This is a genomic window from Cryobacterium sp. TMT2-17-1 (assembly GCF_004402765.1).
Taxonomy (GTDB): domain Bacteria; phylum Actinomycetota; class Actinomycetes; order Actinomycetales; family Microbacteriaceae; genus Cryobacterium; species Cryobacterium sandaracinum.
The window spans coordinates 1-57671 of record NZ_SOGC01000009.1; the positions used below are offsets into that span (position 1 = coordinate 1).

The window sequence follows — 57671 nt, forward strand, 5'->3', positions numbered from 1 at the left end:
CGAACGCCGCTACTTCTCCGAAGCATCAATGCTCGAGCTGGCCACCATGAACAACCCCATCGAGGTCCTCGACGAGGCGGTGATCCTCCCCGAACTCGCCGCCGCCTAAACTACTGACCTGCATGGTGTCGAGAAATTCCACCACTCAGCGGGACGTGACCCGGCACGGAAACGCTTCCCCGAGCGATTCAGCACCAATCAGGCACCAAAGATCCTGTCCATTCCCGAGACGGCATGGATCAATAAACCAGCCGACAAACCCACCGCGTGCTCGTCGGCTTCCGTGCCTTCGGGCTCTGGTTCGTACGCCGAGCAGCGCACCGCACAGGCTGACGACGCGCAAGTCGAGAACGCGGAGGCGTTGCTTGCCTAGGTCGAGGCGGAGAGGGCAACCATCCCGCAGTTTAGGGGCCAGTTTCCGGGGCTGTACTCCGAAGTGAGCATCAGCGGATCATTGGAGGAATCCACAGGCGACCGCGGGCTGCCGGCTGGAGTTTATTCAGTTGTGTTCTACGAGTACACGTACCTAGAGGCCATGGACTGGTCGTCCACGAAGGACGCTCTCGACGCACAACGATCAACGATCGACGGCCTCTGCAGGACGTCGTTGTTCCCTCCGATGAGGAACGCTGGGATCCCAGGTCCACTCAGCGTCGTCTATTCCTATGAGGATCGAAGAAGCCGGTTTGGGGCGAAGTGGCATCACACTTGAACTGACTACTAGGGCCGGCGTCGAGAACTCCGCCCGGCTGATCATCATCATCGACCGCCCACCGGAATCTGTACTTGCGTGCAGCGCGTGTTCCCAGTGCTCTTGGAGGAACAGATGCGTCCGTTTAGCAGGAGTTCGAGGACGTCGCCGTCTTGCTCTACGATGAATTCGACGATCCGGGAATGAGGTCGTTGTCGCGCAGCCCCGCAGCGGGAACGATCACCGTTCCCGCCTTCCCGTGTTCTACCAGCCAAAAACTCATCAAGAATGAGGCCCGAAAGCAGCTTCTCCAGAGCCTGATTCCGCGGACATCAGTCATTCTTTGGGGATTGAAAAAACGCCCACGAAATGACTTAGGTAGCTGACTTCAAACACGAAATAAACGAAAAAAGAAATATGACCTCTGACCAGCATATTGAAGTAGGGCGGCCGGGACTTGAACCCGGGACCGACGGATTATGAGTCCGCTGCTCTAACCAGCTGAGCTACCGCCCCAATCGACGCAACTGCTCTGACGAGTGTGCGACCGATTCTGTGGTGATCGGGTTGATCACCGGGTTCAACGATACAGGCTCGAAAGGCGGGCTCGCCCGCCTACTCCGCGCCGCGGGCGGCCGCGTCGGAAGTGACCGCGTCGATAACCGGTTCCCCGCGATACAGGCACTCAAACGTGTTCAGGGTGCGGTTGATGTCGTGCACACCGATGAGCCGGAGGGAACTGTTTTTGAGCGCGTTCAGGTCGTCGGGTGCGGCCGTCAGAACTGTCGTGAGCTTGTCGGCGAGGTCCTGAGCGTTTCCGGGCTCGAACAGGTAGCCGTTCTGGCCATCGTGCACGAGGTGTGGGAGCGCCATGGCGTTGGCGGCCACGATCGGCAATCCAGACGCCATCGCCTCCATAGTCGCGATGCTCTGCAACTCCGCGATCGACGGCATCGCGAACACCGTCGAGCGGGTGTAGGCGGTCGCCAGTTCGGCATCCGTCACATAACCCGTGAACGTGACCCGACCACTGAGTCCGAGCGTCTGCGACAGATGTTCGAGGTTGCGCTTCTGGTCGCCGCCACCGACGATCTCCACCTTCACATTGAGGTCGGGCGAGAGCAGGACCACGGCCTGCAGCAGCACGTCGATCTGTTTCTCGCCGGTCACGCGGCCAACGAAAAGGATGCGGTTCTCGGTGCGTGGCGCGAAAGTCGGCGAGTAGTTGTGGGCGTCGATGCCGCATGAGATCGCCAGCACGCCCTCGAGGCCGGTGTAGCGCTCCAGGAACTGGGCGGCTCGCAGGGTCGGTGTGGTGACCGCTTCCGCCCGGCCGTAGGTACGCCTCGCAGCCCGCCAGGCGGCCTTGATGAGGCGATCGTGCAGGCCCTTTGGGACAAGGGTGAATTCCAGCATGTTCTCTGGCATGAAGTGGTTCGTGCCGATGATGCGGATGCCGCGCTTCGCTGCCTCGATCGTGACGGCACGACCCACGTTGATGTGGGACTGGAAATGGACGACATCCGGCTTGACCGTATCAAGGATTTTCCGCGTCTCTCGCGGAATGAACCACGGCAGGGCGTACCGCAGCCAATCGTGCGGGTACCAGCGCCAGCTCTGCAGACGGTGCACGACCATCGGCTGGCCTTCATGCACCTCGGTCCACGTGCCGAACTTGCGTGACGCGGCTGGAGCCATGATGTGCACTTCGTGCCCGCGGCCCACCATCCCGGCGGCAAGACGCTCGGCGAACCGGGCCGCGCCGTTCACGTCGGGGGCAAAGGTGTCCGCCGCGATCAGGATGCGGAGAGGCTTCTTCGCCGGCTCGCGGGGGCACGACTCGCTCGGCAAATCGGTCAAATCTGACAAAAGACAATGTCCCAACGTAAGTGAGCCGGAGTTCGTCATCCGGCGAGAAATCATGTTTTCGACGGCGCGTACGCTGACGAAGTCTTCTAGAACCCTATTCTAATCCGGTGCTGCAACAGCCATACCGGGGGCGGCGCGCCCACGCGGACGCCCAACGGAGTGCTTGGAGCGCCGTCAGTCGTCGGCGAGAGGGTGATACCGGGCCAACAGGAAGACCCCGACGATGGCGACGACACCCGCGACGAGGAAGGCGACAGCCGCCCACGGCGGAGCCTGTTCGATCTCGCCCAGAACGACGATGCCGATGCCGACGGCGATCAGCGGATCGATCACGGTGAGTCCGGCGATGACCAGGTCCGGCGGGCCGGACGCGTAAGCGTTTTGCACGAAGTAGGCGCCGAGCACCGCCGCCAGCAAAAGCCCGATGACGCAGGTCAGGGTCAGCCACTCGAAGTTGCCGTTCTGGGTTCGGTTGATGACGACCTTGGCCAGCGTCGCGACGAACCCGTAGAGCACCCCGGCGCCGACAATGTAGAACATCGCCTTGAACTGGGTACGCAGCTTGAGGAACGCGACGCCGAAGAGGGACAACACGACGCCGAGCACGATCAGGATCGTGATCAGGTTGCCGTCGGTGACTGGTTTGTCCACGGCGGTGAACGCGGCCACTGTGACGAAAAGGGCCACGCCGCCGACGCACATCGCGATCGCGATCTTCGACGCGCGGTTTACGGGGACCCGGGTGATGCGGGAGTTCAGGATGGACGTGATCACGAGGGCGACGGCGCCGAGCGGTTGAACCATGATGATGGGGGCGAAGGCCAGACTGGAGAGCTGGAAAACGATCGCCAGCCCGAGCATTATCGTGCCGAAGACCCAGGAAGGCCGACCGAGCAGCAGCATCAACTGGCGCGGGTTGAGTCCCCCGGTGACCTCAGCCGTTTTGGCCTCGACCTTCGTGACGCCGCGATGCTGGAATTGAGCTCCCAGCGACAGGAATACGGCACCCACCAGAGCGAGTGGAATCCCTATTGCCTGACGTGGATTGATTGCGATTTCCGCAGCCAGGTCGGTCAGGTCGGGGTTCACTCAAACGAGCCTATCGAGAACCGGCCCGTTATCCTTGAAGAATGGCCGTTCGTTCGATAGCAATTTCAGGAGATCCCGTTCTCCACTTCCCCGCCCTTCCCGTCACTGATTTCGACGATGATCTGCATGAACTCGTGCGGGACATGTTCGAGACAATGGATGCCGCGCCCGGCGTCGGTCTGGCGGCGCCGCAGGTGGGAGTGCCGCTCCGGCTCTTCACCTACAACTACCTCGATGACGACGGCCACCTGTGGCGTGGCGCGGCCATCAACCCGGAACTGTGGATCACCCCGGTTCCCTCGGGCGAGGCCGACGAGAACGAGGACGTCGAGGGCTGCCTGTCTTATCCGGGCGAACGCTTCCCGCTGCTACGCTCCCCCTCCGCCAGCCTGCGCGCGGTGGACCTTGAGCAGAAGCCCTTCGAGATTCACGCCGAAGACTGGCTGGCCCGCATCTTCCAGCACGAGTACGACCACCTCGACGGCACCCTGTACGTGGATCGCCTCGAGCACTTCTACGCCAAGATCGCCTTCAAGGTGACCCGCAAGCGTGGCTGGGGCACGCCCGGGCTCAGCTGGATGCCCGGCGTCGACAACCTTGAAGATTGACCAGGTAGGCCCGGCCTGATCCGCTGGCCCGGCGAAAGAATCAGCCGCGGTCGAGGTCCACTCCGTGGATGCCGTTGTGGAAGCGCAATGACGGGAAGATGGCCGTGACCGTGAACCCGACGCCGGGCACGGTCCCGGCGTTGAAGATGCCACCGAACATCGCGGTGCGCTCGCGCATCTGGGTGATGCCTGCCCCGGCTACGTTCGCAGTCAGCGCCTTGAGGTCGTCGTCGATCGTGTACTTCGTGCGCGCGGCGAAGTCGGCGGCGTCGGCACTGTCCCGGCGAGCCACCGCACGGATGCCGTCATCCGCGACCAGCAGCTGCAGCCCGTCCTGAGTCCACGAGATCGTGACCCGAGCCTCCGTGCCTCGTCCTCCATGAGTGAGGGTGTTGGCCAGCGCGCTCTGCAGGATACGGATGACGGCCAGCTCGGCGCCCGGCTTGAGCGGGAACCGCTCGCCTGACTCGGTGAAGACCACGGTGACGCCCGCGTCACGCATGACTCGGAACAGGTCCTTCGCCGACTGCAGGCCCGGCTGGGCGGCGGAGACAGATTCACCCTCGCGCACGATCGTCAGCACGCGGCGCATGTCGGCCAGCGCCACCCGGCCATCGTCGACCAATGCCGTCGCCACCCGCACGGCGCTGGACGGGTCGCTCTCGGCCGTGTAGCGGGCACCTTCGGCACGGGTGATCAGCCGCGCGACGGACAGCACGGCCACGTCCTGAAGATCCCGGATGATGCCGAGCCGGCCCTGTTGTTCGGCAAGAGACAGTTGCAGGTCAATGCGTAGCCGTTCGGCCGCCGTGCGGTCGAAGACCACGCGCCGGGCCCGGACAAGGGTGACCAGCCAGAGGGCGAGCAGCCCGACGACGAGCACGGCCAGAACGGTGCTCACGGTGAGCCAGGACTCCACGGATGCCGCCTTTTCTGCGACCGCGTCGCACGGAAGTGAACGGGATACAAAAAAGGCCACCAGGGGTGGAGCCCTTGGTGGCCTTTCGCTCCCCGACTTGGACTCGAACCAAGAACCTGCGCATTAACAGTGCGCTGCTCTGCCAATTGAGCTATCGAGGAATGTCGCTTGAACAGCTCTGTTACTTTATCAAAAGTTGGTGATCTGCCAAATCGGCGTCAACCGTCAGTAGCCGATTTGAGGGTCAACGACCCCGACGTACCGCCCATCCGCAAGGAAGGCACCCACATTCAGGCGAATCCGCTCGGCCAGGAGCGGGGCGGTCATCTCGGGCGTGTCGGCCGAATGCGGCGTGATCAAGCACCGCGCCTCGGCCCAGAGCGGATGCCCCTGCGGCAACGGCTCCGGATCCGTCACGTCGAGGGCCGCGCCGGCGATGGTTCCTGCGGCCAGCGCTGCCACCAGAGCGTCCGTGTCGACGAGCGGGCCGCGGGCGATGTTGACGAGCACGGTCTCGGGCCGCATCAGCTCGAGTTCGGCCCGGCCGATCAGGTGGCGGGTGCCGCCCGTGAGCGCAGCCGCCACGACGACGACGTCGCTGGTCTGGAGAACGCCGGAGAGGGCGTCCGTCACCACCGTCTGAGCCGCACCGGGCACCGGCTCGGTGCTGCGGCGCACCACTGTGACGTGGGTGCCGAACGGCGCGAGCAGGCGGATCAGCTCACGGGCGATCCCACCAGCGCCGATGATGGTCACGTTGAGGCCGTAGAGCGAGCGCCCCTCGGACAGCGTGCTCCAGCCCTCGGCCCGAGCGCGCTTCGGCAGCACCCGCAACAGCGCCAGGGTGAGAGCCAGGGCGTGTTCGGCGACGGGCTGCGCGTACGCGCCCTTCGCGCTGGTCCAGAGAAGGTCCGGGCGGTCCAGGCCGGCAAGCACCCCACTGAAGGCGTCGACGCCCGCCCAGGGGAGCTGCACCCACCCGATGCCGGGATACGCGTGCAGGGTGGCGCGCAGCTCGTCGGCCCGGCCGTAGTCCAGCCAGATCAGTCCGCGGGTCTCGCCGGAGAGCTCCGTCACGGTTCCCCCGGCAGCCTCGACCGCCCGGGAGAAGGCCGGTTCCGGCCGCGGCAGGATGGTGATCGGACCGGGGGCCGGTCGTCGGTGCGCCGGAAGGGGCGTGACCTCGTCGGTGAGAACGGCCTGGTGTTGCACGGATTCAGTTTTCGATGACATGTTCGTCGGATTCACTCTCGTAATCGTAGTTGTCGTCGTCGTTCTCCTCGTCCGGCGCCTCCCCCATCAGAGCCGCAGCCAGGCCGGCGACATACGGATGCCACGGGTCGTCGAACACCTCGTCGATCGTGCCCAGCCCCACCAGCACGCCCTGGTGCAGCACGGCGATTCGGTCTGCGACCCGGCGAAGCACGCTGAGATCGGAACTGATCACCAGCGCCGAGAAGGCCCGCTCGCGCTGCAGCTCGCCGATCAGGTCGACCACGGCGTCGCGGACGGTGGCATCGACGCCGGCCGTCGGCTCGTCCGCGATCAGGACCGACGGCCCGAATACCAGCGCCCGAGCCAGCGCCACCCGCTGACGCTGACCATTGCTCAGCTCGTAGGGGAATTTGGTGAGCACCGACAACGGAAGCCGCACCGCGTCGACCATGGTCGCCACTTGCTCGTCGAGGATGTGCCGGTCGTAGCGCCGGTCTCGGTCGAGCACGGGCTCGGCCACGATCTCCGCCACCGTCAGAGTCGAGGGCAGCGTGTCGGCGGCATCCTGGGCGAGGTGCCCCACCCCGAAGGTGAGCCGGGCCAGCTTGCGCCGACGGATGCCGCGGAGCCGGTACCCGAGCACCGTCGCCTCTCCCCCGGTGATCTCTGGTCGAACGTCGCCGGTGCCTCCGCCGCCGTGGCTGAACGCGGCGCCCGACAGAACCCGGGCCAGCGTGCTCTTGCCCGAACCGCTCTGCCCGAGAAGTCCGAGCACCTCGCCGGCCCCGACCCGCACGGTAAGGCCACGCACGGCCGTGAATGCGCCGCTGGCACCGTGGGGCGGGTACTCGACCGTCAGGTCACTGGTGGAGATCGGACTGGTCGGACTTGTCGGTGCGGCGCCGCGGATCATGTGTCTATCCTGCCTCACGCAGCCGGCGCAGTCCCTCCCGGCGCAGGGCCTGCTCGGCCGGGTCCGGCACGGGCAAGGAGGCCAGGAGCCGCTGGGTGTAGGGATCCTTGGGTGCACCGAGAACCTCGGCGCTGGTGCCCTCCTCGACCAGTTTTCCTCGGTACAGCACCGCGATCCGGTCCGCAACGAGGTCGACGACAGCCAGGTCATGACTGATGAACAGCGCGGCAAAGCCGAACTCCCGCTGGAGTTCGGCGAACAGCTCCAGCACCCGCGCCTGCACGGAGACGTCGAGAGCGCTGGTGGGCTCGTCGGCGATCAGCAGTGGCGGCTCCAGGGCGAGCGCCCGCGCCAGGCTCGCGCGCTGGCGCTGGCCGCCGCTCAGCTCGTGCGGGTAACGGTCGCCGTGGGCACGCGGCAGCTGCACGGCCTCGAGGAGCTCGTTGACCCGCGGGCGAGCGTGGGCGGCGTTCTTCGCCCGACCGTGCACCACCAGCGGTTCAGCGACGCAGTCGGCGATGGTCAGCAGCGGGTTGAAACTCGACGCCGGGTCTTGGAAGACGAACCCGATGTCGCTGCGGAACTTCCGGAACGCACGCTCCTTGAACCCGTTCATCTCGTGGCCCATCACGGTCAGAGAGCCACCGGTCACCCGGGTCAGGCCGGCGATGGCCCGCCCGATCGTGGTCTTGCCAGAACCGCTCTCCCCCACCAGACCGAGAACCTCACCGGGCCGGATCAGGAAGCTCACGCCGTCGACGGCGGTGAAACCGGACCGGCCGAGCCGGCCGGGGTATTCGATTCGGAGCTGGTCGGCGACAACGACCGGCGCCTGCTGCTCCCAGTCGGCCGCGCGGGCCGTGGCACGGGCGGCGGCGTGCACGACCCCCTGGCCCACGTGAGGCACGGCGGCGAGCAGCTTCTTCGTGTAGTCGTTCTGCGGCGAGCGGAAGAGGGTTTGGGCATCCGCCTCTTCGACGACCTTGCCCTGGTACATCACCGCAACCCGGTCGGCGAGGTCTGCGACCACGCCCATGTTGTGGGTGATGAGCACGATCGCCGTGCCGAATTCATCGCGGCAGCGGCGCAGTAAGTCCAGGATCTCGGCCTGCACGGTCACGTCGAGCGCCGTGGTCGGCTCGTCGGCGACGATCAGGCCGGGGTCGAGCACCAGGGCCATGGCGATCACGACGCGCTGCTTCTGGCCGCCGGAGAACTGGTGCGGGTAGTAGTCGACGCGGGTTTCCGCGTCGGGGATACCGACCCGCCCGAGGATCTCGATGGCCTTCTTGCGGGCTTCCTTGCGACTGAACTGGCCGTGCGCGCGGATGCCCTCCATGATTTGCCAACCCACCGTGAAGACGGGGTTCAGCGCGGTCGAGGGTTCTTGGAACACCATGGAGACGTCGGTGCCGCGAACCTGCCGCAGCTGGGCTGTGCTGAGCGCGATGACGTTGCTCTCGCTCGAGCCGTCCTTGCTGCTGAGGATGACGGCCCCGGAGGCGGTCGCCGTCTCCGGCAGCAGCCCGAGGATGGTCTTGGCGGTGACGGTCTTGCCGCTCCCGCTCTCGCCGACGATGGCCAGGACCTCGCCGGGAGCGACCCGCAGGGTGACGCCGTCAACGGCCCGAACGGCTCCGGCGTCGGTCGCGAACGAAATGCCCAGATCGGTGATGGTGAGCACGTCGGTCATGGTCGCTCCTCGAGTCCTTCGGTGGGATGGGTTGCGGTGCCTTCCAGTCCGCCGAGCCCGCCGGGGCCGGCGACGAGGGTGCCACCGGGAACGACCGAGGTCTGCGCGACGATCCCGGCCGACTGGCCGACTGCGCGGCGTCCGCGCAGGCGGGGATCGGCCAGGTCGTTGAGGCTTTCGCCGACCAGCGTAATGCCGAGCACGACGAGCACGATGGCCAGGCCGGGGAACAGTGACGTCCACCAGATGCCGCTGGTGACGTCCGAGAGGGCCTTGTTGAGGTCGTAGCCCCACTCGGAGGCGGCCGTCGGTTCAATGCCGAACCCGAGAAAGCCGAGGCCCGCGAGGGTCAGGATGGCCTCCGACGAGTTCAGGGTGAAGATCAGCGGAAGGGTGCGGGTGGCATTGCGGAACACGTGCCGGAACATGATCCGGCCGCTGCCGGCACCCAGCACGCGTGCGGATTCCACGTAGGCCTCCGCCTTGATCCGCACCGTTTCGGCGCGGATCACTCGGAAGTACTGCGGGATGAAGACCACGGTGATCGAGATCGCCGCCGCCAGCACACCGCCGATCAGGTTGGACTTGCCCCCGGAGATGACGATCGACATCACGATGGCGAGAAGCAGCGATGGGAACGCGTAGACGGCGTCGGAGACGACCACCAGGATCCGGTCGAGCCAGCCGCCGAAATAGCCCGACACCAGTCCGAGGAACACCCCGGCGAAGATCGACAGCAGGACGGCCACAATGATCACGAACAGGGCGGTCTGGGCACCCCACAGCACCCGGGAGAGCACGTCGTAGCCGCTGACGGTGGTGCCCAGCGGATGCGCGCCCCCGGGCGGCTGCTGGGCTCCGAAGGCGCCGTCGGCGTCGCGCAGTTGGCTGAAGCCGTAGGGCGCGAGCACGGGGGCGAAAATGGCGGTCAGCACAAAGAGAGTGGTGATCACCAGGCCGGCGACCAGCATCCCGCGCTGGAGTCCGATGCTCTGCCTGAGCTGGTGCACGACGGGGAGGCGGGACCAGACGCTGCGCTTCTGCCGGGCGGAGATCACGGTGGCGTCACTCATCTCAGTACCTCACTCTCGGGTCGATCAGTGCGGCGATGATATCGACGACGAAGTTGGAGAGGGCGACGATCACGGCGAGCAGGGCGACGATCCCCTGCACGGCCACGAAGTCCCGGGCCTTGAGGAACTCGGAGAGCATGAAGCCCAGGCCCTTCCATTCGAAGGTGGTCTCGGTCAGCACGGCGCCGCCGAGCAGCAGGGCGATCTGGAGGCCGATCACGGTGATGATCGGGATCAGGGCCGGCCGGTAGGCGTGCTTCCGCACCAGGCGGAACTCGCTCACCCCACGCGAGCGAGCGGCGTCGACGTAATCGGTGCCGAGGGTTCCGATCACGTTGGTGCGCACGAGGCGGAGGAAGACCCCCGCAGTGAGCAGCCCGAGCGTCAGCGCGGGGAGCACGGCATGCTCGAGAACGTCCCCGAGCACGGTCGGGTCCCCGGTCAGGATGGCGTCGATCGTGTACAGGCCGGTCTGGTTCGGCAACAGCTGCATCTGCAGCTCGGAACCGGTCGAGGCCCGCCCGGAGACGGGAAGCACGTCGAGGTAGACGGCGAAGACGAGTTTGAACAACAGCCCGGAGAAGAACACCGGCGTGGCGTAGCAGAGGATCGCGAAAACCCGGAGGAAGGCGTCCGCGGATTTGTCCCGCCAATAGGCGGCGACCATGCCCAGGGGAATCCCGACGATGAACGCGACGACGAGGGCGTAGAACACGAGCTCGAACGTGGCCAGCCCATAGGTGACCAGGATCTCGGAGACGGGACGGTTGGTGCTGATGGTCGTGCCGAAGTTGCCGGTGAACACCTGGCCCAGGTACTCGATGTACTGCACGAAGATGGGCCGGTCGTAGCCGGCGGCCTGGATGCGCTCGGCCAGCTGTTCGGGCCCGAGACGCCCGCCGAGAGCGGCCGTGATCGGGTCACCGGTCGTGCGCATCAGCCAGAAGACCATGGACACGAGGATGAAGATGGTGGGAAAGATCAGCAGAAAACGGATCAGGATGTACCGGCCGATCCCGCCGTCAGTTGCGGGACGTTTCTTGCGTCCCGTCGCGCGGGGCGACGGGGGGCGCGTGGTCACAGTGGTCATTCCTGCCTAACGATAGGACTGTGCGATTAGAACGTGACGGGGGCACCCAGCGCGCAAGCGGCTGGATGCCCCCGGGTTTCAAATTAGAAAATGCTAACCGGTTGACGAACTAACCTTTGACCAGTGCCGCGTAACGGAACTTGAACGACGCGTCGAGCGTGTCGCTGGTTCCGGTCACATCGGGGCCGGTGACGGCAACCTGGGCGCCCTGGAGCAGCGGCACGGTCGACAGCTGCGCGGCGACCTTGTCCTGGATCTCCTCGATCAGCTTCGTGCGCTCGGCGGGATCGGCGGTGACGGCCTGCTTCAGGATCAGGGCGTCGACCACCGTGTCGCTGTAGTGGTTCTTGAGGAAGCCGCCTTCGAGGAAGAACGGGGTCAGGTAGTTGTCGGCGTCAGAGTAGTCCGGGAACCAACCGAGCTGGTAGATGGGGTAGACATCCGTCGTGCGGTCCTTCGAGTACTGAACCCACTCGGTGGTCTGCAGGTCGACGGTGAAGAGGCCCGAGGCTTCCAGCTGGTCTTTGACCAGGGCGTACTCGTCGCCGGACGACGGGCCGTAGTGGTCGTTACTGTACTGGAGGTTGAGCTTTACCGGACCGGTCACGCCGGCGGCCTTGAGGGTTGCCGCGGCCTTGTCGACGTCGGGGGCACCCTCACCGTCGCCGTAGAGGCCCTTGAGGGACTCGGTGGCACCGGTCAGTCCGGCGGGAACGTAGGAGTACACCGGGGTGTACGTGCCCTTGTAGACCTGCTCGGCGATTTCGTCGCGGTCGACCAGGTCGGCCACGGCCTGGCGCACGGCAAGGGCCTTGGCCGGGTCGGCCTCGGCGGTCTTGGCGCCGAACGGCTGGGTGTCGAAGTTGAAGACGATGTAGCGGAGTTCGCCGCCGGGTCCGTCGACGACCTTGACCTTATCGTTGCCGCGCAGGTCCTCGATGTCGGTGGCCGACAGGCTACGGAACGCCACGTCGATATCACCCTGCTGCACTTCGAGCTTCAGATTGGAGGCGTCGGCGTAGTACTTCACGTTGACGACGTCGGTCTTGGCCGCGCCCAGGAGACCCTCGTAGTCCGGGTTGGCCTTGTAGCCGACCAGGTTGTTGAAGTCGTAGCTGGTGATGACGTACTGGCCGGCGAACGCGTTGGCGTCGACGATGTCCTGGTCCGGCGTGAGCTTCGTGGCCGAGAAGGTGTCCTCGTCGACGATGGGGCCAGCCGGGCTGGACAGGATCTGCGGGAAGATCTGGTCGTCCGCCTGCTTGAGGGTGAAGACAACCGTGGTGTCATCGGGGGCCGCGACGCTGTCCAGGTTGTAGAGCAGCGAGGAGGGGCCGTTGTCGTCCGCGATCGCCAGCTGGCGGTCGAAGGTGAACTTGACGTCGGAGGAGGTGAGTTCGTTGCCGTTGGCCCACTTCAGACCGGGCTTGAGGGTGACCGTGTACTCGTTGGGGCTGGTGAACGCGGCGGCCGTGGCGATGTCGGGCTCGACGTCCGGACTGCCGTAGGGCGTGTTCATCAAGAATGGGAAGACCTGGTTCTGCACCGCGAACGAGCCGTTGTCGTAGGAACCGGCCGGGTCGAGCGACGTGATCTTGTCGGTCGTGCCGATCGTGATGGCTTCGCCACCCGAGCTGGTCTCGTCGTCGGTTCCGCCGGCGGAGCAGCCCGCCAGGGTCAACGCGGCGACCGCGACAACCGCGGCGGCACTGAGCCCTCTCGCGCGTGAAGTGGATGAGAATGCCATAGCCGTGAGCCTCTTCCTCTAGAAAACCGATGCCGGGCGCAGGAATCGTGCACGGCCAGCATTGCTGTAGGAAAAGAAATAGCACAGAATGCGCGGTGTCCCGGCGCAATACGATGCATCTTTATCGAGCTGCAACCAAGGAGGAGCCGGGCGAGACGAGCCCGGTCTAATCCTCCCGGAGGTTGCGGCGCTCGGCCTCGACTCGCACCAGCTCCCGCTGGAGTGCCACATAGACGTCGCGATTGGTCGCATCCGCGCGCTGGAGCCGACCGAGCAGTTCGGCTTTCTGGCGAAGCAGGTCCCGGTCGATCAGGGCCACGGTGATGTCGCGCACGTAGCGGCCGATTTCGCGTTCGGACCGTTCGGGCAGGGAAGCCATCGCCAACTCCTTGACCAGGTTTTCCAGCGTGGCCGGGACCTCGGCGACGATGCGGTCGAGCCAGTCGACGGCGTCGTGGTGGGGCGCGGTGGCCGCGATGGCGTCGCGCACCACTGCCAGGGAGGTGTTCACGAAGTTCGTGGCCGCGGCGCGCTGGATCAGATCCACCCCGACGACGGTAGGGCGCTGCAGCATGGCCATCAGGCCGTCGCGTTCCAGCCGGGTGACGGGGTCGGTCGCCAGGTCGATCATGGAGAACGGCTGCTCCCGGGGCACCGGCTCGTTCTCCCCCGGCCGAGCTCCCGGAGTGGCCGTACCGATGCTCCGGGAGCGCGACAGGGCGGCGGAGACGGCCTTGCCGACCTCGCCGAGCTCCATGCCGAGCATGCGCGCCAGCTCGTGCGTGTAACCGGGTCGCAGGGTCGGGTCACGGATGTCGCCGACGATCGGCGCCGCGGCGCGAAGCGCGGCGACGCGACCCTCCACCGTGTCGAGGTTGTATTGGCCGAGCAACTGCCGGATCATGAATTCGAACATGGGCTTTTTCGAGTCGATCAGTCGGCGCACGGCGTCATCGCCGCGGTGCAGTCGCAGGTCGCACGGGTCCAGTCCCTCGGGCGCGACGGCCACGTACGTCTGGGCGGAGAAACGCTGCTCCTCGCTGAATGCGCGCACGGCGGCCTTCTGGCCGGCGGCATCCGGATCGAACGTGAACACGACCTCGCCGACCCCGCTGTCGTCGCCGAGCACGCGACGCAGCACCTTGATGTGATCGACCCCGAAGGATGTGCCGCAGGTGGCGACCGCGGTCGTCACCCCGGCAAGGTGGCAGGCCATGACGTCGGTGTATCCCTCCACGACGACGACCTGGTGGCCTCGGGAAATGTCGCGTTTGGCGAGGTCAAGCCCGTAGAGCACCTGGGACTTGTGGTAGATCGGCGTTTCGGGGGTATTCAGATATTTGGGTCCCTTGTCGTCGTCGAGGAGCCGACGCGCCCCGAAGCCGATGGTCTGCCCGGTGATGTCCCGGATCGGCCAGACCAGGCGGCCGCGGAACCGGTCGTACACGCCGCGGTCGCCGCTGGAAACGAGACCGGACAGCGTGAGTTCCTCGGTGGAGAACCCCCTGGCGCGCAGGTGGTTGGTGAGCTCGTCCCAGCTTTTCGGGGCGAAGCCGACCCCGAACCGGGCGGCCGCGAGGGAGTCGAAGCCGCGTTCGCCGAGGAAGGTACGCCCGACCAGGGCGCCGGGGCTGCCGAGGCGTTCCACGAAGAAGTCGGCCGCGGCCTGGTTGGCGGCGTACAGGCGGGCCCGATTGGTGTGGTCGGGAGCCTCGCCGGCGCCGCCCTCGTAGTGCAACTCGATACCGACCCGGCCGGCGAGCCGTTCGACGGCCTCACTGAAACTGACGTGGTCCATTTTCTGCAGAAAGGAGTAGACGTCGCCGCTCTCGCCGCAACCGAAGCAGTGGTAGAAACCGACCTGTGGGCGCACGTGGAAGCTTGGGCTGCGCTCGTCGTGAAAGGGGCACAGCCCCTTCATCGATCCCACGCCGGCGGACTTGAGACTCACGTAGTCGCCGACGATGTCGGCGATGTTGGTGCGGGACTTGACCTCTTCGATGTCGTTTTGTCGAATCAGGCCTGCCATAGCTGAATGTTAGTCCTGCCCGTGTCGGTGTTCGGTGTAGTGTCGTCGTTCTGTGCGGTGCTGTCCGTGCTGTTGTTCGCGCGGGTCAGTGCTTTACCAGGCGTTCGTACCAGGCCAGCGCGGACTGGTCGGTAAGGCTGGCGACCTGGTCGACGACGACGCGTTTGCGGGCTGCGGCGTCGGCGGCTGCGTGCCAGTCCTCCCGGTATCCCGCGTCGAGGTGTTCGTCCCCCGTCGCGTGCAGCGTGCGCGCCAACAGGGTGAGCACCTGCCTCTGCTCCACATAGATGGGCTTGCGGGTCTGTCGCGTCATCACGAAGGTCGCCACGATGCCCTTGAGCACGGCGATCTCCGCCTCGACCTCCCGCGGCACGACCACGTGGGCGCCGAACCGAATCAGGTCGCCCCCCGGGTTGGCGTCGCGGGTGGCGCGCACGGCGGCACCGCTGAAGCGGCCGATCAGCTGGCTGGTCAAGTTCTTCAGCAGGCCTTGGTCGCGGCGGCTGCCCGACCAGGTCTCAAGCCAGGCGTTGAGCGAGTCCAGCCGGTCGAAGGCGTCGGCCAGGTCCTCCTCGGAGAGACCATCGCCGGTCCACTCGGTCATCGTGGCCAGAAGCGACTCGTGGTTGGTCCGGCTGCCGAGCTGGCCGACGTCGATGTAGCCGTTGACGACGGCGTCCTCGAAGTCGTGCACGGAATACGCGATGTCGTCGGAGAGGTCCATCACCTGCGCCTCGATGCAGCGCCGGCGCTCCGCGGCGCCGGAGCGCATCCACTCGAAGGCCTCCCTGTCGTCCGGGTAGAAGCCGTACTTGGCGCGGCCGCTCGGATCGGCGACCGACGAGTCGGCCGGCCAAGGATATTTGCAGCTCGCGTCGAGGCTCGCCCGGGTGAGATTGAGCCCATAGCTGCGGCCGTGACGGCCGAAGACCTTGGGTTCGAGTCGGGTGAGCAGGCGGAGCGTCTGCGCGTTACCCTCGAAGCCGCCGATGTCTGCGGACCAGGTGTTGAGGGCCTTCTCGCCGTTGTGGCCGAAGGGCGGATGGCCGATGTCGTGCGCCAGGCAGGCGGTGTCGACGATGTCCGGGTCGAGGCCCAGCCGCAGAGCGAGTTCGCGCCCGACCTGGGCGACCTCGAGAGAATGGGTGAGTCGGTTGCGCGCGAAATCGAGACCGGCGGCCGGGCTCAGCACCTGGGTCTTCGCGGCCAACCGGCGCAGAGCGCTCGAGTGCAAAAGCCGGGCCCGGTCGCGAGCGAAATCGCTGCGCCTGGAGCCGTGCTCCTCAGGCAGCCAGCGTTCCTCGTCGTGCCTGCTGTATCCGGTCTCATTAGCCACCGCTTGTGTCCCCTTCACCTTCGGTCAGATTGGCGCGCTCCGCCGACACCAGCTCCTGGGAGTCGAGCCAGTGTTCAGGAAGTGAGGTTTTCTTCGGGCTGCCGGCCCGACCACGGGGCCCCTCGGCGCCCTCGCCGGGGTAGTCCTGATCGCCGTCGAGGGTGCCCAGCAGATCGTCGAGCTGCGCGAGCGAGACGACCGAGGCCAGGCTCGCCCGCAGGTCGCCGCCGACCGGGTAGCCCTTGAAATACCAGGCCACATGCTTGCGGATGTCCCGGCAGGCTCGCTCCTCGCTCTCGAAGAATTCGGTCAAGAGCACCGCGTGGCGGCGGAAGGCGTCGGCGACCTGGCCCAGGTTGGGCTGGATCCTGGCAGCCGCCGCGCCGAACTCGCCGCCGCGGAAAGCCGCGGCGAGGTCACCAAACAGCCAGGGGCGGCCCAGGCAGCCACGCCCGACGACGACGCCGTCACAGCCGGTCTCCGCGACCATGCGCAGGGCGTCCTCGGCGGACCAGATGTCACCGTTGCCGAGCACGGGCACGCTGGTGACGGTTTTCTTGAGGGTCGCGATGGCGGACCAGTCGGCCTGGCCGGAGTAGTACTCGGCGGCCGTGCGGGCATGCAGGGCGATGGCCGCGACACCGGCGCCCTCGGCCGCCTTGCCGGCCTCCAGATAGGTCAGATGATCGGAGTCGATGCCCTTGCGCATCTTGACGGTAACCGGCACGTCACCGGCCGCGGTGACGGCACCCTCGACGATCTGACGGAAGAGCCCGAGCTTCCAGGGCAGGGCGGCGCCGCCGCCCTTGCGGGTGACCTTGGGAACCGGGCAGCCGAAGTTGAGGTCGATGTGGTCGGCCCGGTCCTCGGCCACAAGCAGGGTGACCGCCTCGGCGACGGTCTTCGGGTCTACGCCGTACAGCTGGATTGAGCGGGTCTTTTCGCTCTCGTGATGGTTGATCAGTCGCATCGACTCCGGCGTGCGTTCGACCAGCGCACGGGAGGTTATCATCTCGCTGACATAGAGGCCTGCGCCGTATTCACGGCACAGACGACGAAACGCCGTGTTGGTAATCCCTGCCATGGGCGCGAGAACGACGGGCACGTCGAGCGTGAGCGGGCCGATCGTGAGGTTCGCCGGGCTGGTCTGGGTTACGGAAGTCATCCGTTCAATTCTCCCCCACGCCGGGACGCCTACCTGACGACCCGGCTAGACGCCGCAGGAGCCGCCGCCGCAGCATCCGCCGGCCGCGGCTTGGCCGAGAAGTTCGATCGTGGGAACGGACGCGGCCTCGGCGGGGGCGACCGGGGCGGTGGTATCTGGTGCGTCGCTCATTTGTTCTTCTCCTCGGATTTTTCGGTGTGCGCCTGGCGGAGGGCCTGGGCGAAGGTGTCGGGGTCCTGGGCGCCGGAGATCCCGTATTTGCCGTCGATGACGAAGAAGGGCACCCCCTGGATGCCGTAGGCGTTGGCCTGAGCGACGTCGGCCTTGACATCCGCGAGGAAGTCGTGGGCGGTCAGGGCGCGGATGACGTCGTCACGGTCCAGGCCGATTTCGGCGGCGAGGTCTGCGAGATCGGCGATCCGGCCGACGTGGCGGCCGTCGACGAAGTAGGCCTTAAGCAGTCGTTCTTTCATGTCGAGCTGGCGGCCGTGCGCCTTCGCGTAGTGCAGCAGCTCGTGCGAGATGACAGTGTTGGTCTGATGCACGGAGTCGTAGTCGTAGTGCAGCCCGACGCTCTCGGCAATGCCGGTGACGCGCTCGAGCATCTGCTCGACCTCGGCGACCGGCAGGCCCTTGCGCTGACTGAGGTAGTCGACGGGGCTGCCATCGAAGTCGACCGGGGTATCCGGGGCGAGTTCAAAGCTGTGATACTCAACCTCGACGTTCCCGTCGAACAGGGCCGCCCCGGCCTCGAACTTGCGCTTTCCGATGTAGCACCAGGGGCACTGAACGTCGGACCAGATGTCTACTTTAATGGCTTCACTCACTGTGAGGTCAACCGATGGAGCCCCACGTTGTATTCCCGGCCTAGACGGTCGGCGCGTCCACGGCGCCGCCGTAGCGGCGGTTACGGGCCGCGTAGAGCTCGATCGCCCGCCACAGGTCCCCACGGCCGAAGTCCGGCCAGAGGGTGTCCAAAAACACCATCTCCGCGTAGGCGCTCTGCCAGAGCAGAAAGTTGCTGGTGCGCTGCTCCCCCGAACTGCGCAGGAACAGGTCCACGTCGGGGAGGTCCGCGGTGTACAGGTACCGCTGGATCGACTTCTCGGTGATCCCGGCGGGCTTCAACCTGCCTGCGGCCACGTCCTCAGCCAAGGCGCGCACGGCATCCGCGATCTCGGTGCGCCCGCCGTAGTTCACGCACATGGTGAGGGTGAGCACGTCGTTCCCGGTGGTCAGCCGTTCGGCGAACTGCAGTTCCTTGATGACGGATGCCCACAGCCGGGGCTTGCGTCCGGCCCACCGCACGCGCACCCCCCATTCGTTGAGCTGATCGCGCCGGCGGTGCAGGACGTCCCGGTTGAATCCCATCAGGAAGCGAACCTCGTCGGGTGACCGCTTCCAGTTCTCGGTGGAGAACGCGTAGACGCTCAGGTGTTTGACGCCGATCTGGATGGCCCCGGCGACGACGTCGAGAAGCGCGGCCTCCCCCGCCTTGTGGCCTTCCACCCGAGGCAGCCCGCGCGCGTTCGCCCACCGGCCGTTGCCGTCCATCACGACCGCCACGTGCTCGGGAACGGCCTGCTTCGGCAGGGCGGGCGGGTACAGGCCCGTCCAGTCCAAGGGTTTGAACGGCACCGCATCCTTGTGGGTCAGGGGCTTCTGGCCGAAGGGATTGAGGAAGGGCGCAGGTGTCATCGACTCACGTGTTCCAACGATCGAAGGCCGCGCCCGAGGTGCCACTGCGTGTAGGCGGCGACAACCCCGGTGGCCTGGGCTCTGGTCTGGGGAGGGGTGGATTTGGTGTGCTCCCAGTCGCCGGTCAGGAGGGAGCCGAGCAGGGTGATGGTGGCCGGATCGAGCCTCGGCGAACCAGGGGCTGCGCAATCGTCGCAGACGATCCCGCCAGCCTGCACAACCATCGCTGAGTGGGCTCCCCGGGCTCCGCACCGTGCGCAGTCCTGGAAACTGGGTGCCCAGCCGGCCATCGACAGTGCTCGGAGCAGATAGGAGTCGAGGGTAAGGCCGGCGCCGTGCTCACGGCGGGAGAGCGACCGGAGGGCACCCACGAGCAGCAGGTACTGCTGCAGCGAACCCTCCGCCTCGGTGAGCTTGTCGGCGGTTTCGACCATGGCGCTGGCCGCCGTGTAGCTCGGGTAGTCGGCCGTGATCAGGGCTCCGTAAGTAGCAATGGACTCCGCCTGCGTGATGACGTCGAGGCTCCGCCCCTCCCAAAGCTGCACGTCGGCGACCATGAACGGTTCGAGCCGGGCCCCGAATTTCGACGCGGTGCGGCGCACACCCTTGGCTACCGCGCGCACCTTCCCGTGCTGGCGCGTGAGCATGGTGACGATGCGGTCGGCTTCGCCCAGTTTCTGGGTGCGCAGCACGACGACATCATCACGGTAGACAGGCACCCCTGAATTCTCCCACCTGGCGGGAGCGCGGGGTCGTCAAGCGCGCCGATACCCACCGTTTCAGTGGTTTCATTAGGGGTGCCCTCCACCTCATTCTTCATCCCGCTCTGGCTCGACCTCACGGCCGTGGCCATCGGAGCCGTGCAGGGCGCCATGTTCGCCGGTCGCTTCACCGACCGCCGCTTCGACCTGCTCGGCATCGCGCTGATCGGCGTCACCGTGGGGCTCGGCGGCGGTTTGCTCCGCGATATCCTGCTGGGCGGCGTGCCGGCCGCGCTGCAGAGTAACTGGTACCTGCCGGTGTGCGCGGGGGCGGCTCTGCTCGGCATGCTGCTGCAGAGCCTGTTCAACCGGCTCGGCCCGTTCATCATCGCCCTCGACGCCGTGACCATCGGGCTGTTCGGCGCCCTCGGCACGAGCAAGGCACTCGCCGTCGGCCTGCCGGAGATCCCCGCCCTGTTCGTCGGGGTCGTCACGGCGGTGGGTGGGTCGGCCCTGCGGGACATGATGCTGAACGTGCCGATCGCCGTGATGCACGTCGGCTCGTTCTACGCCGTCGCGGCCGGGGTCGGCAGCGGCCTGCTCGTGGTGCTCTTCATGCTGCAGGTGCCCATCACCATCGCCGGGATCGCCTGCGTCGTGGTGACGACGGTCATCCGGATCCTCGCCGCGCGGTACGGCTGGAGCCTGCCGCAGCAGCGCGCGATCGGCAGTTGGCCCCGGTGGCGGCGCGACAATATCGTCGCCTTCCGGCGGCGCAGGAACCGCGGCGCCTGAGGCCCCGAACGGGCCCGAAACTGGTACACAAACGACGGATTCCGCTCTCGCCTTTCATTGCGTCCCGGGTCAGACTGGTAAGAAGATCTCACGTCGTTTGGAGGAACCTCATGAACATGATGAAGGGCAACGTGCCCGATTCGATGCCGGATTTGATGCCGGTCCTGTCCCGAGGCAAGCACAGAAACCCACGTTCCGGCGCCTGTTTCATGGAGTTCGCCTCCTATCTCGCCGGAGTGGCCTGGAGTGACCACCCTGCCTGCACTCATCCGTTACTCGCCTCCGTCGCTCGGATGGTGAACGACTGCACGTCGGACACCGCCCGGGCCCGGCTGGTCCCGCTGATCCCGTCGGTGATCGGTCTGCGCGGGGACAACGCACGGGTGCGCCTGCTGATCGCTCTGCGGGCGGCCACATCCGCGCTCCCGATCACGAGTGCAGACCACCAACGGGCCCTTGCCGTGGGGATCCTCAACTGCGAACGGTACCTGACCGAGGCCAACGGCACCATTCCCGACGACGTCGCCCTGCGCATCCGCAATTCGTTTGACGCGGCACCGGCGACCGAACGGTGGGCGCGAGACTTCATCGCCTCGATGGGATCCTGGTCTCGGAGCAAGTTCACGGACCGCACGGCGGAGACCATCATCCGGGTGTCCGTGCAGGGCATCGCGGAAGCGTGCGTTCCCGACCCGGACGGCCAGCTCTACGACCTGCTCGCCGGCGCGATCGACGACTGCACGATGGTGCTGACCCCTGCGCCCAAGGCACGACCGGCCAGGGCGACTGCCGACCCGACTCACGTCGCTCCGACGCACCGGGCGAAGACGAAGGACACGGCGCGGGTCTAGAGCCGGACTGACAGCACGCAGCCGAGAACCATCGCTCCGGCCGAGCGCCTCCCCCGGGGAAGGCACTCGGCCGGGCTGACGATTTTCTGCTCACGCGCCGACTGAGTTCACGTGCCGGCTGAGTTCACGTGCCGGCTGAGGCTACCCGGGGTCAGGCGGTCGCGTCCGCCAGAGACCGCTTGCCGGCCTCGGCGCGGATGCCGCGGTTGACCGCCGACACCACCGACTTGAGCGAGGCGGTCGAGATGTCCGCGTCGATGCCGACGCCCCAGAACCGCGTGCCGTTGACGTCGAGTTCGACGTAGGCCGCGGCGAGGGCGTCGCCGCCTGCCGACATGGCGTGCTCGACGAAGTCGTAGAGGGTGATGGCGATGCCGCGTTCGGCCATCACGCCGAGGAACGCCGCGATCGGGCCGTTGCCCGCGCCGACCGCGCTGGACACGGTCGTGTCGTCGCGCAGGTCAACGGACAGTTCGACCGAACCGGAGAGGTCGCTCGAGGTGCGCGTGGCGTGCAGCTCGAACCGACCCCACTTGGCGTCGGGCGTGGTGTGGCTGGCTGGCAGGTACTCGTCGTTGAAGATCTCCCAGATCTGCTCACTGGTGACCTCGCCGCCCTCCTGGTCGGTCTTGGACTGCACGACGCCGGAGAATTCGATCTGCAGCTTGCGCGGCAGGTCCAGGGCGTGGTCGGTCTTGAGCAGGTAGGCCACGCCGCCCTTGCCGGACTGGGAGTTGACCCGGATCACGGCTTCGTAGCTGCGTCCGAGGTCCTTCGGGTCGATCGGCAGGTACGGGACCGCCCAGAGCAGGTCGTCGACGCCGCAGTCCTGCGTGGCGGCATCCACTGCCATGGCCTCGAAGCCCTTCTTGATGGCGTCCTGGTGCGAGCCGCTGAACGCGGTGAAGACCAGGTCGCCGGCCCAGGGGCTGCGCTCGGGCACAGGCAGCTGGTTGCAGTACTCCGCGGTGCGCTTGACCTCGTCGATGTTGCTGAAGTCGATCTGCGGGTCGATGCCCTGGGTGAACAGGTTGACGCCCAACGCCACCAGGTCGACGTTGCCCGTGCGCTCCCCGTTGCCGAACAGGCAGCCTTCGATGCGGTCGGCCCCGGCCAGGTAGCCCAATTCCGCGGCCGCGATGGCTGTGCCGCGGTCGTTGTGCGGGTGCAGGGAGATGAGCACGTTCTCGCGGTGGGCGAGGTGGCGGGACATCCACTCGATGGAGTCGGCGTAGACGTTGGGTGTGGCCATCTCGACGGTCGCGGGCAGGTTGATGATGACCTTGCGCTCCGGCGTGGGCTCGAGGACCTCCAGCACCTGGTTGCAGACGTCGACGGCGAATCCCAGCTCGGTACCGGTGTAGCTCTCCGGGGAGTACTCGTAGTAGACCGTGGTGCCGGGGACGGATGCCTCGGCGGCGCGGCAGAGACGCGCGCCGGCCAGCGCGATGTCGATGATGCCCTGCTTGTCTTCGCGGAACACGACCTTGCGCTGCAGCACGCTGGTGGAGTTGTAGAGGTGGACGATGGCCTGCCTGGCGCCCGCGATCGACTCGTAGGTGCGCCGGATCAGGTGCTCGCGCGCCTGGGTGAGCACCTGGATGGTCACGTCGTCCGGAATGGCATTTCCGTCGATCAGGCTGCGCACGAAGTCGAAGTCGGTCTGGCTGGCCGACGGGAAGCCGACCTCGATCTCCTTGTAGCCCATCCGCACGAGCATGTCGAACATGATGCGCTTGCGCTCGGGGCTCATCGGATCGATCAGCGCCTGGTTGCCATCCCGCAGGTCGACGGCGCACCAGCGCGGGGCCGCGGTGATGTGCTTGTCCGGCCAGGTGCGGTCGGGCAGCTCGATCGTGAACTGCTCCTGATACGGGCGGTACTTGTGAATCGGCATCTGGGACGCGGTCTGATTGTTTTTCATGATCTGGGATCTCCTCGCGAATGGTGGGTAGCCAACGACGAACTCCGCGACGAGGGAGGCCTCAGATTAGGACTCGTCGCGGCAGCGAAGAAGCAGCTCACCGAAAAACATAAGTGCAGGCTACCACCCTCGGCAGCACCCTCGGCAGCGGATCGGGTCACGCCACCCGATCACATCCGGCGTTGAACGAATTCGACGGATAATTTCGGGAAATGGCCGGTTTCCGGCTGTCCGAGGCCGATACAGGCAAAAACTCCGTCGAATTCGTTCGGGGTGCTGGCGGAGTGCCGGCTAGAAACCGAGGCGGCCCAGCTGCTTCGGGTCGCGCTGCCACTCCTTGGCGACCTTGACCCGGAGCGAGAGGAAGACCCGCTTTCCCACCAGCGGTTCGATCTGTTTGCGGGCGCGCACACCAACATCCTTCAACCGGCTGCCGGATTTGCCGATGATGATGCCCTTCTGGCTGTCGCGCTCGACGAACAGGTTCGCGTAGATCTCGACCAGTTCCTGGTCGTCGCGTTCGATGATGTCGTCAATGGTCACGGCGATCGAGTGCGGCAGCTCGTCGGTGACGCCCTCGAGCGCCGCCTCCCGGATGTACTCCGAGATGCGCGACTCGAGGCTCTCGTCGGTGACCGCGTCGGCCGGGTAGAGCGGGGCATCCGACAAGGGCAGCAGGCGCAGCAGCTCTGCGCTGAGGATATCGAGCTGGATGCGGCTGGTCGCCGAGATCGGCACGATCGCCTCCCAGTCACGCAGCTGTGACACGGCGAGGAGCTGGTTGGCGACACTGGTTTTGGAGGACATGTCGATCTTGGTCACGATGGCCACCTTGCGGGCCCGCGGAAAGTTGTCCAGCTGCTCGTTGATGAACCGGTCGCCCGGGCCGATCGGCTCGTTGGCCGGAATGCAGAGGCCCACCACGTCCACGCCGGACAGCGTCGACTGCACGAGGCTGTTCAGTCGTTCGCCCAGCAGGGTGCGCGGCTTGTGGATACCCGGGGTGTCGACCAGAATCAGCTGACCGTTCTTCTGGTGCACGATGCCGCGGATGGCGCGCCGGGTGGTCTGCGGCTTCGACGACGTGATCGCGACCTTCTCCCCGACCAGCGCGTTCGTCAGCGTGGATTTGCCCACGTTGGGGCGTCCCACGAACGACACGAACCCCGCTCGGAATCCTTCTACTTCAGTCATGACCATTCACTCTCTCATCGTCCGACACTCCGAGGAATGCGTTCTGCGCGTCTATCAGCGCTTGGTCTCGTTCAACCAGCACGGTGCTGATCCGTTTGCGGCGGCCTTCGGTGCGTTCGGCGGTGAGCACCAACCCGCTCGCCCTGGCGACCGAGCCCGCCACCGGCAAGCGCCCGAGGGCCTTGGCCAGCAGGCCACCCACCGAATCAACCTCGTCGTCGTCCAGTTCCAGGTCGAACAGTTCACCGAGCTCGTCGACCGGAAGCCGCGCGCTCACCCGGAAGCGACCGTCGCCGAGTACCTCGACCTCCACAACGTCGCGGTCGTACTCGTCGGAGATGTCTCCCACGAGTTCCTCGATCAGGTCTTCAAGGGTAACCAGTCCGGCGATGCCACCATACTCGTCGACAACCATCGCGAGGTGGTTTGACTCGAGCTGCATCTGGCGGAGCAGCGCGTCGGCTTTCTTCGACTCGGGCACGAAGACGGCCGGTCGCTCGAGCTCCCGCACCGTGAGGCTCTCCGCGTTCGGCGGCCGCTCGTAGACGAGCCGGGCCACATCGCGCAGGTACAGGATGCCCGTGACGTCATCCACTTCGCCGTCGATGACCGGCACCCGGGAGAAGCCCTTACTCAGGAACAGGCCCATCGCCGCGCCGATCGATGAGTCCGCTTCGATGGTGACCATGTCGGTGCGCGGAATCATCACCTCGCGCACGACGGTCTCGTTGAACTCGAAGATCGAGTGGATCAGTTCCCGGTCGTCCTCCTCGAGGACGTCGAGCTCGGTGGCCTCGTCGACCATGCTGAGCAGCTGGACCTCCGACGTGAACGTGGCCAGCCGGGTGCGCCCGGGGGTGACCCGGTTGCCGAGAGCGACAAGCGCGTTGGCGATGGGGCCGAGGAGCACCCGGAGGAAGTGCACCAGCGGGGCGGTCGCGGAGAGCAACTCCACGGGGTGGGCCCGGCCCACGCTGCGCGGGCTGGCGCCGACGAGCACGAAGGAGACCGCGGTCATCAGCAGGGAGGACAGTAGCAGTGCCAGCCACAGCTCCTCGATCGTGGTCGCGAAGACGAGGGTCACCAGCACGGCCGCCGTGGTCTCGGCGATGATCCGTACAAAACTGATCGTGTTCAGGTGCGCCCCGGTGTCGGCGGCGATCGCCGTCAGGGAGCGCTTGGCACGGGACTTCTCGGCCAGGTCAAGAATGTCGGCCCGGGATTGGCTCGTGACGGCGGAGTCCACCGCGGCCATCAGGCCGCCGAAAGCGACCAACAGGATGGCCGCCGTGAGAAACCACCCGATCATCGGTCGCGGAGGCGTTCCTGCAGGGCGAAGCCGATCAGGATGTCTCGCTGGATGCCGAACATTTCCTTCTCCTCGGCGGGTTCCACATGGTCGAATCCGAGCAGGTGCAGCACGCCGTGCGTGGTGAGCAGCAGGAGTTCCTCGAGGGCGCTGTGCCCGGCTGTCTCGGCCTGGCCCTGGGCCACCTGCGGGCAGAGCACGATATCGCCGAGCAGCCCCGGCGGGGTCTCGGCGTCTTCGGTGCCCGGGCGCAATTCGTCCATCGGGAAGCTGAGCACGTCGGTGGGGCCCGGCTCATCCATCCATTGCACGTGCAGCTGCTCCATCGCACCCTCGTCGACGAGGACGATCGCCAGTTCGGCGTCAGAGTGCACGTGCATGGAGTCCAGAGCGTAGGCGGCCAGACGCAGGATGGCGGCCTCATCGACCGGGATAGTCGATTCGTTGTTGATTTCGATGCTCAAGAGGATCTCCGTTTCGGAAGGCGGTCGCGGGGAGAGTTGGGGCGGCCGGGTCCGCGACCTGCGAATTCCCGCGCCTGATCGCTTTCGTAGCGCTCGGCCTGCTTCTGCGCGTCGTATGCGGTCCAGGCGTCGACGATCCGGCCGACCAGGGAGTGCCGCACGACGTCGGCACTGCTCAGACGCACGAAACGGATGTCGTCGACCCCGTCGAGCACCCGGCTCACCAAGCGCAGCCCGCTCGAGCCCGCCGGAAGGTCAATCTGAGTGATGTCCCCGGTCACGACCATTTTCGAGCCGAACCCCAACCGGGTGAGGAACATCTTCATCTGTTCGGCAGTGGTGTTCTGCGCCTCATCGAGCACGACAAAGGAGGAGTTGAGCGTGCGGCCGCGCATATAGGCGAGCGGGGCCACCTCGATGGTTCCGGCTGCGAGCAGTTTGGGCACGAGTTCCGGGTCCATCATCTCGTTCAGGGCGTCGTACAGGGGGCGCAGGTACGGGTCGATCTTCTCGGTGAGGCTGCCCGGCAGGAAGCCGAGTCGTTCCCCGGCCTCGACGGCCGGGCGGGTGAGGATGATCCGTTCGACCTCCTTGCGCTGCAGCGCCTGCACGGCCTTGGCCATTGCCAGGTAGGTCTTGCCGGTTCCGGCCGGCCCGATCCCGAACACGATGGTGTCGGTGTCGATGGCGTCCACGTATTCCTTCTGCCCGATGGTCTTGGGGCGGATGCTCTTGCCGCGGGAGCTGAGGATAGCCGGGCCCAGACGTTCGGAAGGGCTCGTGGAACTGTCCGTGTCGAGCATCCGTGAGGAGGTGCTCACCTCGGACTCGGCGAGGTCACGCCCGCCGCGCACCATGAGCAGGAGCTCCTCGATCAGGCGACGCGCCGCCTCGACGTGCTCGGTCTCACCGATCAGGGTGACCTCGTTGCCGCGCACGTGCACGCTGACGCCGGGGTGTTCCTTCTCGACGGCGGCGAGCAGACGGTCGTCGGCGCCGAGCAGGCGCACCATGGCAATGCCGTCGACCGTGATGTGCACCTCGGCCTGGCCCGGCCCGGGCTCACCGGAAACCAAGCGTTCCCTCCCCGAGGGTTCCGCCGGCGGCCTGCGGGGCGAGCAGGTGAGCGTGGACGTGGAAAACGGTCTGCCCGACGCTGGCGCCGGTATTGAACACGAGCCGGAACTGGCCGTTGGACAGCCGGGCCGCCACAGCATCCGCCACCTCGATGAGTTCGGTCAGCAGCCCGGGGTCTCCGGCCGCGAGCTCGACCACGTTGCTGTACTCGGATGTTTTCGGCGTGATGACGACATGCACGGGCGCCTGCGGGGCGATGTCGATGAAGGCGATGATCCGTTCGGTTTCGGCGACGATGGTCGCCGGGACCTCGCGCGCGGCGATGCGAGTGAAGATGGACGGTTCTTGGCCGGTGGAAGACATATCTCTATCTTAAGCTCACGCGCTACCAGCGGCCGAGCGTCACGTTCAGGATGGAGAGGGCGGCCGGGCCGGCGGTGGAGGTGCGCAGCACATTGTCGCCCAGGCGCACCCGGGTGGCGCCTGCCTGCTCGAGCAGGGTCAGCTCGGCCGGGGAGATGCCGCCCTCGGGTCCGACGACGAGCAGGATATCCCGGTCGTCGGTCGGCGCCGCCTGCGAGGTCAGCCGTTCGCTCGCGGTGGGCTCCAGCAGTAGCATCCGGGTGGTGCCGGCCAGCTCGGCGAGCATTTTGGTGCTCGCCAGTGCCCCGACCGTGGGCAGCCACGCGCGAATCGACTGTTTCGAGGCCTCGCGCACGATGCTGGACCAGCGATCCCGGCCCTTCGTGATTTTGGCTCCCTCCCAGCGCGTCACGGAGCGGGATGCGGCCCACGGGATCACCCCGTCGATGCCGAGCTCCGTGGCCGCCTGCACAGCCAGTTCGTCCCGGTCTCCCTTGGCGAGAGCCTGGACCAGACGGATGCGCGGCGTCAGCAGCGCGGTCACGGTCACCGTCTCGACGCGCAGGGTCAGCAGCCTCGCATCTGCGTCAACGACGGTGGCGGCGAGCATGAGCCCGGCCCCGTTCCCGATCTGCAGGCGCTCGCCCGGGCGCACCCGGCTGACGGTGACCGCGTGCCGGGCCTCGGCGCCGCCGATGCCGACGACCGCCCCCGGCACGCAATCGGCGGCGTGGAGCGCCTCATCGATGAAGAAGTGTGCCATCGACGCCTAGCCGCGAAACCGATCGCGCAGCTTGGCGAAAAGTCCCTGCTGAAAGGCGCTGAGGGCAGGAACCGGCGCCTTGTGGCGGGCCGCAAAGGCCTCGATCAGCTCCCGCTCCTTGTGGTCGAGACGGGTCGGCGTGACCACGTGCACGCCGACCTTCAGGTCGCCGCGTCCGTTCCCGCGCAGACGGGTTACGCCGCGGTCCTTGACCGTGATGATCTCGGCGCTCTGCGTGCCCGGCCTGAGCTCGACCTCGATGTCGCCGTCGAGCGCCTTGACGGTCGCGGATCTGCCGAGGATGGCATCCGTCATCGGCACCTCGAGGGTGCAGAGCAGGTCGTCGCCGTCACGGCTGAACACGTCGTGGTGGCGCACCTTCATCTCAAGGTAGAGGTCGCCGTTGGGACCGCCGGCCGGACCAGCCTCGCCGCTGCCAGGCATCTGCAGGCGCAGGCCCGTGTCGACCCCCGCCGGGATGTCGACGGGGACCGTGCGACGCGCTCGCACGCGGCCCTGGCCCTGGCAGGTGACGCAGGGAGTGGCGATGATCGTGCCGTAGCCGCGGCAGGAACCGCAGGGGCTGCTCGTCATGACATTGCCGAGCAGCGACCGCACGGCGCGCTGGATGGTGCCGGTGCCGTGGCAGATGTCGCAGGTGACGGGCGCGGTGCCCGGCTGGCAGCACGTGCCGCTGCAGGTCGCGCACATGATGGCCGTGTCGACCTCAAGCTCCCGGTGCGTGCCGAAGATGATCTCATCGAGGTCGAGGTCGACCCGGATCAGGGCATCCTGGCCGCGCTCTCGGCGCGACCGAGGCCCGCGGCTGGATCCCCCGCCGCCGAAGAAGGTCTCGAAAATGTCGCCGAAGTTGCCGAAGTTGCCGTCGAAACCGGCGCCTCCGCCGCCGCCCGAGCGGCCGTTGCCGCCACGGTCGTAGTTGTCGCGTTGCTTGACGTCGCTGAGCACGTCGTAGGCGTGCGTGACGGATTTGAAGCGCTCGGATGCATCCGCGCCCGGGTTCACGTCGGGGTGCAGCTGCCGGGCCAGCCTGCGGTAGGCCTTCTTGATCTCGTCGGTCGAGGCGTCGCGGGCAACGCCGAGTACTTCGTAATGGTCAGCCAAAGCTGGCTCTCCTAGGTCTGTTCTGAAATGTGGTGTTCCGCCGGCTTCTGGGCCGAGGGGAACTGGTCAATTCTCGCCGAGAAGGCGTGAAAGGTAGCGGGCGACCGCACGGACGGCCGCCATGTTGTTCGAGTAGTCCATCCGAGTGGGGCCGAGTACGCCGAGGCGCGCCAGGTTGCCGCCCTGCGAGGAGTAGCCGCTGGTGAGCACGGATGTCTCGGCCAGACCGAACGGGGCATTCTCCCGGCCGATACTGACGGACACGCCGTGCTGGTCAGAGGCCATCTCGCCGAACAGCCGCAGAAGCACGACCTGTTCCTCGATGGCCTCGAGCACCGGGAAAATGCTGCCGGTGAAGTCTTCCTCAGTGCGCACGAGGTTGGCGGCGCCGGCCATCACGAGCCGGTCCTGCCTGTTCGCGCCGACCTGGTCCCGCAGGGTGCCGGTGATCAGATCCACCGCCTCCTGCTGCTCGATCGGGCCGAGGCCGGAGCCGGCGGTGAGAGAGCTGCCGGTAAGGGTGCTGGCGGCCTCGCCCATGCCCAGCCCGACCAGGGCAGAATTCAACCGGGTGCGCAGTTCGATCAGAACGGGTTCAGCCAGGGGCCGGGGCAGGTCGACGACGCGTTGCTCGACCCGTCCGGCATCCGTGATCAGAACCGACAGGAGGCGAGTCTCGGACAGGGGCACCAGTTCGATGTGGCGCACCTTCGCGCGGGACAGCGACGGATACTGCACCAGGGCGACCTGATGGGTGAGCTGCGAGAGCAGCCGCACGCTGCGGGCCAGCACCTCGTCAAGGTCGGCCGACTGACCGAGGAACGTCTCGATGGCTTGGCGCTGCGCCGCCGAGAGCGGGCGCAGATCGGCGAGATGGTCGACGAACAGGCGGTAGCCCTTATCGGTGGGGATGCGGCCCGACGAGGTGTGCGGAGCCGCGATCAACTCTTCCTCTTCGAGCAGGGCCATGTCGTTGCGGATCGTGGCCGCCGAGACCCCGAAGGAATGCCGGTCGACGATAGATTTGGAACCGACGGGTTCGCGGGAGGCTACATAGTCCTGAACGATCACACGCAGGACTTCGAGACTGCGATCGGACACCATAGCGCTCGCCTCCTCCCAGCGTCGCGAGTGCAGCATCGATTGGCACTCGCGGTATGTGACTGCCAATCATACCGCGACCGGCTGGGCTTACCCATTGCTCCCCAATGTTGGGGCGCAGTAACTTAGGCATGTAGCACCTCTTCCCCGGTGCACTGAAAGGCATGATCATGAGTAATTTCACTGGTCCCGGACCCGATGATCCGTACCAGGGCCAACGGCCGCCGCAACCGCCCTACCAGCCTGCCGCCCCGGGACCGTCGGCACCCCTGACGGAGGCGGATGACCGCCAATGGGCGTCCCTCGCACATCTGGGCGGGATCCTCATGTTCGTGCCGTCCCTGGTGCTGTGGCTGCTCTTCAAGGACCGCGGACCTCTGACCAGCGTCGAGGCGAAGGAAGCGCTCAACTTTCAGATCACGCTTCTGATCGGCTACTTCGCGATCAACTTTTTTGCAACGGTCATCGGCTTCCTCACATTCGGCATCGGCGGCGTCATCGGCGGTCTCGCCTGGGTGCTGTACATCCTCGGTGTTGTCTTCTCGGTGCTCGGCTACCTCCAGGCGAAGGACGGCAACCACTACCGGTACCCGTTCGCCCTGCGCCTGATCAAGTAGCCCGGCGCACTCGGTTTTTCTTCAGAAGGAGCACCAATGACCAATTCCACCCCACCACCGCCGCCCAACCCGAACCAGGCTCCCACCCCGATGAACCCGGCCGACGAGAAACTGTGGGCCACCCTCGTGCACGTCGGCGGCATTCTGTTCTATTTCGTGCCGGCCCTGATCGGCTACATCGTGCTCAAGGACCGCGGCCCGTTCATCCGGGCACACACCGCGACCGCACTGAACTTCCAGCTCACGCTCCTGATCGCCTACGCGGTCGGCGGCGTCCTGACGATCATCCTCGTCGGCTACCTCGTTCTCCTCGCTGCCTCCGTTCTGATGGTCGTGTTCGGCATCATGGCCGCCTTGGCCGCAAACCGGGGCGAGTACTACACGTATCCGCTGTCGATCAAGTTCGTGAACTGAGTTCAGTCGGCAAGCAGGCGGCGCACGACGGCATCCGCCAGGAGGCGTCCTCTGAGGGTCAGTTCGATCGAACCGAAGAGGGCTGCTTTCGCGTCGATGAGTTCGTCGGCGATGAGTCCCGCCACCTCGTGGCGCCTGAGCGGGCTGAGCGAGTCGATGGGGATACCCTCGCGGATTCGGGTGAGCAAGAGCACCCGCTCCACCTCCTGAGTGGCCGCATCGAGGGTCTCCCGCCCGGCGGCCGGTGAGTCGCCGGCGCGAATCCGATCGCCGTAGGCCGACGGATGCTTGACGTTCCACCAGCGCACCCCACCGATGTGGCTGTGGGCTCCGGGCCCCACACCCCACCAGTCCTGGCTGCGCCAGTAGGCGAGGTTGTGGCGCGAGCGGTGCGCGTCATCCGTCGCCCAGTTGCTGACCTCATACCAGCCGTAGCCTGCCGAGGACAGTAGGTCGTCGGCCAGCTCATAGAACTCGGCCTGAACGTCGTCATCGACAGGGGCCAGTTCGCCGCGCTTGATCTGGCGGGCCAGCTTGGTGCCCTCCTCGACGATAAGCGAGTAGGCGCTGACGTGGGTGGGAGCCTGCCGGATGGCGTGCTCGAGGCTGGTGCGCCAATCGACGAGGGTCTCCCCCGGTGTGCCGTAGATCAGGTCGAGGGACACGTCGAGGCCGGCCTCGCGCGCCCACTGCACCACAAGCGGCACCCGCTCGGGGTCGTGGGTGCGCTCGAGGGTGGCCAGCACGCTCGGTACCGCGGACTGCATGCCGAAGGATACCCGGGTGAAGCCGGACTCGGCGAGGCGGCCGAGGTAGGCGGCGTCGACGGAGTCGGGGTTCGCCTCGGTGGTCACCTCGGCGCCGGGTGCGATCCCCCAGGTGGAGCGCACGGCCTCCAGCATCCGCACCAGGTCGTCGGCCGGGAGCAGGGTGGGGGTGCCGCCGCCGAAGAAGACGGTCGCCGCCTGGCGGGCCGGCACGCCCGACTGAGTCAGGATCCGGCCGGCCGACTGGACCTCGGTGATCGCCTGGCCGGCATAGTCATGCTGGCTCGCGCCCCGCAACTCGGTGGCGGTATAGGTGTTGAAGTCGCAGTAGCCGCAGCGGACCCGGCAGAACGGCACGTGCAGGTAGACGCCGAAATCGCGCTGGGCTGCTCCCACGGCGGCCGAGGCCGGCAGCAGTCCGTCGCTGGGTGCGGGGTCGCCGAGGGGAAGGGCACTGCCCATGCGGTTAGACCGCGCCGATCGGATGCAGCGCGCGTAGGTACCGAGCGGTGATTTTGGCCTGTTGCCGCCGCACGAACGGCCAGCCCAGCCGGTAGAACCAGTTGCCGGGGCGGGAGAAGGCGCGGATGGTCAGCCAGACCGAGTCGTCCTCGCGTCTGTCGACGATGAACGATTCCTCGCCGCTGGCCGGGTGCCCGGCCATGGTGCCGTATGCGAAGCCGAGGCGGTCGGGTTCATCGATCACGTAGACCACGCGCACGGGGGCGTCGATGGTGAAGGGGCCTAACTTGCTCGTGAGGTGCGCGGACATGCCGTTGACGATGTAGGGCGTGCCGTCCTCGGCGAAGACGGCCTCGTCCGGCTCGGGCTTCTGGTCGCGGGCGGCCTGGCCGTCGGCGTCGAAGACGAGTCCCGTGTACTGCTGGCCGGTGCCGTCCAGCAGGTCGGTGACGGTCATTCCGCTCCCCCGCTGCACGCCCCAGGTCATCAGCGACTTCGAGGCCAGCTGGAAGCGCTCCTCACCGCTGCCAAGGCGCACGGTGCGCTCGAGGGGCCGGTAGCCCTTGGGTGGGAACCGGAGCAGGTCCGGGGCGAGGGTGCCGCCGATGGACGCGTAGGTGACGGCGGTATCGGTGAAGGTGGCGCGGCGCATCCGTCTACTTCTTCTTCGGGGGCTCGTCACCGGACAGGGCGGCGATGAACGCCTCCTGGGGAACCTCGACCCGGCCGACCATCTTCATGCGCTTCTTGCCCTCCTTCTGCTTCTCCAGCAGCTTGCGCTTGCGGGAGATGTCGCCGCCGTAGCACTTGGCGAGAACATCCTTGCGGATGGCACTGATGGACTCGCGGGCGATGATGCGGGCGCCGATCGCGGCCTGGATGGGCACGTCGAACTGCTGGCGCGGGATGAGCTTGCGCAGCCTTCCCGTCATCAGCACGCCGTAGTCGTAGGCCTTGTCGCGGTGCACAATCGCGCTGAACGCGTCGACCTGTTCGCCCTGCAGCAGGATGTCGACCTTGACCAGGTCGGCCTCCTGAGAGCCGATGGGTTCGTAGTCGAGCGAGCCGTAGCCGGCGGTGCGGCTCTTGAGATTGTCGAAGAAGTCGAACACGATCTCACCGAGCGGCATCGTGTAGCGGATCTCGACCCGGTCCTCGCCGAGGTAGTCCATGCCGAGCAGGGTGCCGCGGCGGCTCTGGCAGAGTTCCATGATCACGCCGACGTAGTCCTTGGGTGCGAGGATGGCCGCCTTCACGATCGGCTCCTCGACCTTGGCGATCTTCCCGTTCGGGAACTCGCTCGGGTTGGTGACCGTGACAGACTTCTTGTCGTCGGTGGTGACCTCGTAGATCACACTGGGCGCCGTGGTGATCAGGTCGAGGCCGAACTCCCGGTCGAGCCGCTCGGTGATGATTTCCAGGTGCAGCAGCCCGAGGAAACCACAGCGGAAACCGAAACCGAGGGCGACGGATGTCTCGGGCTCGTACACGAGGGACGCGTCGGAGAGTTTGAGCTTGTCGAGGGCCTCCCGGAGGGCCGGGTAGTCGCTGCCGTCGATCGGGTAGAGGCCCGAGAAGACCATGGGCTTCGGCTCGGTGTAGCCCGGAAGGGCGACGGTGGCGGGGCGGAGCGCGGTGGTCACCGTGTCGCCGACCTTCGACTGGCGCACATCCTTCACGCCCGTGATCAGGTAGCCGACCTCGCCGACGCCGAGGCCCTTGCTGGTGGTGGGCTCGGGCGAGGTGACGCCGATCTCGAGAATCTCGTGCGTGGCACGGGTCGACATCATCTGGATCTTCTCGCGCGGGCCCAGCTTGCCGTCGATCATGCGCACATAGGTGACGACGCCACGGTAGCTGTCGTAGACCGAGTCGAAGATCATCGCGCGGGCCGGGGCGGCCGGGTCGCCGACCGGGGCCGGGATGAGGCGGGTGGCACGGTCGAGGAGTTCGGCGACGCCGACACCGGTCTTGCCGGAAACCCGGAGAACGTCGTCGGGACTGCCACCGATCAGGCTGGCGAGCTCCTTCGCGTACTTGTCGGGGTCGGCAGCCGGCAGGTCGATCTTGTTCAGCACCGGGATGATGGTGAGGTCGTTCTCCAGCGCCAGGTAGAGGTTGGCAAGGGTCTGCGCCTCGATCCCCTGGGCGGCGTCGACGAGGAGGATTGCTCCCTCGCACGCGGCCAGGCTGCGAGACACCTCGTAGGTGAAGTCCACGTGGCCGGGGGTGTCGATCATGTTCAGGGCGTAGGTCTGCCCGTCAAGTTCCCACGGCATACGGACGGCCTGGCTTTTGATGGTGATGCCGCGCTCGCGCTCGATGTCCATCCGGTCAAGGTATTGGGCGCGCATCGAACGGTCATCGACGACGCCGGTGATCTGCAGCATCCGGTCGGCCAACGTGGACTTGCCGTGGTCGATGTGGGCGATGATGCAGAAATTGCGGATGAACTCGGGCGGGGTGGCGGCCGGTTCAAGCGCCGTGAGGGGTCTCGGTGACATGGTCTGACAATTCTCCCATAGGTGGCTGGGTCCCGGTTTCGCCGTTGCCGCGCATCGTTCCAGGCTTGCGCGCGGGAACGGCCGCGCCCGGCGGCTCGCAGCGAACCACTGCCGTGAACCACTGCCGTGAACCACTGCCGTGGCTCTTCGGCGGGTAGTGTGGCCAATTCAGGAGATCCGACCGGGCGAGGCCGGACATCCGCACCGGTTCCGCACTGGTCCGCGGTGGCCCGGCCACCCGTGCGACGGATGTCCTGAGTTGGCCACAGACGCAGCGCCCGGCCGAGCACTCACCCACGGAAGAGCCAGAAGTGATTGACGCGAACCGGGTGCTGTCACTGCTGATCTGGTGCGGCTACTCCCTGATGTCTATCATCGGTATCGCCGTCACCCTCTAGTGCGGCTGCTCACCAGGAGGAATGAATGACACCCGCTGTCCCGGTTCTTTTCGTGCACGGGATCCGCACGTCGGGCACCATGTGGCGACGACAGCTGTCCATGCTGGGCGAGGCCGGGCATCCGGCACTCGCGATCGATCTGCCGGGGCACGGCGCCCGCATGGACGAAACGTTCACCGTGGCGGGCGCCCTGGCCGCCATCGACGAGGGCGTCGCTGCTCTGGGCGGCCGGGTGCTGCTGGTCGGCCTCTCCCTCGGCGGCTACTACGCCATCGAGTACGCCGCGCGCCACCCGCAGAAGGTGGCCGGGCTGGTCGCCGCGGGAAGCTGCGCGCTCCCGGCCGGCTGGCTGCTGGACGCCTACCGGGGCCTGGCCCGGCTGATCCGCCGACTGCCCGACCAGGGACTGTGGCTCCACACCACACTCGTGCGGGTGCTCCTCCCATCGGCAGGGGCCGCCGACACGCTCGCCGGCGGTGTGCCGCTGACGGTGATGGATGCCGGGCTCGGCGCCACCGGCAGCCTCCGCCCGCTGGACAGCCTGGCTCGCTATCCCGGCCCGGTGTGGCTGGTCAACGGTTCTCTGGATCAGTTCCGGCTGCATGAGCGCCGCTTCCTCGCCGCCTGCCGGGACGGGCGCCTCGTGATCGTCCCCCGGGCGTCGCACCTCGTCAGCCTGGCCCAACCGGAACGCTTCGCCGCGGTGCTGAGCGGCATCCTCACGGAGGTTGCGATCGACTGGCCCGGGCCGATTGTCGACCTGAACGAATAGCTGGTATCGTTGCCTGTTGGCTTGCGTGTTGGGTCCCACCCCACACGATTATTGCCGTACGGCGCCCTCTACCGCCAAGCGGCCCATCCGAAAAAGAATCTAACGAAAGCGTATAAACGTGGCAAACATCAAGTCGCAGATCAAGCGTATCGGCACCAACAAAAAGGCCCAGGAGCGCAACAAGTCGGTCAAGAGCGAGTTCAAGCGCGCTGTCCGCGCGACGCGCCTGGCGATCGCCTCGGGCGACAAGGACAAGGCTGTTGCCAGCCTCGCCGTTGCTTCGAAAAAGCTCGACAAGGCCGTCAGCAAGGGCGTCATCCACCAGAACCAGGCCGCGAACAAGAAGTCCGCGATCGCCAAGTCGGTCAACGCCCTCGTCTAGTCTGCGCCTGACCGGGATCAGGATCGTTCACCGGCCCTGACCGGCGTACACAACAGCCCCTGCCATCTCGGTGGGGGCTTTCGTGTGTCCGGGCAGAGGCTCGAACCGTCGGGGACCGGTCACCTGAAATTCATCACGGCCGGGCCCGGTCAGGCGCAGCAGCATCGCCCTGACGGCGGTCCTGGCAGCCGTCGTCTCTCTGCCGCTCGCCGCGCTGATCGTGTCGTGCGCGCCGAGTCCGCCCGGGCCCACACCTCTCAGTTCGGACATCAGTCGGCGCGCACCACGGTGAGCGACCCCTCCCTGGCGCGGAGCTCACCGTCGAGGGTAAGGAGGCGCGCGAAAGCCGGGTCTGGTCAGCTCTCACCGCGGCGGGCGATCACACCGATGAGCCGCTCGAGAGCGAAGACGGGGTCGCGCTCGGCACCCTTCACCGCGGCATCCGTTTCGGCCAGCGCCACGACGCAGCGGGCGAGACCCTCGTCGGACCAGCTGCGCAGGTCACGTTGGGCCCGCTCGACCTGCCAGGGGGCGAGGCCGAACTGGGAGGCAAGCTGGGCCGAGCCGCCGCGCACCCCGCAGAGCTTCGCCATGGTGCGGATCTTCATGGCGAACGCGGCCACCACCGGGACCGGGTCGGCGCCGGAGGACAGGGCGTGGCGCAGGATGACGAGCGCCTCCCCCTGATGCCCGGCGATGGCGGCATCGGCTACCTTGAACGCGTTGGCCTCGACCCTACCGCCGTAGTAGCGGTCCACGGTCGTCTCGGTCACTTCGGTGCCGACATCGGCGATGAGCTGCTGGCAGGCCGCGGAGAGTTCGGCCAGATCGCCGGAGAACGCGGCGACCAGGGACCGCAGCGCGCTGGGAGTGACCCGCTTGCCGGCCGTCTTGAATTCCGCGGAGGCGAAGTCGTGCCGGTCGGAGTCTTTCTTCAGCTCGGTGCAGACGACCTCGATGGCGCCGCCGACGCCCGAACGGATGGTGTCGAGCAGCTTCTTGCCGCGCACGCCGCCGCCGTGCCGGAGCACGACGTAGGTGTCCTCGGCCGGGTTCTGCAGGTAGTCCAGGGCCTCCGCGAGGAACGTGTCGCTGCACTTCTCGACGGAGCTGACGCGGATCAGCCGCGGTTCGCCGAAGAGGGACGGGCTGGCCATGGTGAGCAGTTCGCCGGGCGCATAGCTGTCGGCCTGCACGTCGCTGATCTCCAGGCTGGGGTCTTCGAGTTTGAGGAAGTCCCGCAGCTGGCGGATCGCGCGTTCGGCCAGGAACACTTCGGTTCCGGAGACCAGGATGATCGGCGCCGGCCGCACCTGGTGCCAGGCCAGCTGCGGGATGGCGGCCGACTTCGGCACAGCGCGGGGCGCGGTCCGGCCGGATGAAGCTGTGCGTGCGGCCACTCGGGGTTCCTTCGATTGAGGCTGTGCGGAATCCATTAAGACTATCCGGGGTCGGTGTCCGGCACGGTCTCGCTCCGCACGGTCTCGCTCCAGACCGTCAGCGCACCACCACCTGGCCCCGGAGCGATCACCAGCAGTCCCTGCTGGTCGGTGCGGAGGGGCAGTGTGCCCGCGGCCGCAAGAATGTCCAGGACCGTGTCGGTGGGATGGCCGTAGCCGTTCTCCCTGCCTACCGAAATCAGCCCCACCGTTGCCCGAAGATCGGCATAGAGCTCCGGGCTTTGGTCTGCCGACCCGTGGTGGGCGACCTTGACGACATCCACCTCGCCCGGGCTGGAGCTGCGCCTGAGCGCGTCCTGGGATTCCTCGCCGAGATCCCCGAGGAACAGGGAACGGATGCCGCGACCGTCGAATCCGATCGTCACGCTCCCCTCGTTTCCGGTCTGCATCACCGCTGAGCCCCGCACCGGCCAGAGGATCTCCCAGCGCAGCTCCCCGAGGGTGCCCGTGTCGCCGCGGGCAGCGCCCCGCAGTTCGGCACCGCCCGCGGCGAGGGCATCGTGCAGTCGCTCATCGTCGGCGTTCTCCGGGATGCCGACCAGCGCCGTGTCGACGCGGCCGATCACGGCGGCGACCCCGCCGATGTGGTCCAGGTCGTAGTGGGTCAGCACGAGGATGTCGATTCGGTCGATCCCCAGCGTGTCGAGGCAGTCGGCGAGCAGGGCCGGGTCGGGCCCCACGTCGACGAGCGCGTACCGGTCGCGGTCGCGCACGACGACCGCATCACCCTGCCCGATGTCGCAGGCCGCGATCTGCCAGTCCGCGGGGAAGGCCACGGCCCGGCCGACGCCTGCCCCGATCAGGCTGCCCGCGTAGCTTCCGGCGGCGAGAACCAGCACCGCGATCGCCGCGATCGGCCAGCGCGCCCGAACCTGCCCCCGGCCCCGCATCACCAGCGCCACCGCGGCCACCGTCAGTAGAACGGTCACGAGAACACCGAGCGGGCCGCCCAGCCAGGGTAGGCGGCTGCCGGGCAGCTCTGCGGATGTTCGGGCGATCGCCGCGATCCAGGCGGCCGGCAGCCAGGCCAGGTAGAGCACTCCCCCGGCGACACCGGGCAGCCAGGGCAAGAGCAGGCACGCGATCAGACCGATGACGGTGGCGGCCGGGGCTGCCGGACCGGCCAGCAGATTCGCGGGCACCCCGTAGAGCGGGAGGGTGGGAGTGAGCAGAACGAGCACCGGCTGACAGGCCAGCTGCGCGGCCAGCGGGATGGCGATCACGGCGGCGAGCCAGGTGGGCAGCCACCGATGCAGCATTCGGGTCAGCGGCCCGGCCAGCACGAGTAGGCCGGCCGTGGCCAGAACCGACAAAGCGAACCCGTAACTGCGGGCCAGCCATGGGTCGGCCGCCAGCAGTAGGATCACGACGAGTGCGAGCAACGGCACACCTCGGCCCGGCCGACCGGAGGCAATCCCGAGCAGCAGGATCGTCGCCATCAGAGCGGCACGCAGCACACTGGGTTCGGGCGTCACGAGCACCACGAACCCGAGAAGGGTGAGGAGCGAGATCGCGATCCGGATGCCGCGGCGCAGTCCCAGAAACCCGGTCAGCAGCATGACGCCCGCGATCACCACGGCGCAGTTCGCTCCAGACACTGCCGTGAGGTGGCTCAGCGAACTCGTCTTCATGGCCGCGTCGAGGTCTGACTCGACCGAGCTCGTGTCACCAATGGCCAAGCCGGGCAGCAGGTCACCGCCGTCGCCGGGCAGATCGCCCGCGGCGGTCGTGAACAGGGTGCGCAGTTCCCCGGCCCAGCCGAGCCACCAGGGTGGTGTCACGAGGAGCTCGGGCGGACCACGCCCAAACACCAGGGCGGATGCCGCATCCCCGGCCGCCGTGAGCCGAAGGGTGGCGTCCAGCCGCACGACACTGCCGATCTGAAGCGCGGTCGTCTGTCCGCTCGCAGTCTCCGCGAACACGACCACCGGAACCGACAGACCCCGCCCAGCACCCTTCCGGGCGACCTCGCCCTGCTCGATCCCGGTCAGGGTGCCGCGGAAGCGCACCCGGGCGGACGCTCCGGAGTCAGAGCCAGCCGGGCCGAAGAGTGCGGGAGCACCGAACGACTGGGTCTGCACCGGGATTGACGCCACCGTGAGGAGCACGGTCACTGACTCCTGCCGGGCGGCGCTCTCCCGCACGGTTTCCGGCAGCCGCCCGGGCGCAGCGACCGTGACCGCGGATGCCATCAGCGCGGCCGCAGCGCAACAGACCAGGCCGACACCCCAGGCCGACACCCCCCGGGCGCGGACCAGTCGACGCGCCACAACCAGACCCACGCCCAGGGCGGCGGCCCATAACGCGGCCTGAGCGCCGGGTGCCCACCCGGGGAAGGCGATGAGCAACCAGGCCGCCAGCCAGGCGGTCGCCGCGGGGAAAACCAGGCGCAGGTCGAGCCCGGTCATGCCGTGATCCGGGCGGCGAGCTACGATGTCGCGCGTAAAATCCATATCGGGAGGCTAGGTGCGCCCGCGGCTCCCCCCGGTGGCCACCGGAATCTGTGCCCGGTTGACGCGGGACCGGGGGTGTGGAGGCGTGCCCGGTGACCTCGCCGCCGGTCCGCGGCGACGGAGCGGCTCGTCAAAAACGACACGCTTCAGCCCGCGAGCAGGCCGCCGACAGCGCCCATTGCCGCCAGTCGGTCAGTTTTCAAGCACCGGATACGCTCGCCGCACCGATGCGTCAGGACTTCAGGCACCCTCCGTTCACGGCCACTCTCACACGGTGATCAAGGCTTTGAGCCCCTCGAACGTCTTCTCACCGATACCGGTGACATTGCGCAGGTCCTCGACGGCCGCGAACGGCCCGTTGGCGTCGCGGAAATCCAGAATGCGCTGGGCCATGGCCGGGCCGATGCGCGGCAGGGTGTCGAGGTCGGCCAGGCTGGCCGTGTTGAGGTTGACCAGGACCGCCGGGCCGCCGCCACCTGGGTCGGATGCGCCGCCGAGGGATGCACCGCTGCCCGGCGGCGGTCCCGCGGGGACTTCACCGAGCTGGGGCAGGTAGAGCTGCTCGCCGTCGCTGACCTTGCGAGCGAGATTGGTGCCGGCCGGATCGGCGGTCTCGGTCAGCCCGCCGGCGGCGGCCACGGCATCCATCACCCGGGCGCCGGTGGAGAGTTCGAAGAGACCGGGACGCCGCACGGCGCCGAGCACATGAACGAAGATGAGGGCACCGGATGCCGAGGCTGCCCCCGAGGAACTCGGGGCCAGGCCGCTGTCGGCTCCACCGGAACCCGAACCCGCGGTCGGGTGCGCCGGGGACACCACCTGGTGCCCGGCCTGCTGACCGAGCGCGGACACGATTACCGCGGTGGCCAACGCCAATATCAACAGCACGACGGCTGCGCCCACCCCGATGCGCACGCGCGCAGGGGCGCGCCCCTGCGCGCTCGGGGCCAGGCGGTCGAGTGCCGCGATTACCGGGTCAGGCTCCATCCCCGCAGGCTAAGCCGACGGGTGCCGGTCCCCCAGCGGACGGCCGTACCCTGTGGGCGGCGCCGCGAGATGTCGCCCTGGGGAGGCGAGGCAGGCGGTGCTACTGGCCGCGGGTGACGATGCTGACGAGTTTCGGCGCGCGCACGATCACGTTCATGATCTCGCGGTCACCGATCCGGCGGATGACCTCGGCCGAGGTACGTGCGAGGCGTTCCAGCTCGTCGCCGGAGATCTTCGGGGACACCTCGATGCGGTCGCGCACCTTGCCGTCGACCTGCACGACGGCCGTGACCGACTCCTCCACGAGCAGGGTTCGGTCGGCCTTGCGCCACTGCACGAGAGCGACACACGGCTCATGGCCGAGGAGCTGCCACATATCCTCGGCCGCGTACGGAGCAAACAGGTTGAGCACCATGGCGGTGACCTCCGCGGCCTCGCGCACCGCGGCATCCGCGGGGCCGACGCCGGTGTCGATCACCTTGCGAGTGGCGTTGACGAGTTCCATCAGTCGGGCGACGACCACGTTGAACTTGAACGATTCGACCAGGCCGGGCGCATCGGCCAGGAAGCGGTGGGTGACCCGGCGGAGACCGGCGTCGCCGGACCTCCAATCGATGTCGGGCGTACTCGTGACGTCGCGGGCGACGCGCCAGGCGCGGGCCAGAAACTTGGCGGAGCCGACCGGCGAGACATCCGCCCAGTCGATATCGTCTTCCGGCGGTCCGGCGAAAGCCATGGTGAGCCGTACCGCGTCGACGCCGAACTGGTCGACCTCCTCGGTGAAGTAGACCAGGTTGCCCTTGCTCTTGGACATCTTGGCCCCGTCAAGGATGACCATGCCCTGGTTCAGCAGAGCCGTGAACGGCTCGGTGAAGCTGACATAGCCGAGGTCGAAAAGCACCTTGGTCATGAAGCGCGCGTAGAGCAGGTGCAGGATGGCGTGCTCGACGCCACCGACATACTGGTCGACGGGCGCCCACTTCTCGGCTTCCTTCGGGTCGAACGCCTTCGTGTCGTCGGTGGGGTTCAGGAAGCGCAGGAAATACCAGGAGCTGTCGACGAAGGTGTCCATGGTGTCCGCGTCGCGGCGTGCGGGGGTGCCGTCGATCGGGTTGGGCACGTTGACCCAGTCGGCCGCGCCGCCCAGCGGCGACGTGCCCTTGGGCTTGAGGTCGAGGCCGTCGGTGGGCGGCAGCAACACGGGAAGCTGGTCTTCCGGCACGGGGATCTCGGCGCCGTCCTGGCCGTGGATGATCGGAATCGGCGTGCCCCAGTAGCGTTGACGGGAGATGAGCCAGTCACGCAGACGGTAGTTCTTGGCGGCGCGGCCGGTACCGTCGGCGGCCAACTGCTCGATCATGCGCTTGATCGCGGTGTTCTTGCTAAGGCCGTTGAGCGCGCCCGAGTTGATCAGGCGGCCTTCCCCGGTCAGTGCGATGCCAGTGCGAGCCGGGTCGAGGGAGGTGAGCTCCTCGGTGCCGTCGATCATGTCCTGCGTGATCACGGGGATCATGCCGGTGACCGCGGCGGTCGTGTCGACGACCACGACCACGGGCAGGTCGAAACGGCGGGCGAAGTCGAGGTCGCGCTGGTCGTGGGCCGGCACCGCCATCACGGCACCGTGGCCGTAGTCGGCGAGCACGTAGTCCGCGACCCAGATCGGCAGGCGTTCGCCGTTGGCCGGGTTGACCGCGTAGCGCTCGAGAAACACGCCGGTCTTCTCCCGGTCGGTGGCCTGACGCTCGATCTCGGTGCTGTTCTGAACCTGTACCAGGTATTCCTGGAACCGTTCCTTGACGGTGGGCGAGGCATCCGCGACCAGCTCGACGGCGAGGTCCGCGTCGGGGGCGACGACCATGAAGGTCGCTCCGTAGAGGGTGTCGGGGCGGGTCGTGAAGACGCTGATGCGCTCCTCGCGGCCTTCGATCACGAAGTCCACGTCGGCGCCGATGGAGCGGCCGATCCAGTTGCGCTGCATGTTGAGCACCTTCGCCGGCCAGGTGCCCTCGAGCTGATTCAGGTCGTCGAGCAGGCGGTCCGCATAGTCGGTGATCTTGAAGTACCACTGGGTGAGCTTCTTCTTGACCACCACGGCGCCGCTGCGCTCCGAGGTGCCGTCGGCGAGCACCTGCTCGTTGGCGAGGACGGTCTGGTCTACCGGGTCCCAGTTCACCCAGCTGTCCTTGCGGTAGGCGAGGCCCTTCTTGTACAGCTGCAGGAACAGCCACTGGTTCCACTTGTAGTATTCGGGGTCGCTGGTGTGCAGCTCGCGGGACCAGTCGAAGGATGCCGCGTAGAGCTTCATGCTCTTCTTCTGCTGCGCAATGTTGTCGTAGGTCCAGCCGCGCGGGTCGATGCCGCGCTTGATCGCGGCGTTCTCCGCGGGCAGCCCGAAGGAGTCCCAGCCGATGGGGTGTAGCACGTTGAAGCCCTGCTGACGCCAGTACCGGGCGACGATGTCGCCGAGCGCGTAGACCTCGGCGTGGCCCATGTGCAGGTCGCCGGAGGGATACGGGAACATGTCGAGCACGTACTTGCGCGGACGAACGTCGTCGGGATCGTTCGTGCGGAAGGGGTCGAGCTCTTCCCAGATCGGCTGCCACTTCGCCTGGATGGCGGCGAAATCGTAAACTTTTTCTTCGCTGTCCTGGCCGGTGCGGGTGTGGTCGTACTCGTGTGCCACGTGACTCTCTTCGTTGCAGTGGGGATTGCGCCAGCAGGCACAGGGCCGCGCGGAGGCGGCGTCCAAGCTCTTAGGTTACTAAACCTGGCCCCGGCCCGTGGCGGCTCCGGATCGAGGAACGCCGAGGACGGCCAGGAGCGCCGCCGCTTTCAGCCGGGTTTCCTCGATCTCCTCCAGCGGATCGGACAGCGCTGTGATGCCGCCGCCCGTGCCGATGGAGGCCCCGTCCGGACTGAGCACGATGCTGCGGATGACCATGGCCAGGTCGACCGCGCCGTTTCGCCCCAGATAGCCGAAGGCCCCGGCGTAGAGCCCGCGCGGTCCGCACTCGAGGGCGTCGAGGATGGTCATCGCACTGATCTTGGGTGCCCCGGTCATGGACCCGGCGGGGAAGCAGGACGCAACGGCATCCACCCCGGTCAGCCCCGCGGCCAGGCGCGCCTCGACCGTGCTGACCAGCTGGTGCACGTGCGCGTAACTCTCCACGGCGAGCAAGTTCGTGACCTGCACGCTGCCGAGCTCGGCGATCCGGCCGAGGTCGTTGCGCATCAGGTCGACGATCATCAGGTTCTCGGCGCGCTCTTTGTCGCTGCCCTCGAGCTCGTCGCGGAGCTCGCGGTCCCGGTCGGCCATCCGGGAGCGCGCCCGAGTGCCCTTGATCGGTTTCGTGGTGATCAGGCCGCCCGGGGTCACGGTCAGGAACTGTTCCGGGGAGGCGCTGAGCAGGGCGGTGTCCCCGAAACGCAGCAGCCCGCCGTGGTGGCTGGGGCTGCCGGCGCGCAACGCCAGGTAGGCGTCGACCGGATGCGGCCGCACGTCGACCAGGATCTCGTTGGTGAGGCAGAGCTGATAGGCGTCACCGGCCCGGATGAACGCCTGGCATTCCTCGATCAGCTCGGCGTAGTGGTGCACGTCGTGCCGCCACCGGGCTGCGCCGGCAGCGGCAACGGGGCCGGCAGCGGGGCCGACAGGCCACGTGACCGGCCGGGTCGCGGATGCTGCGGGCGGCGGCTCCGACGTGGCGAGAGCCTTGAGCACGGCATCGGCCCACACCTGCGGGGCATCCGTCGCGTCGCCGGAAGCGCGGCGAGCGAGCGCCCTGACCGTGCGTGCCGCGTGATCGAACACCAGCACTTGGTGCACCTCGAGCAGGGCGGCATCCGGGTAGTGGGAGTCGTGCACGGGCGTGCCGAGGGTCTGGGCGCCGAGTTCGTAACCGAGCCAGCCCACCCAGCCCAGCCGAAAGCCGCCGGTATCGTCGGTGCCGGTATCCTCGGTGGCATCGTCGGGGAAGCCGGCCGGCTCCGCTCGCAGGAACTCGAAGATCGTCCCGGGTGAGAGGTGGCCCGGCACGGACGGATCGCCGGCGACCGAGACCGTCACGGTCCCCTCCGGCACCGAGGCGGTGACGAACCGGGACCCGGGCGACGCAGACCCAAGATAGCTGAGGCCGGTTTCGGCGCCGTTGCCGGCATCCAACCAGAACGCGTACGGGCTGTTGCGGTAGAGGGTGTCGAAGACGCGGGCCGGATCCCACCACTCGGGCAGGAGGATGCTCTGAGTCGGCCCGGTCACACTCCCAGCCTAGGTGCCCTGATTCTCCCCGGAGTGCAGCGATCTGCCGCCCCGGCCGCACGCTTGCCGAACTCGGTGCCGTGTCTCGAACGAATTCGACGGAGATTCTCCGGAAAAACGGCTTTTCCCGTGTGTCTGCGCCCGATCCGGGCAAAATCTCCGTCGAATTCGTTCGGACCCACTCATCTGGGTGCCGGGACCGCACCCACGACCCCACCGGGGACGCAGTGGGGACGCCGCCCGCGGGCGGCGTCCCCACCTTTCTCCGTCAGGTGCTGCAGCGTGGCTACTTCACAGCGAGGCTGCCCTTGAACTGGAGCCCCGTCGAGCCGGAGCCGCCGCCCCTAGTCGTGCCGTTGACCGCGGAGGTGGTCTCGCCGAACGTCATCGTCGTGTGGGCGATGGCATCGGCCATCTGCTCCAGCACTTCCGCATTGATGTTCGTGATGTCGTCGCATGCGGCGTGGTAGCAGGCGTCGTACGGTGCGCCGGCGACGCCACCGTAGGTGACCGCCTCAGCCTCCGTCATCAGGTCTTCCGCACCGGTGAAGAGCCCGCCGGCGGGAATGCCGTTCTCGATGAACCCGAAGTAGTCGGACCGACCGTCGAACTCGGTGGGTTCTACGGCCAGCCCCTGCGAGGCGAAGTAGTCCAGGAAGACCTTCTCGACCAGCGCCGACCCGTTCGGGCCGGTGGTGCCGAAGGACGAGCCGTCACCGTCGTAGACGAAGCGCACAAAGTTCGGCGACGCGACCATGTCGAAGTTCAGGTTGACGGCATGCGCCTTGATCTGGCGTTTCGTCAGCTGTGACACGTAGTACTCGGAGCCGACCAGTCCATCCTCCTCACTGCCCCAAAACGCGAACCGCACCCGGTTGGTGGGTGCGTTGCCGGAGGCGGCGAGCTGGATGGCGGTTTCCAGGATGGCGGCGCTGCCGCTGCCGTTGTCGTTGATTCCCGCGCCCTCGGCGACGGAGTCGAGGTGCGCTCCGGCCACGACCGTACGGTCCGCGCGACCGGCCGAATCGGCCAGGATGTTGAAGGATTCAGTGACGGTGACCTCAGCATCCACGGCCAGCCGCACGGTCGGGGCAGGCTGCCCGGCCAGAGCCGCGCCGAGCGCGAAGGTCGTTCCGATGACCGGAACGGCGGTCTGCGGGGCGTCCAGAGTGCCGTTGACGATACCGAGGCGGTCGTCGGCGTTGCCTTGGTTGAAGATGATCACGCCGGCGGCGCCGGCCGCGATCGCATTGTCGGCCTTGACCCGGAAGGTGCAGGTGCCGCGTTGGATCAGGGCGACGTTCCCGGCCGTGAAGCCCGCGAAGTCCGCGGCTTCACAGCCGCTGGTCGAGGCCCGGTCGCCGACCAGGTTGATGTCGACCGCCTGTACCGCCGCCGAGACCGTGCCGGAGCCGGAGTAGCTCATCGTGGCAAAGTCGGTGCCGGCAGCGTAGGTGGTGGGGGTGGGCGTGAACTGCGCGAACGACTCCGCGTTCAGCACGAACTGCTCATAGGAGTAGGCCTGACGGATCGGCGTGTAGCCCGCGGCCTTGAGCCGCTCTTCGACGTAGACGGCGGATGCCTCGTACCCCGGCGTGCCGGACGCACGCGTGCCGCCGTTGGCGTCCGCGATCTCCTGGAACTTCTCCAGGTGGTCGATGATTCCGGCTGCCGTAACGGCTTCGCGCAGCGCGCCGGTGTCCGTTCCGTTATCGGCGTAGGCGGGCAGCCCGACGCTGACCGACAGGGCCACGGCCGTGCCGATGGCGGCGAGACGAATATTCCGATTCTGTTTCATGAGGGTCCCTCAGACTGGATCGAACGTGGGCCGGTCGTCCTTGAGCGGCCCTGCAGCGACGCTAGCGTATCCCCCAGTCGCGGGGCAAGGGCAGGTCCCCAGCCCCGCTGCGGGTGCACGGCTTAGGCTGTGGGTCGTGAACGATATCCTCAGCTGGATCCTGGATACGGTTTCCAGCGTGGATCCGGTGCTGCGCACCCTTCTGGCCGGACTCGGCATGCTGCTGGAGACATCCGTTCTCGTCGGCCTGGTCGTGCCGGGCGATTCCATCGTGATCGTGGCGAGCACCGCGGTGAGCAACACGGCCGAGTTCCTGGGGCTCGTCGCCGCGGTGATCGTCGGAGCCCTGATCGGCGAGAGCATCGGCTTCGCGCTCGGCCGCCACTTCGGGCCGTGGATCCGGATGAGCCGCCTCGGGCGCCGGCTCGGGGAACGCAACTGGGCCCGGGCCGAGATCTACCTGGCACGGCGCGGCGGCATCGCCGTGTTCCTGTCGCGGTTCCTGCCCGTGCTGCACTCGCTGATCCCGCTGACCGTGGGGATGAGCCCGATGCCCTACCGCACCTTCATGAAGTGGACCGTGCCGGCCTGCGTGATCTGGGCGGTGGCCTACGTGTCGATCGGTTCGGCCGCCGCCGAAGGCTACCGCGAGCTCTCCGACCGGCTCCACTTCGCCGGATACCTCTTCGTCGGCGCGATCGCGCTCTTCGTGCTGCTCGTGTTCCTGGTCAAACGCTGGCTGCACCGCCGCGAGGAGCGACACATGGAACAGCCGGAGCCTCCGGTCGTCTGACCGCACGCTCGGTCGGGCGACCCCTCGTTCGGCTGTCAAGTTCAGCGGGCAGGTCCGGGCACGACGACCCTCGCGGTGATCAGGTCGTCCGGCACCGGCGTGTGTGAGATGAGCAGCACCGCACGGCCGTCCTCCGCCGCCGTGACCAGGATGTCCCGCACGAGCACGTCGCCTTGCGCCTCGTCGACGTTGGCGGTGGGTTCGTCGACGATGAGCACCGCGAAATCCGCCAGCAACGCCCGCGCCAGCGCGATGCGCTGGGCCTGACCGCCGGAGACCAGGGCACCCCGCTCGCCGACCCGGGCGTCGAGGCCCCCACGCTTGGCGGCCCACTCCCCCAGTCCGACCCGGGCGAGCACGGCCTCGAGGTCGTCGTCGGTGGCCGTCGTGCGTGCGAAGAGCAGGTTCTGACGGATGCTGTCGTCGAAGAGCCAGGGACGCTGTTCGCACAGTCCCACCCGGCGACGCACCTCGGCCGGGGCCAGCGTGCGCGCCTCGACGCCGTCGAGCCGGTACGAGCCCGTGTAGTCGAGGAAGCGCACCAGGGTCTGGGCCAGGGTGGTCTTGCCGGCGCCGCTCGGCCCTGCCAGGTGCACGCGGTCCCCCGGCGCCAGGCGCAGGGTGATGCCCGTGACCGCCGGGGTAACGGAACCGGGCCAGCGGGCACCCACGTCGGTGAGTTCGAGCACCGGGTGGGCGCTGACGCTCGTGGTGGACATCGCATCCGCCGGCGCATCCGTCGGCTCGGTTACCGACTCCGCCGGGATCTCCGTGGGGACGCTGGTCGGCACCGCCGTCGCCACCCGCGCGGCGCTGGAGCGCACCTGGCGCCAGACGCCGAGCGCGAGCGGGATCATTCCGAACACCTCGAACACCGCCATGGGCACGAGCACGACCACGACGAAGCCCGGTCCGCTGAGGCCAGCCGGCCCGGAGAGGGCCGGAATGCCGACCTGGAGCGCGGCGACCGTCGCCAGACCCGCGAACAGTGACAGCACGGCTCCCTGCACGCCCACGCCCAGCGACCGGCGCAGGGAGGCCCGGCGCAGCCGGTCGTCGGCCGCCGCAAGGGTGGCCAGGCGGGCATCGAGGGCCCCGAAGGCGCTCAGCACGTCGAGGTTCTCCACCACCTCGAGCACCTCGCCGGCGAGGGCTCCGCGGAGGGGTGCAAGCTGGCGCTCCGACCGGGCGGACAGCGCGCTGGAGGTGACGGTGGCGAGCAGACCGGCAACGAGGAGCGCCAGCGCCAGCGTGACACCGGCGGCGGGGAGAACCAGCCAGACCCCGACCACGCTCACGCTCAAGAGGACCCCCGCCGTGGCCAGAGGCTGCACCACCCGCAGCGGGAAGTCCTGCAGGTCGTCGACGTCGCGCACGAGGCGACTGAGCAGGTCGCCACGGCTCGTGCCTCCGAGGCCGGCCGGGGAGAGCGGCAGGATCCGGGAGAAGATGCCCACGCGCAGGTCAGCCAGCTGGCGGAATGCGGCGTCGTGGCTGGCCAGACGCTCGAGGTAGCGGAACGCAGACCGGCCGAGGGCGAACGCACGCACCCCGACGACCGCCATCGAGAGGAACATGACCGGCGGTTGCTCGGCGGCTCGGGTGATCAGCCACGCCGACGACGCCAGGAGGGCCACCGCGAAGACCGCGCTCAGCACGCCCGCGGCCAGGCCGGGGGCGAACCGGCGGGCAGGCGGCTGGGCCAGGCGCAGGACGGCGCGCACCTCGGCCCGGCCGGCCGGCCGGGGGCCGGCGATCCCGCTCGGGCTGGGTCCGGAATCAGACATGGGCCACCTCGTGCAGGGCAACGATCTGGTCGGCGGCGTCCCGCAGGGCAGGCCGGTGGCTGACCACGATCACGATCCGCCCCTCGGTCGTGAGCCGGCGCAGCCCGGCGACGAGAGAGGCCTCCGCCGCCTCGTCCAGCGCCGAACTGGGCTCGTCGAGAACGACCACGGCGCAGTCGTGGCTCTCAGCGCGGTAGATGGCGCGGGCCGCTGCGACCCGCTGGGCCTGTCCGCCGGAGAGTCCCTCGCCGGCGATGCCGAGTATGGTGTCCGGCTCCAGATCGCCCGCTCCGGCGCACTCCAGCGACCGGGCCACGGTGTCCCGATCGACGGACGCGTCACCGAGCGCGAGATTGTCGGCGATCGTTCCCTGGAACAGTCCCGGCCGTTGCCCGGCCCACGCCAGCCACGGGCGCGGTGTGCCCGGGGTCTGCTCCGCACCGTTCAGCAGGATCCGCCCGTCGAAGGGGACGAATCCCTGCAGGGCGGCCACCAGCGTGGATTTTCCGGTGCCGCTCGGGCCCACGACCACGGCGAGTTCGCCGGGGCGGAAGACGGCGCTGAAGTTGTGCACGGGGGCATCCGTGCCCCGCTGGATCGTGACCTGCTCGAACCGGAGCACGCCGGTATCCGCGGGGCCTGCTCCGGTGCGCGCGCCAGACGGGGCAGTCGAGGCAACCGGGGTCGCCACGGCCCGGGGCCCGGCACCGTCGTCGAGAATGGCGAAGACCTCCTCGGCCGCCGCCAGACCGTCGGCCGCGGCGTGGAACTGGGCGCCGACCTGCCGCACGGGGAGAAAAGCCTCCGGGGCCAGCAGCAGCACGAACAGGCCGACGCCGAGTGCGAGGCTTCCGTCAACCAGGCGCAGCCCGATGGAGACGGCAACGAGGGCCACCGACAGGCTGGCCGCCAGTTCGAGCACGAACCCGCTGAGGAAGGAGACCCGCAGCACCTTCATAGTGCGGCCGCGGTAGTCCTCGGTGATGGAGCGCACCCGGGCGAACTGGCGTCGCTCCCGACCGTAGATTTTGAGCGTGCCGAGCCCGCCGACGAGGTCGAGGAACCCCGTCGACAGCCGCTGCAGGGACTCCCACTGCTGCCGCTGCACGGACTGGGTGGCCTGGCCGATCAGCACCATGAAGACGGGGATGAATGGCAGCACTACGATGACTGTGATGCCGCTGGGCAGGTCCTGCCAGAGCATCACCAAGATCAGCAGGGGCGTGCTGATCGCCGCCAGCAAAAGCTGGGGCAGGTAGCGGGCGAAGTAGTTGTCCAGCGCGTCCAGCCCCTGGGTGGCCAGGGTGGAGACGCCCACACTGGCCCGGCCGCTGAGCCAATCCGGGCCGCGCTCGGCGACGCGGTCGAGAACCTGGCGGCGCAGCTGGCTCTTGACTTGGGCTGCTCCGCGGGTGGCGGCCACCTCGAGGAGCCACACCAGCGCGGCCCGCACCACGATCACGCCCGCAAGGGCGGCCGTGGTGAAGGCCAGCGAATCCTGAGAGGCCCCCGTCAACGCGAGGGTGATGCTCTGGCTCAGCAGCCAGGAGAACGCGATGACCGTGACAGTCTGCGCCAGTCCGAGCAGGGCACCCACCGACAGGAACCACCGGGCGGCGGACGCGTATCGGAGGAGCCGAGGATCGAAGGGGCGCATTCCGTTTAGTGTCCGGCGGACTCTACGTGGGCCGAGACGGTCGTGCGGCTGACCCGCTTGCGCAGAACCCAGTAGGTCCAGCCCTGGTACAAGAAGATGACGGGCATGGCGAACAGGGCGGTCCAGCTCATCACCTGCAGTGTGTACGGCGTCGAGGAGGCGTTCTCGATGGTCAGGCTGTTGGCTGCATCGTTGCTCGCCGGCATCACGTCGGGGAACAGGGACGCGAAGAGCGTCAGCACCGCGAGGGCGATCGTCGCGGCCATCAGCGTGAAGGCCCAGCCTTCGGCGCCCCGCAGGTTCGCCAGGAACGCCCCGATCAGGGCAACCGCGGCGAGGGCGGCGAAGGCACCGGTGGCCAGGCTGCCGAAGGCAAGGGTGGTCCAGACCAGGAACGAGGCGGCCACCACGATGGTGGCCACCCCGGCCTTGACGGCTAGCCTCTGAGCGCGCTGACGGATGTCCCCCTCGGTCTTCAGGGAGATGAAGACCACGCCGTGGGTGAAGAACAGGAGCAGCGTGGTGAGCCCGCCCAGGAGGGCGTATGGGTTGAGCAGGTCGAAGAAGGAGCCGATGTAGTTGAAGTCCGCGTCCAACTGCACGCCCCGCACGATGTTGGAGAAGGCGACACCCCAGAGCAGAGCGGGAACGGCAGACCCGATCACGATCATGAGGTCGAAGCGTTTCTTCCAGGTTGCTTCCGGGCGTTGGTGCCGGTACTCGAATGACACCCCGCGCAGGATGAGGGCGAGAAGGATCACCAGCAGGGCCAGGTAGAACCCGCTGAACAGGGTGGCGTACCACTCCGGGAAGGCGGCGAAGAGTGCTGCGCCGGCCACGATCAGCCAGGTCTCGTTGAGGTCCCAGACCGGCCCGATGGTGTTGATGATGACCCGGCGGTCAAGGTCGTCCTTGCCCAGGAAGGGCAGCGACATGCCGACGCCGAAGTCGAAGCCGTCGAGAACGAAGTAGCCGATGAAGAGTGCACCGATGATCCAGAACCAGAGAATGTTGAGATCCATCATGCGCTCCTAGTAGACCGTGACCTGTGGCTTGACCTTGCCGGAAACCGGGTCGGGTTCCGCCAGCGGGGCAGGTCCCTTCCGCACGGCCTGCAGGATCAACTTGAATTCGACGACAGCGAGGGCGCCGTAGATCAGCGTGAACGCGATCAGCGAGATCAGGATCTCGACGCCGCTGACGTTGGGTGATACGCCGTCCTCGGTGCGCAGGAGCCCGAACACGAGCCAGGGCTGCCGCCCCATCTCGGTGAAGATCCAGCCGACGCTCATGGCGAGAAGCGAGAACGGGAAGCTCCAGATAGCGATCTTCCAGACCCAGGTGGCCTGGGGGCTGCGCCCGCCGCGGGTCAGCCAGAGGCCGACGACGGCAACCAGGATATGGGCGATGCCGAGACCGATCATCCAGCGGAAGGCCCAGTAGGTGATCCAGATGGTCGGGGTGTAGTCGCCGGGGCCGTACAGGCTCACATACTGCGCCTGCAGGTTGTCGATGCCTTCGACCGTGCCGTTGAGGGTGTGGGTCGACAGGAACGACAAAAGGTATGGGATACGAATCGAGAATAATTCGCTGACGCCGTCGGGGGTGCCGAGGGTGAAGATCGAGAAGGATGCCTCGGCGCCCGTCGCTGTCTTGTACATCGCCTCGGCCGCCGCCATCTTCATGGGCTGGGCCGCGGTCATGGCCAGGCTCAGCGAGTCGCCGAAGAAGGTGGTGAGCGCACCGGAGACAACCATCATCCACATGCCCAACTTGAGTGCGGGACGCATGGATTCCTCGTGCTGCTTGCGCAGCAGGTGCCAGGCGGCCACCGAGATGACGAGGCCTGACGACACCATGAAGCAGGCGAAGATCGTGTGCGGGAAGGAGGCCAGGGCGATCGGGTTGGTCAAAAGCTCGCCAATACTGGTGAGCTCGGCCCGGCCGCGCTCCTCGTTGATGCGGAACGCGATCGGGTTCTGCATGAACGCGTTCGCCGCGAGGATGAAGTAGGCCGAGGCGATCGAACCGGCCGTCGTCAGCCAGATGGTGGCGAGGTGCAGGCCGCGGGGCAGCTTGTCCCAGCCGAAGATCCACAGTCCGATGAACGTGGCCTCCAGGAAGAAGGCGATGATGCCCTCGAAGGCGAGCGGGGCGCCGAAGACGTCACCGACGAAGCGGGAGTAGTCCGACCAGTTCATTCCGAACTGGAACTCCTGCACGATTCCGGTAACGACGCCCATGGCGAAGTTGATCAGGAAGATCTTGCCGAAGAAGTGGGTCAGCTCGAGGTACTTGGCCTTGTCGGTGCGCACCCAGGCGGTCTGGAAGAGCGCGACCGTGAACGCCAGCCCGATCGTGAGCGGTACGAAGAGAAAGTGATAGACGGTAGTCAGACCGAATTGCCATCTCGACAGGAGTAACGGATCCAGCCACTCGTTCATGCGCCCTCCAGCGTCATCGGGTTTTTCTACACTGTGTAGAACATCACTATTCTACGAGACGTAGAAGAGTTGATTGCCGCCCGCTAGACTCCCCAATATGGGGAGTTTGGGAGAGCTGGAACGACTGCTGATGGATGTTTTGTGGGAAGCCAAGGAGTCTCTGCCTGCCAACGATCTCCGGGATCGGCTACTCACCCCGACGACCGCCACCGCTAGGCGCAAACCACTCGCCACCACGACCGTGCTCACGTTGCTCTCCCGCCTCGAGACCAAGGGCTTCGTCACCCGCGACCGAGACACCCGACCGCACCGCTACCGGGCCGTGTCGACCCGGGCGGAACATACCGCGGAGCTGATGCACAAGGTGCTCGGCTCTGCTCCTGACCGGCAGGCGGCCCTCGCCCGGTTCATCGGGGACGTCACCCCGCAGGAGGCCGACGTTTTGCGCCTGCTCCTCGGCACCGTACCTCTCGGTCGCGAGTGACCGGCATCCAGTCCCCGCTCCAGTCCCTGCTCCAGTCAGCACGCGTCAGAGCGGCCAAGTCGTGTTCGTCACGGCCGTAGCGCTCATGATCGTGGCCGTGCTGCTCGCCGGTCCGGTCCCGATCTGGCTTGCCACCGCCGACTGGCCGGCCCGCTCCCCCGCGGTCGCCCTGGTGTTGTGGCAGGCCATCGCCCTGGCCGGCGGGCTCTCGATGATCGGCTCGCTGCTCAGCTTCGGGTTGATCCCGTTCGGCGAGAACCTGTTCGAGGGCATCCGCTCGCTGGCGGGCCATCTCGTCACCGGCACATTGCCGGCCGGCACGTCGTTCGGCTCGGTGCTCCTGCTGTGCGCGGCGCTGATCCTCGGCAGCCATCTGCTGCTCAACCTCGCCGCGACCTTTTCCCGCGCGGGGCGCCAGCACCGCAGGCACCGGCACCTGATCGGACTGCTCAGCGACCCTCTGCCGAGCCACTCCGGCACCCGTGTGATCGAACACGACGCCCCGGTCGCGTACTGCCTGCCTGGCGCGACCCGGTCGGCGACCGTGCTTTCCCGCGGCCTTCTGCAATTGCTGAATGCCGACCAATTGCGCGCAGTGATCGCACACGAGCGCGCCCACCTGTTGCAGCAGCACCACCTCGTGCTGCTCGCCTTCAAGTCCTGGCACAGCGCACTGCCGTGGTTCCCGATCGCGAACCGCGCCGAGAACGCGGTCGCCCTGCTGGTCGAGATGCTCGCCGACGACCAGGCCCGGCGGGTCGTCGACGACCGCACGCTGGCCACCGCGATCGCACTGGTCGGGTCGGCACACCAGGTGGACCCGCTGGGAACGGATGTCGAACTCGCCGACGGCCCGGACCATCCGTTCGACCTGGTGACACCCCGCGTTCGCCGCCTGATCACCCCGCCGGCGCCGCTGACGCCCTCCGCCGTGCTTTTCGTTGCAGCCGGCGCCGCCGCACTCCTGCTGCTGCCGACGCTGCTCCTGTCCCTCGCCTGAGCCCGGGCCTACCCGAGCACGCGCCTACCTGAGCACGCGCCTGCCCCAGCCCCAGCCCCAGCCCCAGCCCCAGCCCCAGCCCGGGCCTACCTCTGCCCCTGCCCCAGCCCCTAACGAATTCGACGGAGATTCTCGGCCCCAGAGCCTGTTTTGCTCCAAAACCGGCCCGTAGGCGCAGAATCTCCGTCGAATTGGTCAGGCAGCGCCTGTCAGCTGGTGCCTAGAAGAGGTTCGCCTGTTCGAGCCAAGCGGCCGCGATCTTCTCGGCCGAGAGCTGGTCGTTCACGCTCTCGGAGTTGAGGCCCACCAGGTCCTCGGCGGTCAGAGCGGCACTGACGGCGTTGAGCACGTCGGCGGCCTTCCCGCCGACCTTGTCGGACACGACGGGCACGACGTTGTCCGCGAAGAACAGGCCGTCCGGGTCGTCGAGGGCGACGAGGCTGTCCGACTTGATGTTCGGGCTGGCCGTGTAGACGTTCGTGATCTGGATGTCGTTGTCGACGAGAGCCTTGATCGTGAGCGGGCCGCCACCATCCTCAATGGGCGTGAAGCCGGCGATGGGGATGCCGTACTTCTCCGTCAGGGTCGTCGGTCCGTAGGGGCGGGTCTGAAGTTCGGACGGTCCGCCGACGGTGATCGGCTCGGTGACATCGGCGAGCGACGCGATGTCGGTCAGGCTGTACTTGTCGGCGAAGGCCTGCGTGACGGTCCAGGAGTTCTGGTCCGTGGCCGAGGCCATGTCGAGCACGCTCAGCCCCTCGGGCAGCTCGTCCTGCAGCTGCGCGTAGGTCTCGTCGGCGGTGCCGCCGGCGGCATCTGCATTCAGGGCCTGCAGCAGGCTGCCGCTGTACTCGGGGAAGACGTCGATGGCACCGGATTCGATCTCGGGCAGGTAGACCTCGCGCTGGCCGATCTTGAACTGGCGGTCGACCGTGAAGCCGTTCCCCTCCAACGCCAGAGCGTAGATTTCGGCGATGATCTCGTTCGAGTAGTAGTCCTGCGAACCGACGACCAGGGTGGCGGACCCCTCGTCGGCGTTACTTCCGCTGTCCAGCGGGTCACCGGACGCACACCCTGCAAGGGCTACGACGGCCCCAACCGCGACCGCGGCGACCGCCGCGAGCCGGCCTCTGTGAGCTGTGAACATTAGTGGGTTCCTTTCGTGATGGCGGGATCAATCCCCGGGACAGGTCGGGCTGACCTGGCACGGTCGACTGGGGGACGTTGGGACGCGACGCCTCTGGGAACAACAAGTCGCTGAACAACAGTGAATATTCCCTCGAGGACGAGGGCGAGCAGGATCACGAGCAGTGACCCGCCCAGCATCTCCGCGTAGTCGCGGGTTTTCAACCCGGCGAACAGGAACCGGCCGAGGCCGACATCTGCCACGTAGGCAGCCAGGGTCGCCGTGGCGACGACCTGCAGGGTGGCC

At 67.4% G+C, this 57671-nt stretch carries 50 protein-coding genes and 2 tRNA genes (1 of these 52 running past the window's edge); 10 read left to right on the forward strand and 42 right to left on the reverse strand.

Annotated elements, in window-relative coordinates; genetic code table 11:
* Positions 1-1133: 1133 nt before the first annotated feature.
* The 3 genes from E3O47_RS01405 to E3O47_RS01415 form a co-directional block, all read right to left on the reverse strand.
* Positions 1134-1207: transfer RNA gene (locus E3O47_RS01405), tRNA-Ile, on the reverse strand.
* Between the two features lie 99 nt (positions 1208-1306).
* A complete protein-coding gene (locus E3O47_RS01410) occupies positions 1307-2542 on the reverse strand; it encodes a glycosyltransferase (RefSeq protein WP_241980907.1) in 1236 nt (411 codons plus the stop codon).
* Between the two features lie 192 nt (positions 2543-2734).
* Positions 2735-3649 carry a DMT family transporter gene (locus E3O47_RS01415; RefSeq protein ID WP_104099975.1) on the reverse strand — a complete coding sequence of 305 codons (915 nt, stop codon included), beginning with the start codon at positions 3647-3649 and terminating at the stop codon, positions 2735-2737.
* A gap of 41 nt (positions 3650-3690) precedes the next feature.
* Between E3O47_RS01415 and def the strand changes: the two genes are divergently transcribed.
* Positions 3691-4257, forward strand: coding sequence for a peptide deformylase (gene def / locus E3O47_RS01420; RefSeq protein ID WP_104099976.1), 567 nt, complete (start codon positions 3691-3693; stop codon positions 4255-4257).
* Positions 4258-4297: 40 nt separating this feature from the next.
* Here def and E3O47_RS01425 read toward each other — a convergent pair whose 3' ends face one another.
* The 15 genes from E3O47_RS01425 to recO form a co-directional block, all read right to left on the reverse strand.
* Positions 4298-5176: an ATP-binding protein gene (locus E3O47_RS01425; protein ID WP_134419365.1), complete on the reverse strand. Its 879-nt coding sequence runs from the start codon at positions 5174-5176 to the stop codon at positions 4298-4300.
* A gap of 88 nt (positions 5177-5264) precedes the next feature.
* A tRNA-Asn gene (locus tag E3O47_RS01430) sits at positions 5265-5337 on the reverse strand.
* A 64-nt stretch (positions 5338-5401) separates the two neighbouring features.
* Positions 5402-6409 (reverse strand): D-isomer specific 2-hydroxyacid dehydrogenase family protein, encoded by a 1008-nt coding sequence (locus tag E3O47_RS01435; protein WP_104099978.1) that lies wholly within the window; start codon positions 6407-6409, stop codon positions 5402-5404.
* Positions 6393-7304 (reverse strand): ATP-binding cassette domain-containing protein, encoded by a 912-nt coding sequence (locus E3O47_RS01440; protein WP_134419366.1) that lies wholly within the window; start codon positions 7302-7304, stop codon positions 6393-6395. The genes E3O47_RS01435 and E3O47_RS01440 overlap by 17 nt, the downstream gene beginning before the upstream one ends.
* A 4-nt stretch (positions 7305-7308) precedes the next feature.
* A complete protein-coding gene (locus E3O47_RS01445; protein ID WP_134419367.1) occupies positions 7309-8997 on the reverse strand; it encodes an ABC transporter ATP-binding protein in 1689 nt (562 codons plus the stop codon).
* Positions 8994-10070 carry an ABC transporter permease gene (locus tag E3O47_RS01450; RefSeq protein WP_134419369.1) on the reverse strand — a complete coding sequence of 359 codons (1077 nt, stop codon included), beginning with the start codon at positions 10068-10070 and terminating at the stop codon, positions 8994-8996. Before E3O47_RS01450 ends, E3O47_RS01445 begins: the two co-directional genes overlap by 4 nt.
* Before the next feature lies 1 nt (position 10071).
* Entirely contained in the window at positions 10072-11151 is a 1080-nt protein-coding gene (locus E3O47_RS01455) for an ABC transporter permease (RefSeq protein ID WP_233194008.1), read from the reverse strand.
* 118 nt (positions 11152-11269) lie between these two features.
* Positions 11270-12907 (reverse strand): ABC transporter substrate-binding protein, encoded by a 1638-nt coding sequence (locus E3O47_RS01460; RefSeq protein ID WP_134343379.1) that lies wholly within the window; start codon positions 12905-12907, stop codon positions 11270-11272.
* Positions 12908-13073: 166 nt separating this feature from the next.
* Positions 13074-14936 carry a DNA primase gene (gene dnaG, locus E3O47_RS01465; protein WP_134415239.1) on the reverse strand — a complete coding sequence of 621 codons (1863 nt, stop codon included), beginning with the start codon at positions 14934-14936 and terminating at the stop codon, positions 13074-13076.
* An 85-nt stretch (positions 14937-15021) separates the two neighbouring features.
* Complete coding sequence (locus E3O47_RS01470; protein ID WP_174721875.1) at positions 15022-16272, reverse strand: deoxyguanosinetriphosphate triphosphohydrolase; 1251 nt, start codon at positions 16270-16272, stop codon at positions 15022-15024.
* Positions 16265-17437 carry a tRNA dihydrouridine synthase DusB gene (dusB, locus tag E3O47_RS01475; protein ID WP_104099986.1) on the reverse strand — a complete coding sequence of 391 codons (1173 nt, stop codon included), beginning with the start codon at positions 17435-17437 and terminating at the stop codon, positions 16265-16267. Before dusB ends, E3O47_RS01470 begins: the two co-directional genes overlap by 8 nt.
* Positions 17438-17482: 45 nt before the next feature.
* Positions 17483-17608, reverse strand: coding sequence for a hypothetical protein (locus E3O47_RS16755; protein ID WP_255409015.1), 126 nt, complete (start codon positions 17606-17608; stop codon positions 17483-17485).
* Entirely contained in the window at positions 17605-18264 is a 660-nt protein-coding gene (locus E3O47_RS01480; RefSeq protein WP_134343376.1) for a DsbA family oxidoreductase, read from the reverse strand. The genes E3O47_RS16755 and E3O47_RS01480 overlap by 4 nt, the downstream gene beginning before the upstream one ends.
* Before the next feature lie 40 nt (positions 18265-18304).
* Positions 18305-19135, reverse strand: a complete 831-nt coding sequence (locus tag E3O47_RS01485; RefSeq protein WP_104099988.1) for an isoprenyl transferase — start codon at positions 19133-19135, stop codon at positions 18305-18307.
* On the reverse strand, positions 19132-19854 hold the full coding sequence (gene recO, locus E3O47_RS01490) for a DNA repair protein RecO (protein WP_134419370.1): 723 nt from the start codon (positions 19852-19854) through the stop codon (positions 19132-19134). The genes E3O47_RS01485 and recO overlap by 4 nt, the downstream gene beginning before the upstream one ends.
* A gap of 78 nt (positions 19855-19932) precedes the next feature.
* Between recO and E3O47_RS01495 the strand changes: the two genes are divergently transcribed.
* Both E3O47_RS01495 and E3O47_RS01500 read left to right on the forward strand, forming a co-directional pair.
* Positions 19933-20631 (forward strand): TRIC cation channel family protein, encoded by a 699-nt coding sequence (locus tag E3O47_RS01495; RefSeq protein WP_233191248.1) that lies wholly within the window; start codon positions 19933-19935, stop codon positions 20629-20631.
* Positions 20632-20741: 110 nt separating this feature from the next.
* Positions 20742-21482: a hypothetical protein gene (locus E3O47_RS01500; RefSeq protein WP_174722126.1), complete on the forward strand. Its 741-nt coding sequence runs from the start codon at positions 20742-20744 to the stop codon at positions 21480-21482.
* Between the two features lie 151 nt (positions 21483-21633).
* On the opposite strand, the gene leuA is transcribed toward E3O47_RS01500, so the two are convergent.
* The 9 genes from leuA to hrcA all read right to left on the reverse strand — a co-directional run bounded on the left by leuA (position 21634) and on the right by hrcA (position 30805).
* Positions 21634-23406 carry a 2-isopropylmalate synthase gene (leuA, locus tag E3O47_RS01505; RefSeq protein WP_134401608.1) on the reverse strand — a complete coding sequence of 591 codons (1773 nt, stop codon included), beginning with the start codon at positions 23404-23406 and terminating at the stop codon, positions 21634-21636.
* Between the two features lie 291 nt (positions 23407-23697).
* Positions 23698-24600: a GTPase Era gene (gene era / locus E3O47_RS01510; protein ID WP_104099992.1), complete on the reverse strand. Its 903-nt coding sequence runs from the start codon at positions 24598-24600 to the stop codon at positions 23698-23700.
* On the reverse strand, positions 24593-25909 hold the full coding sequence (locus tag E3O47_RS01515; protein WP_134343373.1) for a hemolysin family protein: 1317 nt from the start codon (positions 25907-25909) through the stop codon (positions 24593-24595). The genes era and E3O47_RS01515 overlap by 8 nt, the downstream gene beginning before the upstream one ends.
* Positions 25906-26373 (reverse strand): rRNA maturation RNase YbeY, encoded by a 468-nt coding sequence (gene ybeY / locus E3O47_RS01520; protein ID WP_104099994.1) that lies wholly within the window; start codon positions 26371-26373, stop codon positions 25906-25908. Before ybeY ends, E3O47_RS01515 begins: the two co-directional genes overlap by 4 nt.
* Positions 26370-27386 (reverse strand): PhoH family protein, encoded by a 1017-nt coding sequence (locus E3O47_RS01525; protein ID WP_134343403.1) that lies wholly within the window; start codon positions 27384-27386, stop codon positions 26370-26372. Before E3O47_RS01525 ends, ybeY begins: the two co-directional genes overlap by 4 nt.
* Before the next feature lie 49 nt (positions 27387-27435).
* Complete coding sequence (locus tag E3O47_RS01530) at positions 27436-27813, reverse strand: HIT domain-containing protein (RefSeq protein WP_134419371.1); 378 nt, start codon at positions 27811-27813, stop codon at positions 27436-27438.
* A gap of 22 nt (positions 27814-27835) precedes the next feature.
* Positions 27836-28576 carry a 16S rRNA (uracil(1498)-N(3))-methyltransferase gene (locus E3O47_RS01535; RefSeq protein ID WP_134419372.1) on the reverse strand — a complete coding sequence of 247 codons (741 nt, stop codon included), beginning with the start codon at positions 28574-28576 and terminating at the stop codon, positions 27836-27838.
* A gap of 6 nt (positions 28577-28582) precedes the next feature.
* Positions 28583-29701 (reverse strand): molecular chaperone DnaJ, encoded by a 1119-nt coding sequence (gene dnaJ / locus E3O47_RS01540; protein WP_104099997.1) that lies wholly within the window; start codon positions 29699-29701, stop codon positions 28583-28585.
* A gap of 66 nt (positions 29702-29767) precedes the next feature.
* Complete coding sequence (gene hrcA / locus E3O47_RS01545) at positions 29768-30805, reverse strand: heat-inducible transcriptional repressor HrcA (RefSeq protein ID WP_134419373.1); 1038 nt, start codon at positions 30803-30805, stop codon at positions 29768-29770.
* 167 nt (positions 30806-30972) lie between these two features.
* Here hrcA and E3O47_RS01550 point away from each other — a divergent pair, with 167 nt between their 5' ends.
* Positions 30973-31419, forward strand: coding sequence for a DUF4870 domain-containing protein (locus E3O47_RS01550; protein WP_104169704.1), 447 nt, complete (start codon positions 30973-30975; stop codon positions 31417-31419).
* A 36-nt stretch (positions 31420-31455) separates the two neighbouring features.
* Positions 31456-31833 carry a DUF4870 domain-containing protein gene (locus E3O47_RS01555; protein WP_241977423.1) on the forward strand — a complete coding sequence of 126 codons (378 nt, stop codon included), beginning with the start codon at positions 31456-31458 and terminating at the stop codon, positions 31831-31833.
* A 2-nt stretch (positions 31834-31835) separates the two neighbouring features.
* On the opposite strand, the gene hemW is transcribed toward E3O47_RS01555, so the two are convergent.
* Genes hemW through lepA form a run of 3 tightly spaced genes read right to left on the reverse strand, consistent with a single transcriptional unit; the run spans position 31836 to position 35566 of the window.
* Complete coding sequence (hemW, locus tag E3O47_RS01560) at positions 31836-33062, reverse strand: radical SAM family heme chaperone HemW (protein WP_104169679.1); 1227 nt, start codon at positions 33060-33062, stop codon at positions 31836-31838.
* 4 nt (positions 33063-33066) lie between these two features.
* Positions 33067-33714: a DUF1990 domain-containing protein gene (locus E3O47_RS01565; RefSeq protein WP_104100000.1), complete on the reverse strand. Its 648-nt coding sequence runs from the start codon at positions 33712-33714 to the stop codon at positions 33067-33069.
* Between the two features lie 4 nt (positions 33715-33718).
* The gene (gene lepA / locus E3O47_RS01570; RefSeq protein WP_104100001.1) at positions 33719-35566 is read right to left on the reverse strand and encodes a translation elongation factor 4; all 1848 of its coding nucleotides are present in this window, start codon (positions 35564-35566) and stop codon (positions 33719-33721) included.
* 423 nt (positions 35567-35989) lie between these two features.
* Here lepA and E3O47_RS01575 point away from each other — a divergent pair, with 423 nt between their 5' ends.
* Positions 35990-36736 (forward strand): alpha/beta fold hydrolase, encoded by a 747-nt coding sequence (locus tag E3O47_RS01575; RefSeq protein WP_104100002.1) that lies wholly within the window; start codon positions 35990-35992, stop codon positions 36734-36736.
* 118 nt (positions 36737-36854) lie between these two features.
* The gene (rpsT, locus tag E3O47_RS01580) at positions 36855-37118 is read left to right on the forward strand and encodes a 30S ribosomal protein S20 (protein WP_104100003.1); all 264 of its coding nucleotides are present in this window, start codon (positions 36855-36857) and stop codon (positions 37116-37118) included.
* 356 nt (positions 37119-37474) lie between these two features.
* Here rpsT and holA read toward each other — a convergent pair whose 3' ends face one another.
* From holA to E3O47_RS01610, 6 genes are all read right to left on the reverse strand, one after another.
* Positions 37475-38518 (reverse strand): DNA polymerase III subunit delta, encoded by a 1044-nt coding sequence (holA, locus tag E3O47_RS01585; RefSeq protein ID WP_233191251.1) that lies wholly within the window; start codon positions 38516-38518, stop codon positions 37475-37477.
* 41 nt (positions 38519-38559) lie between these two features.
* Positions 38560-41031, reverse strand: coding sequence for a ComEC/Rec2 family competence protein (locus E3O47_RS01590; protein ID WP_134419374.1), 2472 nt, complete (start codon positions 41029-41031; stop codon positions 38560-38562).
* Positions 41032-41298: 267 nt separating this feature from the next.
* A complete protein-coding gene (locus tag E3O47_RS01595; protein ID WP_134419376.1) occupies positions 41299-42018 on the reverse strand; it encodes a helix-hairpin-helix domain-containing protein in 720 nt (239 codons plus the stop codon).
* A gap of 100 nt (positions 42019-42118) precedes the next feature.
* A complete protein-coding gene (gene leuS / locus E3O47_RS01600) occupies positions 42119-44701 on the reverse strand; it encodes a leucine--tRNA ligase (protein WP_134419377.1) in 2583 nt (860 codons plus the stop codon).
* 78 nt (positions 44702-44779) lie between these two features.
* Positions 44780-46276, reverse strand: a complete 1497-nt coding sequence (locus E3O47_RS01605; RefSeq protein ID WP_134419378.1) for an anthranilate synthase component I family protein — start codon at positions 46274-46276, stop codon at positions 44780-44782.
* A 286-nt stretch (positions 46277-46562) separates the two neighbouring features.
* Positions 46563-48074: a M20/M25/M40 family metallo-hydrolase gene (locus E3O47_RS01610; RefSeq protein WP_134343364.1), complete on the reverse strand. Its 1512-nt coding sequence runs from the start codon at positions 48072-48074 to the stop codon at positions 46563-46565.
* Positions 48075-48210: 136 nt separating this feature from the next.
* Between E3O47_RS01610 and E3O47_RS01615 the strand changes: the two genes are divergently transcribed.
* Positions 48211-48867, forward strand: a complete 657-nt coding sequence (locus tag E3O47_RS01615) for a DedA family protein (protein WP_104100010.1) — start codon at positions 48211-48213, stop codon at positions 48865-48867.
* Positions 48868-48908: 41 nt separating this feature from the next.
* Here the strand turns inward: E3O47_RS01615 and cydC are convergent, their stop codons facing one another.
* From cydC to E3O47_RS01635, 4 genes are read right to left on the reverse strand one after another with little or no spacing between them, the layout of a single operon-like run.
* Entirely contained in the window at positions 48909-50654 is a 1746-nt protein-coding gene (gene cydC / locus E3O47_RS01620; RefSeq protein WP_134419379.1) for a thiol reductant ABC exporter subunit CydC, read from the reverse strand.
* Positions 50647-52311, reverse strand: a complete 1665-nt coding sequence (gene cydD / locus E3O47_RS01625; RefSeq protein WP_134419380.1) for a thiol reductant ABC exporter subunit CydD — start codon at positions 52309-52311, stop codon at positions 50647-50649. Before cydD ends, cydC begins: the two co-directional genes overlap by 8 nt.
* 5 nt (positions 52312-52316) lie before the next feature.
* Positions 52317-53333: a cytochrome d ubiquinol oxidase subunit II gene (cydB, locus tag E3O47_RS01630; RefSeq protein ID WP_104100013.1), complete on the reverse strand. Its 1017-nt coding sequence runs from the start codon at positions 53331-53333 to the stop codon at positions 52317-52319.
* Positions 53334-53342: 9 nt separating this feature from the next.
* Positions 53343-54755, reverse strand: a complete 1413-nt coding sequence (locus E3O47_RS01635) for a cytochrome ubiquinol oxidase subunit I (protein WP_134343360.1) — start codon at positions 54753-54755, stop codon at positions 53343-53345.
* 97 nt (positions 54756-54852) lie between these two features.
* Here E3O47_RS01635 and E3O47_RS01640 point away from each other — a divergent pair, with 97 nt between their 5' ends.
* Both E3O47_RS01640 and E3O47_RS01645 read left to right on the forward strand, forming a co-directional pair.
* Positions 54853-55239 carry a BlaI/MecI/CopY family transcriptional regulator gene (locus E3O47_RS01640; RefSeq protein WP_134419382.1) on the forward strand — a complete coding sequence of 129 codons (387 nt, stop codon included), beginning with the start codon at positions 54853-54855 and terminating at the stop codon, positions 55237-55239.
* Positions 55240-55300: 61 nt separating this feature from the next.
* Positions 55301-56239: a M56 family metallopeptidase gene (locus E3O47_RS01645; protein WP_104100016.1), complete on the forward strand. Its 939-nt coding sequence runs from the start codon at positions 55301-55303 to the stop codon at positions 56237-56239.
* Between the two features lie 220 nt (positions 56240-56459).
* Here E3O47_RS01645 and E3O47_RS01655 read toward each other — a convergent pair whose 3' ends face one another.
* Both E3O47_RS01655 and E3O47_RS01660 read right to left on the reverse strand, forming a co-directional pair.
* Positions 56460-57386: an ABC transporter substrate-binding protein gene (locus E3O47_RS01655; protein ID WP_104100017.1), complete on the reverse strand. Its 927-nt coding sequence runs from the start codon at positions 57384-57386 to the stop codon at positions 56460-56462.
* Positions 57386-57671, reverse strand: the end of a protein-coding gene (locus E3O47_RS01660; protein WP_104100018.1) for an ABC transporter permease. Its footprint extends 455 nt past the window's final position; 286 of the gene's 741 nt are visible here — the last part of the coding sequence; its start codon lies off the right edge, out of view — the gene reads right to left on this strand; it ends in the stop codon at positions 57386-57388. Before E3O47_RS01660 ends, E3O47_RS01655 begins: the two co-directional genes overlap by 1 nt.

What these genes read in the sequence shown, in the direction of transcription:
- def (WP_104099976.1), top strand. Translation starts at nt 3,691, where the DNA reads ATGGCCGTTCGTTCGATAGCAATTTCAGGAGATCCCGTTCTCCACTTC.
- E3O47_RS01435 (WP_104099978.1), bottom strand. Translation starts at nt 6,409, where the DNA reads ATGTCATCGAAAACTGAATCCGTGCAACACCAGGCCGTTCTCACCGAC.
- E3O47_RS01440 (WP_134419366.1), bottom strand. Translation starts at nt 7,304, where the DNA reads ATGATCCGCGGCGCCGCACCGACAAGTCCGACCAGTCCGATCTCCACC.
- E3O47_RS01445 (WP_134419367.1), bottom strand. Translation starts at nt 8,997, where the DNA reads ATGACCGACGTGCTCACCATCACCGATCTGGGCATTTCGTTCGCGACC.
- E3O47_RS01450 (WP_134419369.1), bottom strand. Translation starts at nt 10,070, where the DNA reads ATGAGTGACGCCACCGTGATCTCCGCCCGGCAGAAGCGCAGCGTCTGG.
- E3O47_RS01460 (WP_134343379.1), bottom strand. Translation starts at nt 12,907, where the DNA reads ATGGCATTCTCATCCACTTCACGCGCGAGAGGGCTCAGTGCCGCCGCG.
- dnaG (WP_134415239.1), bottom strand. Translation starts at nt 14,936, where the DNA reads ATGGCAGGCCTGATTCGACAAAACGACATCGAAGAGGTCAAGTCCCGC.
- dusB (WP_104099986.1), bottom strand. Translation starts at nt 17,437, where the DNA reads ATGACTTCCGTAACCCAGACCAGCCCGGCGAACCTCACGATCGGCCCG.
- E3O47_RS16755 (WP_255409015.1), bottom strand. Translation starts at nt 17,608, where the DNA reads ATGAGCGACGCACCAGATACCACCGCCCCGGTCGCCCCCGCCGAGGCC.
- E3O47_RS01485 (WP_104099988.1), bottom strand. Translation starts at nt 19,135, where the DNA reads ATGACACCTGCGCCCTTCCTCAATCCCTTCGGCCAGAAGCCCCTGACC.
- E3O47_RS01500 (WP_174722126.1), top strand. Translation starts at nt 20,742, where the DNA reads ATGAACATGATGAAGGGCAACGTGCCCGATTCGATGCCGGATTTGATG.
- leuA (WP_134401608.1), bottom strand. Translation starts at nt 23,406, where the DNA reads ATGAAAAACAATCAGACCGCGTCCCAGATGCCGATTCACAAGTACCGC.
- era (WP_104099992.1), bottom strand. Translation starts at nt 24,600, where the DNA reads ATGACTGAAGTAGAAGGATTCCGAGCGGGGTTCGTGTCGTTCGTGGGA.
- E3O47_RS01515 (WP_134343373.1), bottom strand. Translation starts at nt 25,909, where the DNA reads ATGATCGGGTGGTTTCTCACGGCGGCCATCCTGTTGGTCGCTTTCGGC.
- E3O47_RS01525 (WP_134343403.1), bottom strand. Translation starts at nt 27,386, where the DNA reads ATGGTGCGCCTGCTCGGCGCCGACGACCGTCTGCTCGCCGCCGTCGAG.
- E3O47_RS01530 (WP_134419371.1), bottom strand. Translation starts at nt 27,813, where the DNA reads ATGTCTTCCACCGGCCAAGAACCGTCCATCTTCACTCGCATCGCCGCG.
- E3O47_RS01535 (WP_134419372.1), bottom strand. Translation starts at nt 28,576, where the DNA reads ATGGCACACTTCTTCATCGATGAGGCGCTCCACGCCGCCGATTGCGTG.
- hrcA (WP_134419373.1), bottom strand. Translation starts at nt 30,805, where the DNA reads ATGGTGTCCGATCGCAGTCTCGAAGTCCTGCGTGTGATCGTTCAGGAC.
- E3O47_RS01550 (WP_104169704.1), top strand. Translation starts at nt 30,973, where the DNA reads ATGAGTAATTTCACTGGTCCCGGACCCGATGATCCGTACCAGGGCCAA.
- E3O47_RS01555 (WP_241977423.1), top strand. Translation starts at nt 31,456, where the DNA reads ATGACCAATTCCACCCCACCACCGCCGCCCAACCCGAACCAGGCTCCC.
- hemW (WP_104169679.1), bottom strand. Translation starts at nt 33,062, where the DNA reads ATGGGCAGTGCCCTTCCCCTCGGCGACCCCGCACCCAGCGACGGACTG.
- E3O47_RS01565 (WP_104100000.1), bottom strand. Translation starts at nt 33,714, where the DNA reads ATGCGCCGCGCCACCTTCACCGATACCGCCGTCACCTACGCGTCCATC.
- lepA (WP_104100001.1), bottom strand. Translation starts at nt 35,566, where the DNA reads ATGTCACCGAGACCCCTCACGGCGCTTGAACCGGCCGCCACCCCGCCC.
- E3O47_RS01575 (WP_104100002.1), top strand. Translation starts at nt 35,990, where the DNA reads ATGACACCCGCTGTCCCGGTTCTTTTCGTGCACGGGATCCGCACGTCG.
- E3O47_RS01590 (WP_134419374.1), bottom strand. Translation starts at nt 41,031, where the DNA reads ATGGATTTTACGCGCGACATCGTAGCTCGCCGCCCGGATCACGGCATG.
- E3O47_RS01595 (WP_134419376.1), bottom strand. Translation starts at nt 42,018, where the DNA reads ATGGAGCCTGACCCGGTAATCGCGGCACTCGACCGCCTGGCCCCGAGC.
- E3O47_RS01610 (WP_134343364.1), bottom strand. Translation starts at nt 48,074, where the DNA reads ATGAAACAGAATCGGAATATTCGTCTCGCCGCCATCGGCACGGCCGTG.
- cydC (WP_134419379.1), bottom strand. Translation starts at nt 50,654, where the DNA reads ATGTCTGATTCCGGACCCAGCCCGAGCGGGATCGCCGGCCCCCGGCCG.
- cydD (WP_134419380.1), bottom strand. Translation starts at nt 52,311, where the DNA reads ATGCGCCCCTTCGATCCTCGGCTCCTCCGATACGCGTCCGCCGCCCGG.
- cydB (WP_104100013.1), bottom strand. Translation starts at nt 53,333, where the DNA reads ATGGATCTCAACATTCTCTGGTTCTGGATCATCGGTGCACTCTTCATC.
- E3O47_RS01635 (WP_134343360.1), bottom strand. Translation starts at nt 54,755, where the DNA reads ATGAACGAGTGGCTGGATCCGTTACTCCTGTCGAGATGGCAATTCGGT.
- E3O47_RS01640 (WP_134419382.1), top strand. Translation starts at nt 54,853, where the DNA reads ATGGGGAGTTTGGGAGAGCTGGAACGACTGCTGATGGATGTTTTGTGG.
- E3O47_RS01655 (WP_104100017.1), bottom strand. Translation starts at nt 57,386, where the DNA reads ATGTTCACAGCTCACAGAGGCCGGCTCGCGGCGGTCGCCGCGGTCGCG.